This window comes from Chromobacterium sp. Ag138 (genome assembly GCF_055181315.1).
Genome location: NZ_JBUPWA010000001.1, coordinates 218,605 through 264,050, shown reverse-complemented (window position 1 = coordinate 264,050; position 45,446 = coordinate 218,605). Strand labels below are relative to the sequence as shown.

At 65.6% G+C, this 45,446-nt stretch carries 33 protein-coding genes (1 of these 33 running past the window's edge); 15 read left to right on the top strand and 18 right to left on the bottom strand.

Annotated features, from left to right (window positions below):
• The 3 genes from ACY3GB_RS01275 to ACY3GB_RS01265 all read left to right on the top strand — a co-directional run.
• Positions 1-1,441: DUF2345 domain-containing protein (locus ACY3GB_RS01275; protein WP_463087106.1), on the top strand; the 1,441-nt coding region annotated here is incomplete at its 5' end.
• Positions 1,441-3,009 (top strand): hypothetical protein, encoded by a 1,569-nt coding sequence (locus tag ACY3GB_RS01270; protein WP_463087105.1) that lies wholly within the window; start codon positions 1,441-1,443, stop codon positions 3,007-3,009. The genes ACY3GB_RS01275 and ACY3GB_RS01270, both read left to right, overlap by 1 nt.
• Positions 3,006-4,022 carry a hypothetical protein gene (locus tag ACY3GB_RS01265; protein ID WP_463087104.1) on the top strand — a complete coding sequence of 339 codons (1,017 nt, stop codon included), beginning with the start codon at positions 3,006-3,008 and terminating at the stop codon, positions 4,020-4,022. The genes ACY3GB_RS01270 and ACY3GB_RS01265 overlap by 4 nt, the downstream gene beginning before the upstream one ends.
• A 151-nt stretch (positions 4,023-4,173) precedes the next feature.
• Here ACY3GB_RS01265 and entS read toward each other — a convergent pair whose 3' ends face one another.
• The gene (gene entS / locus ACY3GB_RS01260) at positions 4,174-5,448 is read right to left on the bottom strand and encodes an enterobactin transporter EntS (protein ID WP_463087103.1); all 1,275 of its coding nucleotides are present in this window, start codon (positions 5,446-5,448) and stop codon (positions 4,174-4,176) included.
• Between the two features lie 178 nt (positions 5,449-5,626).
• Between entS and fepD the strand changes: the two genes are divergently transcribed.
• Genes fepD through ACY3GB_RS01245 form a run of 3 tightly spaced genes read left to right on the top strand, consistent with a single transcriptional unit; the run spans position 5,627 to position 8,483 of the window.
• Complete coding sequence (fepD, locus tag ACY3GB_RS01255; RefSeq protein WP_463087102.1) at positions 5,627-6,607, top strand: Fe(3+)-siderophore ABC transporter permease; 981 nt, start codon at positions 5,627-5,629, stop codon at positions 6,605-6,607.
• A complete protein-coding gene (gene fepG, locus ACY3GB_RS01250) occupies positions 6,604-7,647 on the top strand; it encodes an iron-enterobactin ABC transporter permease (protein WP_463087101.1) in 1,044 nt (347 codons plus the stop codon). The genes fepD and fepG overlap by 4 nt, the downstream gene beginning before the upstream one ends.
• Positions 7,644-8,483: an ABC transporter ATP-binding protein gene (locus tag ACY3GB_RS01245; protein WP_463087100.1), complete on the top strand. Its 840-nt coding sequence runs from the start codon at positions 7,644-7,646 to the stop codon at positions 8,481-8,483. The genes fepG and ACY3GB_RS01245 overlap by 4 nt, the downstream gene beginning before the upstream one ends.
• 66 nt (positions 8,484-8,549) lie before the next feature.
• On the opposite strand, the gene ACY3GB_RS01240 is transcribed toward ACY3GB_RS01245, so the two are convergent.
• The 3 genes from ACY3GB_RS01240 to fes form a co-directional block, all read right to left on the bottom strand.
• The gene (locus tag ACY3GB_RS01240; protein ID WP_463087099.1) at positions 8,550-17,036 is read right to left on the bottom strand and encodes an amino acid adenylation domain-containing protein; all 8,487 of its coding nucleotides are present in this window, start codon (positions 17,034-17,036) and stop codon (positions 8,550-8,552) included.
• Positions 17,037-17,139: 103 nt separating this feature from the next.
• Positions 17,140-17,352, bottom strand: coding sequence for an MbtH family protein (locus ACY3GB_RS01235; RefSeq protein ID WP_463087098.1), 213 nt, complete (start codon positions 17,350-17,352; stop codon positions 17,140-17,142).
• A gap of 71 nt (positions 17,353-17,423) precedes the next feature.
• A complete protein-coding gene (gene fes / locus ACY3GB_RS01230) occupies positions 17,424-18,743 on the bottom strand; it encodes an enterochelin esterase (protein WP_463087097.1) in 1,320 nt (439 codons plus the stop codon).
• Between the two features lie 250 nt (positions 18,744-18,993).
• Here fes and ACY3GB_RS01225 point away from each other — a divergent pair, with 250 nt between their 5' ends.
• A complete protein-coding gene (locus ACY3GB_RS01225; RefSeq protein ID WP_463087096.1) occupies positions 18,994-21,039 on the top strand; it encodes a TonB-dependent receptor in 2,046 nt (681 codons plus the stop codon).
• A gap of 81 nt (positions 21,040-21,120) precedes the next feature.
• On the opposite strand, the gene ACY3GB_RS01220 is transcribed toward ACY3GB_RS01225, so the two are convergent.
• Positions 21,121-22,731 carry an MAC/perforin domain-containing protein gene (locus tag ACY3GB_RS01220; protein ID WP_463087095.1) on the bottom strand — a complete coding sequence of 537 codons (1,611 nt, stop codon included), beginning with the start codon at positions 22,729-22,731 and terminating at the stop codon, positions 21,121-21,123.
• A 121-nt stretch (positions 22,732-22,852) separates the two neighbouring features.
• Between ACY3GB_RS01220 and ACY3GB_RS01215 the strand changes: the two genes are divergently transcribed.
• Positions 22,853-23,311, top strand: a complete 459-nt coding sequence (locus tag ACY3GB_RS01215) for a hypothetical protein (RefSeq protein WP_463087094.1) — start codon at positions 22,853-22,855, stop codon at positions 23,309-23,311.
• Positions 23,312-23,327: 16 nt separating this feature from the next.
• On the opposite strand, the gene ACY3GB_RS01210 is transcribed toward ACY3GB_RS01215, so the two are convergent.
• Positions 23,328-24,830: an alanine/glycine:cation symporter family protein gene (locus tag ACY3GB_RS01210; RefSeq protein ID WP_463087093.1), complete on the bottom strand. Its 1,503-nt coding sequence runs from the start codon at positions 24,828-24,830 to the stop codon at positions 23,328-23,330.
• 275 nt (positions 24,831-25,105) lie between these two features.
• On the opposite strand from ACY3GB_RS01210, the gene ACY3GB_RS01205 reads away from it, so the two are divergent.
• Both ACY3GB_RS01205 and ACY3GB_RS01200 read left to right on the top strand, forming a co-directional pair.
• Positions 25,106-25,435, top strand: coding sequence for a hypothetical protein (locus tag ACY3GB_RS01205; RefSeq protein WP_463087092.1), 330 nt, complete (start codon positions 25,106-25,108; stop codon positions 25,433-25,435).
• An 83-nt stretch (positions 25,436-25,518) separates the two neighbouring features.
• Entirely contained in the window at positions 25,519-25,788 is a 270-nt protein-coding gene (locus tag ACY3GB_RS01200; protein WP_048404812.1) for a hypothetical protein, read from the top strand.
• On the opposite strand, the gene ACY3GB_RS01195 is transcribed toward ACY3GB_RS01200, so the two are convergent.
• Positions 25,785-26,777, bottom strand: coding sequence for a hypothetical protein (locus ACY3GB_RS01195; RefSeq protein ID WP_463087091.1), 993 nt, complete (start codon positions 26,775-26,777; stop codon positions 25,785-25,787). The two genes, ACY3GB_RS01200 and ACY3GB_RS01195, sit on opposite strands and share 4 nt — an antisense overlap.
• Before the next feature lie 176 nt (positions 26,778-26,953).
• The gene (locus tag ACY3GB_RS01190) at positions 26,954-27,085 is read right to left on the bottom strand and encodes a hypothetical protein (RefSeq protein WP_463087090.1); all 132 of its coding nucleotides are present in this window, start codon (positions 27,083-27,085) and stop codon (positions 26,954-26,956) included.
• Between the two features lie 198 nt (positions 27,086-27,283).
• Here ACY3GB_RS01190 and ACY3GB_RS01185 point away from each other — a divergent pair, with 198 nt between their 5' ends.
• The gene (locus ACY3GB_RS01185) at positions 27,284-27,790 is read left to right on the top strand and encodes a GAF domain-containing protein (protein WP_463087089.1); all 507 of its coding nucleotides are present in this window, start codon (positions 27,284-27,286) and stop codon (positions 27,788-27,790) included.
• A gap of 13 nt (positions 27,791-27,803) precedes the next feature.
• Here ACY3GB_RS01185 and ACY3GB_RS01180 read toward each other — a convergent pair whose 3' ends face one another.
• From ACY3GB_RS01180 to ACY3GB_RS01160, 5 genes are all read right to left on the bottom strand, one after another.
• The gene (locus tag ACY3GB_RS01180) at positions 27,804-28,988 is read right to left on the bottom strand and encodes a metallophosphoesterase family protein (protein ID WP_463087088.1); all 1,185 of its coding nucleotides are present in this window, start codon (positions 28,986-28,988) and stop codon (positions 27,804-27,806) included.
• Positions 28,989-29,022: 34 nt separating this feature from the next.
• Positions 29,023-30,909, bottom strand: a complete 1,887-nt coding sequence (locus tag ACY3GB_RS01175) for a c-type cytochrome (RefSeq protein WP_463087087.1) — start codon at positions 30,907-30,909, stop codon at positions 29,023-29,025.
• 74 nt (positions 30,910-30,983) lie between these two features.
• The gene (locus ACY3GB_RS01170; protein ID WP_463087086.1) at positions 30,984-34,442 is read right to left on the bottom strand and encodes a GMC family oxidoreductase N-terminal domain-containing protein; all 3,459 of its coding nucleotides are present in this window, start codon (positions 34,440-34,442) and stop codon (positions 30,984-30,986) included.
• Between the two features lie 252 nt (positions 34,443-34,694).
• A complete protein-coding gene (locus ACY3GB_RS01165) occupies positions 34,695-36,260 on the bottom strand; it encodes an alkaline phosphatase D family protein (RefSeq protein ID WP_463087085.1) in 1,566 nt (521 codons plus the stop codon).
• Positions 36,261-36,398: 138 nt separating this feature from the next.
• On the bottom strand, positions 36,399-38,000 hold the full coding sequence (locus ACY3GB_RS01160) for an NAD(P)/FAD-dependent oxidoreductase (RefSeq protein WP_463087084.1): 1,602 nt from the start codon (positions 37,998-38,000) through the stop codon (positions 36,399-36,401).
• Between the two features lie 363 nt (positions 38,001-38,363).
• Between ACY3GB_RS01160 and ACY3GB_RS01155 the strand changes: the two genes are divergently transcribed.
• From ACY3GB_RS01155 to ACY3GB_RS01140, 4 genes are all read left to right on the top strand, one after another.
• Complete coding sequence (locus ACY3GB_RS01155; RefSeq protein WP_463087083.1) at positions 38,364-38,684, top strand: hypothetical protein; 321 nt, start codon at positions 38,364-38,366, stop codon at positions 38,682-38,684.
• A gap of 94 nt (positions 38,685-38,778) precedes the next feature.
• Positions 38,779-39,987 (top strand): EAL domain-containing response regulator, encoded by a 1,209-nt coding sequence (locus ACY3GB_RS01150; protein ID WP_463087082.1) that lies wholly within the window; start codon positions 38,779-38,781, stop codon positions 39,985-39,987.
• A gap of 26 nt (positions 39,988-40,013) precedes the next feature.
• On the top strand, positions 40,014-40,523 hold the full coding sequence (locus tag ACY3GB_RS01145; RefSeq protein WP_463087081.1) for a putative pterin-binding protein: 510 nt from the start codon (positions 40,014-40,016) through the stop codon (positions 40,521-40,523).
• A gap of 4 nt (positions 40,524-40,527) precedes the next feature.
• A complete protein-coding gene (locus tag ACY3GB_RS01140; RefSeq protein WP_463087080.1) occupies positions 40,528-42,732 on the top strand; it encodes an ATP-binding protein in 2,205 nt (734 codons plus the stop codon).
• A gap of 43 nt (positions 42,733-42,775) precedes the next feature.
• Here ACY3GB_RS01140 and ACY3GB_RS01135 read toward each other — a convergent pair whose 3' ends face one another.
• The 5 genes in view from ACY3GB_RS01135 to lpxA are tightly spaced (at most 26 nt apart) and all read right to left on the bottom strand, a layout consistent with a single transcriptional unit that may run on beyond the window.
• Positions 42,776-42,991 (bottom strand): hypothetical protein, encoded by a 216-nt coding sequence (locus ACY3GB_RS01135; protein WP_021477844.1) that lies wholly within the window; start codon positions 42,989-42,991, stop codon positions 42,776-42,778.
• A gap of 26 nt (positions 42,992-43,017) precedes the next feature.
• Positions 43,018-43,521 (bottom strand): DNA-deoxyinosine glycosylase, encoded by a 504-nt coding sequence (locus ACY3GB_RS01130; RefSeq protein WP_463087079.1) that lies wholly within the window; start codon positions 43,519-43,521, stop codon positions 43,018-43,020.
• A 1-nt stretch (position 43,522) separates the two neighbouring features.
• Positions 43,523-44,110, bottom strand: coding sequence for a ribonuclease HII (gene rnhB, locus ACY3GB_RS01125; RefSeq protein WP_463087078.1), 588 nt, complete (start codon positions 44,108-44,110; stop codon positions 43,523-43,525).
• Entirely contained in the window at positions 44,101-45,273 is a 1,173-nt protein-coding gene (gene lpxB / locus ACY3GB_RS01120; protein WP_463087077.1) for a lipid-A-disaccharide synthase, read from the bottom strand. The genes rnhB and lpxB overlap by 10 nt, the downstream gene beginning before the upstream one ends.
• Positions 45,274-45,277: 4 nt before the next feature.
• A protein-coding gene (gene lpxA / locus ACY3GB_RS01115; protein ID WP_463087076.1) for an acyl-ACP--UDP-N-acetylglucosamine O-acyltransferase crosses the window boundary here: on the bottom strand, positions 45,278-45,446 show its end. The gene runs 608 nt beyond the window's last position; 169 of the gene's 777 nt are visible here — the last part of the coding sequence; its start codon lies off the right edge, out of view; it ends in the stop codon at positions 45,278-45,280.

The window sequence follows — 45,446 nt, the reverse complement described above, 5'->3', positions numbered from 1 at the left end:
CCACCAGTTCATCCCGCGCCTCGGCCAGGAAGTGCTGGTCGACTTCATCGAAGGCGACATCGACCGGCCGGTGATCACCGGCGTGCTGTACAACGGCAGCCACCCGACGCCCGACTTCAGCGGCGCCGGTTCGCTCCCCGCCAACAAGACCCTGTCCGGCATCAAGAGCAAAGAACACCAGGGCGGCGGCTACAACGAGCTGCTGTTCGACGACACCCCCGGCGAAGTGCGCGCCAAGCTATCCAGCGAACCGGGCAAGACCCAGCTCAACCAGGGCTACCTCGCCCACCCGCGCAGCAACGGCAAGGCCCAGCCGCGCGGCGACGGCTTCGAACTGCGCACCGACCACCACGGCGCCATCCGCGCCGCCCACGGCCTGCTGCTCACCACCGAGGCGCAGAACGGCGCATCCGGCAAACAACTGACGCGCGAACACGCGCAGAGCCAGCTCGACTCGGCCCTCAGCCTCTCCCAAGCGCTGGCCGAAACCGCCAGCGGCCAGCTGGCCGACAGCATGGAAACCGGCCCCGACGAGATCGGCCCGGACAACGCCAAGGCTGGCAAGAAACCAGACGGCCACCTGCAGCACCACGTCGACGCGCTGAAAGCCTGGGAAGCCGGATCGAATACCGACAAGGACGGCAAAACCGCCAAGGACCAAGCCGGCCAGCAGCCGCTGCTGGTGCTGTCCGGCCCGGCCGGCATCGCCTCCCTGACCGAGCAAAGCCAAACCGTCACCGCCGGAACCAACCTGAACCTCATCGCCCAGCGCGACGCCAACCACGCGACAGGACGGCGCTGGCTGCACAACGTGGGCCAGCACATCAGCCTGTTCGTAACAGGAGTGAAGGACAAGGTGGCGCTGAAGCTGATCGCGGCGAAGGGGAAGGTGCAGGTGCAGGCGCAGAGCGACGCGATGGAGCTGACGGCGGATAAGGACGTTACGATCACCTCATGCAAAGATCGGATCATCGTTAACGCCAAGCAGGAAATTCTCATGACGGCCGGCGGGGCTTATATCCGCATTGCCGGCGGCAACATCGAAGTGCATTGCCCTGGCACAGTTAGTGTCAAAGGGGCCAGTCATGAGCTGAGTGGTCCCGCCAGCATGACTCCACCACTACCGAACCTGCCCCAGCAAGATTCGAAGAATTGGCTTGAGTTGGACCTGGATGGTTACAAAGGCAAGGCTATGGCCGGCGTGGCGTACACCCTGCATTTGCCGGATGGCACCCAGCGGCAAGGCAAATTGGATGGCGATGGCCATGCGCGCGAAGAGAAGATTCCATTAGGTAGTGGTCGGGTGGTTTATCACAACGACCCCGCTGCCAAAGATCCGCTGCATGAAAGCAGTTTGGACGCGCTGATGGCGAGTAGTCACGGCGAGATCGAGAAAGAAGCCGCCCAGTATGCGGTACAGAATAAGACGGGGATTGTTTGATGTCGGCTCAAGATGCGTGGAGCGTGGTCCGGGGGAGTCAGAAACCGGAAGACACCGGAATTGGTATGTGGATATGGGGAACGCTGAAAGGGGATTTCGAGGAGGATCGCAGTATTGGTCAAGTGGGAACCGACATGGTCATCTCGCTGATCCCGGGTGTGGGTGTAGCAACTACCCTGCGAGATCTAGTGGCCAACCTGATCAAGTTCTACAAGAATCCCAAAGACAAACTGATTCTGCTATTCATCGCGCTGGCGGTGGTTGGCCTGATTCCCGATGTGGGCACTGTGGCAAAGGGCTTGGTGCGTATCCTATTTGTCTATCTGCGCCGTTTCGTCAAGGATGCGGCAGATTTATCCAATGCCATGAAACTGGCTCAGGCGACTACGAAGGCTGTGGATGCCGCTTTGCCTAAAATCATCGAGTTTCTGCGGGACTCGCGACTGGTTCGCTGGGCTACTGATGGCAATGTGCCCAACCTGATACGTTTTGCCGGTACAGAGTTGGTCAAGCAAGCCGACAGAATCGATGCCACTAAGTTGAAAAAAGCCTTCGCAGAAGCCTCGGAACAGCTGCAAATCTTGCTGAAGCGTATCCACGGTATCGTTCCCGCCCGTGCTGCAGATCAGATTGATGAATTTCTGGTCATTTTGAATAAGGTTCGCAAGCCCGTGCTCGACGGCATGGAGTCTGCGTTGCAACCACTGAAAACCTTGTTGAAAACTGCCGGCAAGCGGCTAGAAGATCATGCGCTGATTGTCGACAGCCGCACCGTAAACCGTGGTTGGATTTCACCGATGTCTCAGAAGAGTTCAGTGATGCTGATTGAGAAGGATCCGCCAAAGTGGGTGAGGAGAACCAAGAATGGCGTACTTCCACACCCTGCCCCCGAAGAAGCTGTAGCACAAGCTAAGGCTATCGAATTGAAGGCTTTTACGGTTTCCGAGCGACAAAAGGGTCGTATTTTCCCGGAACTATCCGCAGGGCAAATTCAAACATTTGAAAAGGGCAAGATATCGCCAGCCACCATCAAGGGACCGGCAAAGCTATACCGCGTCGTTGACCCTACAAGTGCTGGAGGTGGTAGTTTTTGGGTCAGCGAAGAAACCTTCCATCAGCTCAAAACCCGAGCCGAGTGGCGTGAAAAGCTGGCAGTGTGGCCGCATTGGAACCAGAATGGCCAATACGTAATGTATGAGCTGAAACCTGGAGAAATGGTGCACGGTTGGAAGGGGCCTGCTGCATCACAGCAAATCGATGGTTGCCCGTACCACTTGCCCGGCGGAGGAGAACAAATCCTGTTCTACCCACAAGGCGATACCTTCAAGAAGACCTTGCCGAACATCGATCCGGCCACGGGCGAAGCGGTAAGCTCGGGGGGGCGCATCGATAGCCGCGTCAACTTCAAGGACGTGCTGGGTGAAGAGGTCAAGGTCGGGCTGCGCGACACGATCAACGATCCCCATATCAAGGGGCCGTACCCGACCAACTGGGGCTTCAGCGACTGGACCGCAAATGAAGCCGCGCGCATCATTATCGAGATTCCTAAGCATTTGGATAAGCCATGAGAGACATCAACCGTGAAGCGTGGTTTTTGAACTACGTTACTTCCATTCACTACTACGAAGCGTGCGCCCAGGCAACCGAGGACTTTGCCGATCTATTCAATCGCTTGCTGACCAAGCACGACGGCCATGGCATCGGCAATCTGGATGGCTGGGTATCGCGCTATCTGAACCATGCAGAGGAAATCCGCCGTCGCATCGAATTTGTGCGCTATGGCGACTACATGCCGATGTATGGCCAGTTGTCGGATACCAATCGCGACTTCAGGGGCTTGGCGGAACAGAACATTTATGGTTGGCGCACCCCGGACGAAGACCGGGCATGGAATATGGCGCTTGAGCACATGTCCCGCCTTTGCGGCGTGGGCGCGCAAGCGCTGGGCAACGTCTATTGGCGTGGCAAGTTGTGGGCGGATGACCAAACCAATTGCGTCGGCCGGAATGAAGGGTTTTCCAAAGGAGCTTCAGATGCGCTGGACTTCTGGCAGTCTCTCGGCTTGATTCCCTTTCCAGAGCAGTATCCCAAATATGAGGTTGATTACTCACTCAGTTGCAAAACAGGGGATGTCTGTCCCCGCAATGGCGTGTGGGTACCTCAGCAAGTGCTGAACGAAGGACTGGAGCATCTGCATATTGAGTTTGCCCAGCAAGGAAGATTAATGCCCCCCTTATTCCGCTTCCATTTAGAAAAACAAGTGGACGAGAACATCGTCAATTATCTTCGCGAGATGGGTGAGGAGCCTGACCTTGATGCTTATACCTCTGAAGAGGCTATCAGCGCCATGGAAGAGGCCATTTGGCACCCATTGGTATTAGTAAGTGATCCTATCAGCAAACCGATACAGCGTGGCCGCATAGAAGCCAAGCAGCCTTGCCCACGCACGGGCTACTGGTGGACCTTGGCCCGAGAGGATAGCCGCCAGCACTTCTCCCAAGGAGACACCATGCCCGACATTGCGGGCTCTCGTTACGGCGCAACGATCTGGTATTGGGATGAAAACCAGAAATCCGTTTGAATTACAATGCATCCAGGCTTGATCTAAACGATCCTATCATGCAGGGACAGTCCATCAGATAACCACTACACTGATCGCCAAAAGGCACGAGTGGCCTCAAAATGAAAAAGCGGACCGAAGTCCGCTTTTTTCATGCTTCGACGCACGAGGCTCAAGACCCCGCCGCCTGCTCCGCCGGCTCGCCTTCGGCCTGCTCCGGCTTGCCGCCGGAAAGGCGGCGCAAGGAACCAAAGCCCACGCACATCAGCAAACCCGCCGCCGCCGCGCCCGCGCCGAACCAGGCCACCGCCATCAGCGGCGCCAATGCCCGCGCCAGCGCGCCCAGACCCAGCGCGCCCAGGCTGTCGCCCACCACGTCCTGCGCGTTCCACAGGCTGTTGACGCGGCCCAGCAGATGGTCCGGCGTCTGGCCCTGCACCAGGGTGAACTGCAGCAGCGAGGCGATGGAGCCCAGATAGCCCAGCACCACCAGTGCCGCCAAGCCGTAAGCCAGGTGGGTGAAAGCGCCCAGGGAGGCGATGGCCAGCGACGAGGCCGTCACGCAGGCCAGCATCATCGCGCCGGGGCGGCTCAACCCGCCCACCCAGCCGCTGGTGAAAGCGCCCAGCATCGCGCCCAGCGGCACCGCCGAATACATCAGTCCCACTTCGAACGCGCCGCCGCCGTAGCCATCCTCGGCCAGCGACGGGTACAGCACCCGCACCGCGCTCAGCAGCGTCTGCAGCGTGCCCACCGCTACCACCGCGCCGACCACCTTGTTCTGCCACAGGAATTCAAAGCCTTCCATCAAGGACCGCAGCGGGTGCGAAGGCTCGGCGTTTTGCGGCTTCAGCGATGGCAGTCGGGTCAGCGGAATCAGCGTGGCCAAGGTGCCGATGCCGGCCAGCAGGTAGTTCCAGTTGACGCCGGCGGCGGTGATGATCAAGCCACCCAAGAGCGGCGACAGCACCGCGCCGAAGCGCACCGTCAACATGCTCAGCGCGCCGGCGGCGGGCAGATTCTCCCGGCCAACGATGACCGGAATCGACGCCATCAGCGAGGTGATGCCGATGCCGCTGAAGAAGCCGTCCCAGGTGGACACCACGTACAGAGCCGTCACCGACGGGTTGGTCATGAAGCCGTTCAAGGCCAGCGCCAGGAAGCCCAGGCCGCAAGAAGTCCGGCCCAGCAGGATCAGCCGGCGGCGGTCCATGCGGTCGGCCAGCACGCCGCCGCACATCAGGCCAGCGAACATGCCGATGCCGTCCAGCGCCATCGCCGCGCCCACCTGCAGCGTGGAGCCGGTGAGTTGATGGATCTGCACCGGCACCGCCACCATCAGGATGCCGAAAGCGAACACCGAGATCATCCGGGCGATGAAGATGGAGCGGAAATGCGGATTGAGCCTGAGCAGGCTGAAGTCGACGAAGATGGGCGATTGTTTCATGTTATCAACGCAGTGGTTCGAGAAGTGCGGCGCAGTGGCCGCGCGCGGAAAAAATTGACGGCGTCACGCCGCGGCGTGGTTTCTTCATGGAGTTTGCATGGTAACATTGCAGATTCGTATTAGGAATCATTTTCATTTAATCATGCCTACTCGCCCTCATGCGGCCACGCGCCGACGGATGACGCTCTTGCTCGCCTGCCTGACGCTGCTGGCCGTCGTATCCGTGCTGAGCCTGGCGCTGGGCGCCAAGCCGATTCCGCTCGCCACCGTCTGGGACAGCCTGCTGGGCCACGCCGCCGGGCCGGACAGCGTGGTCGTATTGCAAGGCCGGCTGCCGCGCACGCTGCTGGGCCTGCTGGCCGGCGCGGCGCTGGGCTTGTCCGGCGCGCTGATCCAGGCGCTGACCCGCAATCCGCTGGCCGATCCCGGCATACTCGGCGTCAACGCCGGCGCCAGCTTCGCGATGGTGCTGGGCGTCGCCTTCCTCGCCGTGGACAGCCAAGGCGGCTACATGGCCTGCGCGGCGGCAGGCGCGCTGTGCGCGACGCTGCTGGTCTACGCCGTGGGCGCGCGCGGCCGCCGCGCCGATCCGCTGCGCATCGTGCTGGCCGGCGTGGCGGTCGGCGCGGTGCTGATGGGTCTGTGCGCCGCCATTACCCTGCTCGATCCCATCGCCTTCAACCGGCTGCGCTACTGGAACGCCGGCACGCTGGACGTGCGCGACATGGCCGCCGTCGGCCTGGCCGCGCCCGTCATCCTGGCCGGCGGCCTGCTGGCGCTACTGCTGGCCCGCCCATTGAACGCGATGGGCCTGGGCAACGACCTGGCGCTCAGCCTGGGCGGCCGGCCGCTGCTGATCCAGGGCGGAACGGTGGCCGCCGTCACCCTGCTGGCCGGCGCCAGCACCGCCGTCGCCGGGCCGATAGGCTTCGTCGGCCTGATGATTCCCCACGTCGCGCGCCGGCTGGGCGGCGCCGACCTGCGTTGGAGCCTGCCGTTCACCGCGCTGCTGGCGCCGATACTGCTGCTGTCGTCCGACATCGCCGGCCGCTTGCTGACGCCGGGCGAGCTGCGGGTATCCATCGTCACCGCCTTCATCGGCGCGCCGGCGTTGATCTGGCTGGCGCGCAGCCACGGCGGCGCGGGAGGCAAGGCATGAAAACGGCGCATCTGCGGCTGGGCGATCCAGACGGCCGCTTCAATCTTCGCATCAAGCCGGGCCGGCTATGGCCGGCGCTGCTGCTGATGGCGGCCTCCGCCGCGCTGGCGCTGCTGAGCTTGCGCGCAGGCGCCCTGCATCTGAGCGTCGAGCAAGTGTGGGCGGCGTTGCAAGGCCAGGGTAGCCGGCTGAACGTGGCCGTGGTGCAGCAATGGCGGCTGCCGCGCGTGGCGATGGCGCTGATCATCGGCGCGGCGCTGGGCATGAGCGGCGCGATCTTCCAGTCACTGCTGCGCAATCCCTTGGGCAGCCCGGACGTGGTGGGTTTCAACACCGGCGCTTACACCGGCGCGCTGCTGGTGATCACCACCATAGGCGGCAGCCATTTCCAGATCGCCGGCGGGGCGCTGGCCGGCGGCCTCGCCTCCGCCGCGCTGGTTTACCTGCTGGCCTGGCGGAGCGGCGCGCACGGGCTCCGGCTGATCATCGTCGGCATCGCCGTCAGCGCCATGCTGAGCGCGCTCAACAACAGGCTGCTGATCAACGCCAGCCTGGAGTCGGCGATGAGCGCCGCGATCTGGGGCGCCGGCACGCTGAACGGCATCACCTGGAGCAAGGGCCTGCCGTCGGCGCTGTTCTGCCTGCTGGCGATGCTGGCGGCGCTGACGTTGAAGCCGCGGATGCGGCTCTTGGAAATGGGCGACGACAGCGCCAATGCGCTGGGCGTGCCGGCCGAGCGCACCCGGCTGACGCTGATGGGCCTGGGCGTGGCGCTGATCGCTTCCGCCACCGCGGCCGCCGGCCCCATCGCCTTCATCGCGCTGGCCGCGCCGCAGATCGCCCAGCGGCTGCAGCGCGCGCGCGCCACCAGCCCGCTCACCGCCGCCTGGACCGGCGCGCTGCTGCTGCTGGCGGCGGATTACGCCGCCCAGCACCTGTTCTACCCGCGCCAACTGCCGGTTGGCGTCGTCACCATCTGCATCGGCGGCCTTTACTTGCTGTGGCTGCTGCTGCGCCAAACCGGAGGCGCGAAATCGTGACCACCCTGTCCTTCAAGCTCAACCCCGCCGCGGCACTCGACGCCGCCCTGCCCGCGTCCGGCCTGCCGCGACTATCCGGCGACGGCCTGCGCCTGGGTTACCGCCAACGGACGATTTGCGAGCGGCTGAACCTGCGGATACCCGACGGCTCCTTCACCGTCGTCATCGGTCCCAACGGCTGCGGCAAATCGACATTGCTGCGCAGCCTCAGCCGCCTGCTGAAGCCGCTGGACGGCCAGGTGCGGCTGGACGGCCGCGACATCCACAGCCAGCCGGCCAAGGCGGTGGCGCGCCAATTGGGCCTGCTGCCGCAAAGCGCCGTCGCGCCGGACGGCATCACCGTCGCCGACTTGGTGGCGCGCGGCCGCTACCCGCACCAGGGCCTGCTGCGGCAATGGAGCCGCGACGACGAGAACGCGGTCAGCGAGGCGCTGAAAGCCACCGGCACCGCCGAGCTGGCCGACCGGCTGGTCGACGAGTTGTCCGGCGGCCAGCGCCAGCGCGCCTGGGTGGCGATGGCCCTGGCCCAGCAGACGCCGCTGCTGCTGCTGGACGAACCCACCACCTATCTGGACGTCGCCCACCAGATCGAGCTCTTGGAGCTGTTCCGCCGGCTGAACCGCGACGGCGGCCGCACGCTGGTGGCGGTGCTGCACGACATCAACCACGCCTGCCGCTACGCCACCCACTTGATCGCGATGAAGGACGGCTGCATCGTCGCCGAGGGCGCGCCGTCCCGCATCGTCAACGCCGAGCTGATCGAGCAGGTGTTCGGCCTGCCCTGCCTGATCATCGAAGACCCGGTCAGCCATACGCCGATGGTGATTCCGCGCTGAGTTTGCCTTGCCGTCCCGCCATGAAAAATGGCCCCTCGCAGGGCCATTTTCATTTGCCGGGATCGATTACCCCAGGCTGTTCACCTCCTTCAGGATGCCGTCCAGCAACGGGCCCAGCGCCTCCAGCGACTGCGGCGACACGATGTCCTCGTGCGCGCAATCGAGCTCGTGCACGGTCAGGCCGGCTAGGTGCGGCCGCCAGGTCTCGCGCACATCCATGCCTTCGGGCAGGGTGCGGCGGGCGACGAACAGCGTGGCCGCGCCGTCGTAGCGCGGCGTGCGCGCCTGCGACAGCAAACGCACCGCGTCCTGGTAGTTGGCGACGATGTGGCCGAACATCTCGGTCTTCTCGCGCAGCATGAAGGCGTCGGCGGCATCTTCCGTGGCGGACATGAACTGCTCCTGCTCGCGCGCCACTTCGGCCTTGGCCTCGTCCTCGGTCGGGCCGTTCCAGTCCTGGCCCTCCGGCGGATAGGTGTCGAGCAGGCCCAGGAAGGCCACCTCCTCGCCCTGCTGCCGCAGCCTGGCCGCCATGGCCTGCGCCACCGTGCCGCCCAGCGAATAACCGATCAAATGGTACGGCCCTTGCGGCTGGATTCGGCGCAGATTGGCCAGATGGCGTTCGCACACCTCGTCCATGTCGGCGCAGCCCGCGATGGCGCCGTCCGGACGCGGCGACTGCAGGCCCACCAGCGCGAGGCCGGGGCGCAGATGGCGCGACAGGCCGCTGTACTGCCAAGCGAAGCCGGAAGCCGGGTGGATGCAGAACAGCGGCCTCCCCTTGCCGGCGCGCAGCGGCAACACCTCGCCGAAGCCGGCCAATGCCCGGTCGGACGCCAGGCCGGCGTCGGACAGCACCGCCGCCAGCTTGGCCACCGTCGGCGAGCTCATGATCTGGCCGACCGACACCGGCAGCTTCAGTTCGCGGCGCAGCGCGGCCGCCAGCCGCATCGCCAGCAGCGAGTGGCCGCCCAGCGCGAAGAAGTCGTCGTCGGCGCGCACCGCGTCGCTCTCCAGCGTCTCGGCGAATAGCGCGGCGATGCGGCTTTCCAGGCCCGGCCGCGGCTCGCGGCCTTCTGTCGGCGCCGCAGCCGACGGCTCCGGCAGCGCCTTGCGGTCCAGCTTGCCGTTGGCGCTGAGCGGGAAGTCCGCCAGCCGCATCACCGCCACCGGCACCATGTGCGCCGGCAGCGCCTTGGCCAATGCCGCCCGCAGCGCGTCGGCCTCGGGCGGATGGTCCGGATCGGACGCGATCACATAGCCGACCAGCTGGCGGTTGTCGGCCCCGGCGGCGTGGGCCGCCTGGCCGCCCAGCGCGCGGGCGTGGACCACGGCGCGGGCCACGCCCGGCTGCGAGAGCAGCGCCGCCTCGATCTCGCCCAGCTCGACGCGCTGGCCGCGTATCTTCAGCTGGTCGTCGCTGCGGCCCAGGTACTCGACGGCGCCGTCCGGCAGCCAGCGCGCGATGTCGCCGGTGCGGTACATCCGCTCGCCATCGGCGTACGGGTCGGCGACGAAGCGGCCGGCGGTCAGGTCCGGCCGGCCCAGATAGCCGTGCGCCAACTGCGCGCCGCACAGATACAGCTCGCCCGGCGCGCCGACCGGCACCGGCCGCAGCGCGGCGTCCAGTATCCGCAGCGCGGTGTTCCACACCGGCAGGCCGATCGGCACGCTGGCCGCTTCCGGCGCCGGCTTGGCCGCCGGCTGGTAGCTGACGTCCACCGCCGCCTCGGTCGGGCCGTACAGATTGTGCAGCGGCGCGTCTATCAGGCCGGCGCAGCCGTCGGCCAGTTCGCGCGACAGCGCCTCCCCGCTGCAGAACACCCGGCGCAGGCCGGCCGCCTGGGCCGAGCGCGCCGCCGCGTCGCCCCGCATGTGCGCCAGCAGCGCCGCCAGCATGGACGGCACGAAGTGCAAGGTGGTGACGCCGCGCGCGGCGATCAACTCCAGCAGCGCCTCCGGGTCGCGGTGCGCGTCCGGCGGCGCCATGAACAGCCGCGCGCCGACGATCAGCGGCCAGAAGAATTCCCACACCGACACGTCGAAGCTGCAAGGCGTTTTCTGCAGCACCACGTCGTCCGCGCCCAGGCCGTACTCGTGCTGCATCCACAACAGGCGGTTGACGATGGCGCGGTGCGAAACCAGCACGCCCTTGGGCCGGCCGGTGGAGCCCGAGGTGTACAACAAATAGGCGGCGTGGTCCGGCGTCAGCGCCGGCGCGTCGAAGGCCTGCGGCTCGGCCGCCAACTCATCCTGCAGCAACAGCTCGCCCATCACAGCGAAGCGCGCGGCCAGCTCGGCGCAAGTGACGATCAGCGCCGGCTTGGCGTCGGCCACCATATAGGCCAGCCGCTCGTCCGGATAGCCGGTGTCCAGCGGCAGATAGGCAGCGCCGGCCTCCTGCGCCGCCATCAGCGCCAGGCTCAGGTGCGCCGAGCGCGGCAGCGCCACGGCGACGATATCGCCCGGTTTGACGCCGGCCTCCCCCAGCCGGCCGGCCAGATGCGCTACCTGGGCGCGGGTTTCGGCGTAGCCGAGCGCGTGCGTCTCATCCAGTAAGGCCGGCGCGTCCGGCGTCCTGGCGGCCTGGATAGCCAGCAGCGACGGCAGCGTGGTTTCAGGAATGACTGCGGCGGTGGCGTTGACCTGTTCGATCAGTTCGCGCTCGGCGCCGGTCAGCGGATTAAAGACCGACCACGGCAGCTCCGGTTGATAAGCCAGATGCTCGAGCAGCGACAACATGCGCTCGGCCAGTTGTCCCGGATCCTTGACCAGGTCGCGGTACTCGATCAGCAGGCGCAGCCGGTCGCCCGGCAACGCCAGCACCGTCAGCGGATAATGGGTATGGCCGCGGTTGCGCAGCCCGGCGATTCGCGCGCAATGGTAGTCGCGCGACTGCATGTCCTGATCCGGGTAGTTCTCCACCACCAGCAGCGTGTCGAACAGCGTGGCCGCGCCGGCCAGGCGCTGGATTTCGCCGAGGCCCAGCCCGTCGTGCTCCAGCAGACGGATCTGCCGCGCCTGCAAATCGGCAAGCTGTTCCCACAGCGGCGCGTCCGGCCGCAGAACCACCCGCACCGGAATGGTGTTGCTGAACAGGCCGATATGCTCGCCCACGCCGTCCACCGGGCTGAAGCGGCCCGACACCGGCGAGCCGAACACCACGTCGTTGCGGCCGGTCAGCACCGACAGCAACGCGCCCCACATGCCCTGCATCGCGGTGTTCAGGGTCAAGCCGCGTTCGCGGCAGCGCTCGGTCAGCGCGTCTTCCAGCGCTTGCGGCAGCACCAGCTCGAATTCCCGCACTTCCGGCGCGGCCGTCTGCTGGCCGAACAGCAGCGTTGGCTTGACGCCGTCCAGCGTCTGCAGCCACAGCTGCCGCGCCGGCGTCAGGTCGCGCGCGGCCAGCGCGCGGACCACGCTGGGGTAGTCGACGCGGATAGCCGGCAGCGTGTCCGGCCCGTCGCCGTAGGCGGCCAGCAGATCGCGCAGCAGGATGGGCGTGGACCAGCCATCGACAACCAAATGATGCGCGGTCAGGAACAGCGTGGACAGTTGGCCGTGGCGCGCCAGCGTGGCCTGCAGCAGCGGGCCGTCGCCGGGGCCGCCGACGGTAAAGTCGCGGTTCAGCTCCTCACGCTCCAGCGCCTGCAAGGCCTGCGCCTCGTCGGCCGCCGCGGCCAGCTCCAGCTCGCGCCACGGCCATTCCGGCAGAACCAGCGGCAGCAGTTGCAGCGGCTCGGCCTGGGCCTCGCTGTCGAAACCGGCGGCCAGCTGCGGATGGCGGCGCAATACCGCGGCCAGCGCCGCGCGCAGCCTGTCGCTGCCCAGCGGGCCTTCGAAAGTGACGCGGGTGATGGAGTTGTACTTGCCGGCCGCCTCGCCCAGCTGGGCGTGGAACAGCAGGCCCTGCTGCAACGGCAGCAGCGGCAGCGCGGCGGCCAGACTGCCGTGGCGGGCGCAGAGCGCCGCCAGCTCAGCGTCGGACAACGGCGCGCCGCCGGTACCCAGCGTCTCAGCGGCCACCAGCGTGTCGGCCGCGGCCAGCGGATCGCGTTCGGCGAGACGAACCAGCGCGGCGATGGCGCCGTCCATCCGCTGTCCCAGACGTTCGATGGCGTCGGCGCCGAACAGCGCGTCGGCCCAGGTCCAGTTGACCGCCACGCGCGGCGCGGCGCCGGACTCGTCGACGAAGACATTGGCCTCCAGCCCGTATTGCAGCGGCAAGGCCGGATCGATGTCGACGGCGAAGGCGTCGGCGAAGCGGCCGCCGGCGGCCAGCGGCGTCCATTCGCCATCCCCGGCCTGGAAGCGGCCCAGGTAGTTGAACAGCAGCGCCGGGCGGTTCTGCGCCTCCAGCGCGCCCAGCGCTGGGCCATGCTCATCGTCCAGATAACGCAGCACGCCGTAGCCCAGGCCGTGGTCAGGCAGCGCCCGCATCACGCGCTTGACCGCGCGCAGCGCCGCCAGGGCGGCCGCGTCGCCGGCCGCCCTGGCCGACAGGTCGAACAACGCCGGATATTCGGCGGTCAGCCAGCCTACTGTGCGGCCCAGATGTATGCCGTCGTCGCTGGCGTAGCGGCCATGCGACTCCAAACCCACGCGCAAGCGCGGCGCGTCGAATTCGCCGCGGCAAGCCAGCAGCAGCGCCGCCAGCAGGATTTCCTCCACCGTCGCGCGGCAGGCGTTCGGCAGCTTTTGCAGCAACGCCGCGCTGGCCGCCTCGCCGAGCAGCGCGCGGCGGCGGCGGGCCGTCTCGTGGCGGTCGCGGGCCGCGTCCAGCGCCTTGGCGCTCAGCGTGTCGGCTTTTCCGGCCAGCATGCCGCGCCACATCGCCAGCTCGCCGCGGCGCGCCGGAACCTGGGCCGCCAGCGTCTTCGCCCACTCGCGCAGGCCGAAGTCCTCGCGCGGCAGCTGGACGGCCTGGCCGGCCATCGCCGCCTCGCAGGCGGACTGCAGTTCGGGCAGCAGCGCGCGCCAAGACACGCCGTCGACCGCCAGGTGATGAACGGCCAGCAGCACATGCTTGCCGTCGGCCCCACTCCGCAGCGCCGCCTGCAACATCAAGCCGTTTTCCGGGTTCAGCCGCGCGCAGGCGGTTTCGAACAGGCTGTCCGGCGTCGCCTCCGGCGCGGCCTCGATCAGTACCCGCGCGTCCAATGCGGACGGCACGGCGTCCAGATACAGTTGGCCGTCGGCGGCGCGGCTGCGCAATGCCGGGTGGGCGCGCTGCAAGGCCAGCAGGCCGGCGGCCAGGTGTTCGGCGCCCAGCGCCGCCGGCGCCTTCAGCCACACGCCCTGGACGAAGCGGCTGGCCATGCCGTATTGCTCGGCGAACCAGCTGACGATGGGCAGCTTGCCCAGCGGGCCAGCCTTGTCGTCGACCACCGGATTGGCGGCGCTCAGGTGCTGCAGCGCCGCCGCCATGCCGGCCGGCGTGCGTTTGGCGAACACGTCGCGCGGGCGCAGCAGGAAGCCGGCGCGGCGCAGCTCGGTGCCCAGGCTCATCGCCGAGATGCTGTCGCCGCCCAACAGGAAGAAGTCGTCGTCGGGGCCGGCCTGCCCCAGGTTCAGCACCCGCGCCACCGCCGCGCACAGCAGGCGCTCGGCCTCGCTGGCCGGCTCGCGTCCTGCAGCGGCGCTCTGCGGCCGGATCGCCGGCAGCGCCTTGCGCTCTATCTTGCCGTTGATGTTGACCGGCCACTCCGGCAGCACCGCCAGCGCCGACGGCACCATGTAGTCGGGCAGCGTCTCGGCCACTTTCGCCAGCAGGGCGGCGGACAGGCCGGCCTCTTCGTGGCGGCCGGCGTCGGCCATCGTGCAATAGGCGATAAGCCGATGGCTGCCGCCCACCGTCTCGGCCAGCACCACCGCGGCGTTCACGCCTGGCAGGCTGGCCAGCGCGTGCTCGACCTCGCCCATCTCGATGCGGAAGCCGCGCACCTTGACCTGGTGGTCGACGCGGCCGATGAAGTCCAGCTGGCCGTGGGCGTTCCAGCGCGCCAGGTCGCCGGTGCGGTACATCAGTTCGCCGTCGCCGAAGGGGCTGGCGACGAAGCGTGCCGCGGTCAAGGACGGGCGGTTCAGATAGCCGAGGCCTAGGCCGGCGCCGGCCAAGTAGAGCTCGCCGGCCACGCCTATGGCCACCGGGCGCAGCGCGGCGTCCAACACCAGCGCGCGGGTATTGGCCACCGGCCGGCCCACCACCGGCTCTTCGGCGATGCTGCCCGGCGCGCCCAGCGCCGAAATGGTGTATTCGGTCGGGCCATAGAAATTATGGAAGTGCAGCTGCTTGTAGCCGCGCATCGCCTTCCACAGCGCCGGCGGCACCGCTTCGCCGCCCACCATCACCATGCCAGGCTGCCAGTGACCGTCGTCCATCAGGCCGCAGTCCAGCATCTGCCGCAGCAGCGACGGCGGCACGTCCATCTCGTCGATGCGCTCGCGGCGCGCTAGTTCGACCAGTTGCTGCGCGTCGCGGCGCAGCTCCTCGTCGCACAGATGCACTTCCTGGCCCATGAACAGCCAGAACAGCTGCTCCAGCGCGCCGTCGAAGGACAGCGAGGCGGTCTGCATCGTGCGCACGCGGCGGCCGCGGTCGCGGACGAAGTCGCCGAACAAGCCGCTCTGCTGGCTCAGCAGCAGGTTGAGGAAGCTGGCATGGGCGATCATCACGCCCTTTGGCTTTCCGGTGGAGCCGGAGGTGTAGATCATGTAGGCCAGCCGGCCGCCATCCAGCGGACGCAGCCGTTCCGCGTCGTCCAACGGCCGCGCGTCGCGGGCGGCCAAGCGCGCGCGGACCTCGCCTTCGTCCAGGCACAGCGCCGGCAAAGCCGGCAGCCGGCCGCGGACGTCGGAGCGGGTCAGAAGCAAGGCCGGCGCGGCGTCCTCGCACATCAGCGCCAACCGCTCGGGCGGGTAATCGAGGTCCAGCGGCAGGAAGGCGGCGCCGGCCGCCAGCGTGCCCAGTATCGCCACCACGGTATCGGCGCTGCGCGGCACGGCAACGCCGACCACGCTACCGTCGCCTATGCCGCGCGCGAGCAGCTCGCGCCCCAGCTGCGCCACGCGCGCCGACAGCTCGCCGTAGCTCAGCCTCTCCTCGCCGCAGACCAGCGCGGTTTCGTTTGCGTATTGCGCGGCGCTGGCCAGGAACACATCCAGCGCGGTGCGCACGCCGGCCGGCGCGTTGACGCGCGGCCCCCGCGACCACTCGTCCAACGCGGCCTTCTCCGCGGCGCTATGCAAGGGCGCGTCGCCGACGGCAGCGCCGGCGGCCAGCACGGCGATGAAGCCGCGCAGCCGCCACGCATGCCATTCCAGCTCCGCCGCGTCATAGCGCGCCGGATTGGCGCTCAGCTCCACCACCAAGCTCTCGCCCTGTTGCCAGAGGCCGAATTCGATGTCGTCGATCGGCCCCACCGCCAGCGGCAGCGTGACCCCCGCCACCTCGCCCAGCCGCAGCGACTGGTCGTAGATCTTCAGGTTCAGCGTCGCGCCGTACAAGGCGCGGTTGGAGCCGACCATGCCGCTGTCGCGCTGGATCTGCTCGGCGTCGTAGCGCTCGTGGCGGCGCACCTGTTTCAATTCGTCGGCCAAGCGCCGCGCGAGCGCAGCCAGATCGTCGCCATCGTCGATATCCAGCGCCACCGGCAGCACGTTGACCACCGGGCCCACGGCCCGCAGCGCCGCCGACCCCATGCGCCGCATGAAAGGCATGCCCATCGCCACCCGGCTCTTGCCGCTCATCCTGGCCAGGTAGGCGAAAACGGCCGCCATGGCCTGCGGCGCCGCCGCTCCTCCGGCGATTTCAAAACGCCGGCGCAGCACGTCGACATTGGCCGCGCCGTCTCCGGCCAGCGCATCGCGCGCCGACAAGGTGGACGGCGACGGCAACGCGGCGGCGTAGTCGCGCCAGAAGGCGCGGTCTTCCTCGCAGCGGGGGCTGGCCAGGTAGGCGTCGCGCTCGGCCGCGACATCGGCAAAAGAGATGAACGGCGACGGCGACGGCGCTTCGCCGCGGCCCAGCGCCTGGTAGAGGTCGGCGATGCGGCGGGTCAGCGCGGCGAAGCTGTAGCCATCGACGCAGACATGGTGGTAGCGCTGATACCAGAACCAGCGCTCGCCCGCGCCGCCAGCCAGCTTGAACAGGCGGTGCAGATACAGCGGACGCTCGCCGTCGGCCGGCTGAGCGGCGGCCAGGTCGTCGCCCATCCATTGGCGCGCCCTCTCCTCCGGATCGGCTTCGGCACTCAGGTCATGAATGTCGGGCAGAGGCAGATCCTCGGCGCGCAGTCCGTGCCGCAGCCGCTGCTCCGGGCCGTCCGGCGTTTCCAGGTACTGGGCGACGACAGTGTCGGCCTCCGCGAGGCCCAAACGGATGGACTGGCGCAGCCGCTCGGCGTCTATCGCGCCGTCCAGTGCTACGCAGTGGGCGACGGCGTAGGTGTTCTTTTGTTCGGCGATCTGGTCCGCTAGCCAGATGCCCAGCTGCGAGCCGAACAGCGGCAGCTCGCGCTCGACGGCGGAGGGTTTGGTTTCAATGGTCAACACGATGCTTCCCCGGATGCGGGTAATCGGAACGGCCGGCGCACAGCCGGCCGCGCCCAGGCCTGCGGCATGGGCGGGACGATGCGAAGATGAGGAAACGGCGGCCTCAGCCGCTGCGCAGCGCGCGCGGCCGGATATCGGTCCAGTTGGCGTCGAGATAGGAAACGCACGCGGCGCGGCCGGCCGGGCCGAATACGGCGCGCCAGCCCGCCGGCGTCGGCAGCGGCGACGGCCACAGGCTGTGCTGGTCCTGATGGTTTACCAGGACGAAAAAGGAAAGGCTTTCATCATCGAAAGGGTTGGTTTGCTCCATGCTCATGGCGAACACTCCAGCAAGGCGAGCCGGCCTGCAGGCGGGCCTGGCCCGCCTTCGGTCGATTCTGGTTTGTTTTAGGGAGCGGCCCAGGGCCGCCACAGACAGCCCAACCCTTGCAACAAACCGCCGCGCCAGCACAGCCAGTCGTGCCCGCCTTCGAACACCTGATAATGCACGTCGTGCCCGGCGCGCTCCAGCGCCGCGCGGTGGCTGTCGTTGACGTCCACCATCACCTCCTCGCGGCTGCCCACCTCTAGGAACACGCGCAGCCGTCCGGACGGCATCTCGCCGGCCTCCAGCCGCTCGGTCAGCCGGCCCTTGCTACCCGGCAGGCGGCGGGCGCTCGCCGCGCGCACCTTTTCATGCAATTCCACATGCGGCCACCAGAACGAGCCGGACTGGCTGAGCACGCAGCCGAAACGGTCCGGCCAGTTGAGGCCGGCGAACATCGCCCCCAGGCCGCCATAGCTCTGCCCGGCCACCACGGTGCGGTCTCCCCGGTGGCGGAACGGCGCGATCAGCGCCGCCTGCGGCAGCAGCTCCTTTTGCAGCGCCAGCCAGAATTCGGCGTTGCACGGCAGGTCTTCCTCGCGGTTACGGCCGTCGATGCTGTCGATCAGCACATACACCGCGGGCGGCAAACGGCCGCGGCGGGTGTCCTCGTCCAAAGCGGCGAACACCGGCAGGCGCTGCGCCCAATGCTGCCCGTCCAGCAGGATGGCCAGCGGCCGCTCAGCCCATTGTCCGACAGGAACCGCGCCGGTGTGGTAGATCCAGATCCGGCGCGCCTTGCCCAGCATGGCGCTGTCCCAGCGGATCTCCGCCAGGCGACGCGGGTCCGCTCCCTGCCCGGTTTTGTCCCAGGCGGTCCAAGCGGACTGGTCCGGAGCGTCGGGCAGATGCAGCGGCGACAAGCTGGCGCCCCAGCTGCTGTGGTAGCCGGCGGCGGGGTTGAGCGGATCGGCGATGGCCTGGTCCATGATGCTCAGCCACCATTCGCGATGGCGCAGCCGGTTCTGGCGGATATCGTCGCCGGGCACGGGAGGCGTCTGCCCGGCCGCTACCGGGATATAGGCATAGCTGCCGCGCCAGTCAGCCGGCAACACGGCCTGCCACCACCAGACGTCGGTATCGCCCAGGCGGGACAGCGATTGCGGCTGCGGGCTGTGGTGGTCGGTGACGGAGTTGACGTCGGCGTATACGCGGACGGTGGACGAGGTGGCAGGACCGCCTGCCGGGTCGCGCCACAGGAAAGTCACGCATACGCGCCCGTCCGGCAGCCTCTCGCGCAGCGGCGCACCCGTGGCGGCCAGCCGGTCCCACCATTGCGGCTCGCCCGCTTCCGGGTGCCGCAGCCAAGCCGCGCTTTCCACAGCCACTTGATTCCATTCCACAATGCTCTCCACCAATCCAGGCCGCGCAACGAATAGGCCGCACCGGCCAATTCATTTCGCGTTGAGTTATTGCATATTGTTAATGATAAATATTATCATTCGTATCTACTGATCGCAACGATCTCAACGGGTCAGCACCGGCCCCACAGTTCCGTCCGCCGCATTAGCCAACGATTCCTCGCCAGCCAGACGACGCCGCAGAACCGCCACCGGTCAATCTGACAATAACCACAATGAGGAATCTGGAACGATGGAAAAACTCCCGCACCGCAAGCGCGACGCCCTGGCCCACGCCACCCTGCTGGCCCTGGCCTGCCTGGGAGGCATGGCGCTGCCCCACTCCGCGCTGGCGGCACCGGCCGACCAACAAGACGCCGCCCTGCCTACCGTGACCGTCACCGGCGAGAAGATCAACCGCTCGCTGAAAGACACCACCACCGCAGTATCGGTGCTGCGCGACGCGGGCGCCGGCGAGATCAAATCGGTCTATGACGCGGCAGCCTCCACCCCCAACGCCACGGCCAACGGCGCCGGCATCATCAATATCCGCGGCGTGGAAGGCACCGGCCCCGGCACCGGCTACAACACGCTGGTCTCCGGCTCCCGCCCGCGCGTCAGCACCACCGTGGACGGCCTGTCGGAAAGCTGGAACGGCCAGCGCTACGTCGACGCCAGCCCATGGGACGTGGAACAGATAGAAGTGCTGCGCGGCCCGCAGTCCACCACCCAGGGCCGCAATACCATGGCCGGCGCCATCGTGGTCAACACCAAGGACCCGACTTTCGACTGGGAAGGCGCGCTGCGCGCCGGCTATGAAGACAAAGACGGCAAAGTGACGCTGGCCGGCATGATCTCCGGTCCGATCACCGACGAGCTGGCCTTCCGCGTCGCCGCCGAAGGCCTGAACGGCCACAGCTACATCGATTACCCGGGCGCCATGCCTTGGGACGCGTCCGAAGTGAAAAACAGCAGCTTCCGCGGCAAGCTGCTGTGGAAGCCCAGCGCGCTGCCGGGCTTCACCGCCAAGCTGACGGTGTCGCACCGCAAGAACAAGGGCGAATACCTGAACTATGTCGACGGCAACTACTTCGACTACCAGTATCACCGCCTGTCGACCGAAGCGCGCTATCAGGACTCGTTCAACAACACCGTCAGCGCCGATCTGCGATACCAGATCAATGACGCCTGGAGCGCCAGCCTGCTGCTCGGCCACGCCGACAACATCAGCGCGTTCAAAGATTCCGACACGCCCGCGTTCAGCATGAGGCTGGACGAGAAGGGCAACACCGCCGAGGCCCGCCTGGCCTACGCGCCGCGGGATGGCTGGCTGAGCGGCTTGGTCGGCGTCTATTACTACGACCGCGACCAGGACATGAACGCCTCTCCGCGCGTAGCGGCCAAGGATCGCCTCAAGACCGAGGCGTTTTACGGCGAAGCCACGCTGGCGCTAGACGACAAATGGAGCCTCAACCTGGGCGGCCGCGCGGAACGCGAGATGCAACGGCGCAACACCACGCTGGGTCCCGGACAGAGCTACGAAGCTCAAGCCAGCTATGACCTCGGCGAAACCTTGTTCCTGCCCAAGGCCGGCCTGAGCTACAAATACAGCCCATCCACCACCCTGGGCCTGTCCGCGCGCAAAGGCTACAACGCCGGCGGGTCCGGCCTGGACAACGACAACAAGTACTACACCTTCAACAAGGAGCAGGTCACAACCTACGAGCTGAGCAGCCGCTCCACCTTTCTGGAGGAGCGCGTCAGCCTCAACGCCAACGCCTTCTTCAACCAATACACCGGCTACCAGGCCATTCTGGGGTCGCGCTTCACCAATATCCCGGAAGGGCAAAGCTACGGTCTGGAACTGGAAAGCAAAGCGCGGGTCACTCCGAGGCTGACCCTCAGCGCCGGCATCGGCCTGTTGAACACCAAGGTGACCGGCACCGACATCGCCAATCCCGGCATCCAGGGCAATCAGTTCAACTACGCGCCGCACCTGACCGTCAACTTGGGCTTCAAGCAGCGCCTGCCGCGAAACTTCTATATTGGCGGCAGCCTGAACCGTGTCGGATCCTACTATTCGGACATCACCAATGATCCGACCCGCACCGCCGGCGACTACATGGTGGCCAACCTGAACGCCGGTTACGAGGATGCCCGCTGGGGAGTGCGCGCCTACGTCAACAACCTGACCAACCAAGGCGTGCTTTACGCCCAGATTCCGGCCCGGGGCAACAATCTGGGGGTGATCGGCGCGCCGCGCACGGTAGGCGTGACGGTGGACTACCGCTTCAACTGATCCGGTCCTGGCTGACGCAGACGATGGAACAAAACAAGGCTGCCATTCGGCAGCCTTGTTTTTTGCCCGGTCAGACCCGGATCACAGCTTGGCCATCATCGCTTCCATGCCCTGGTGCTGACTGAGCATGGACTTCATTTCCTGCGTGGACGCGATCGCGCTCGTCTTCACGCATGCGATGCTGCCGCGCAGGCGGGCGATGTCGGACGAAGTCGGCGGATCGTTGTAGTTGGGCACGCCGACGAAGCAAGACGAGCCCACGGTATTCGCCGCGCCGGTCTGCCACAGTGCGACATCCTTGCGGGCATTGCTGCCCTTGTCTTTCCAGATCCGGCCCTGCAGCGTCTGCACATCGGCGCACAGGCTTTCATGCACGCAGACATAGTCGGGCAGGTTGGGCGGCGTGTAGCCGCTGGTGGCCAGCATCATCACGTCGCCCAGCGCGCGGTAGCCTTGCGGCGGAATGGCGCGCCAGCACGCGTAATCCTTGGCCTTGCTGGAGCCGGCGTCATCCCACACCCGCTGCCAGCCCACCGGCGCCTTCAGCACGCCCAGGTCGAACAGATCCTTGAAGATGGGCGTATTGCCGTCGGCCACGCTGGAGTGGTTGCGCTGGCCGAACTGCCCCACCATTTTGTAGCCGTTGGAGGCGCTGGGGTTGAACACCGCCAGATCCTCCGACGCCCCGGAGCCGCTGTCGTCCCCGGCCTTCACCATCGGCGGCCTGGTATCCATCAGCAGCACCTTGTCTACCTTGGCGATCGGCTCCTGCGACTTCTTCATGAATTCAGGGAAGCCGTCTTCCAGTTCGGCCCTTCGCTCGGCCGAATCCGCCAATTCCCAGATCGGACGCAGGCTTTCGCTGGCGAAGTCCATCAGCGTCGCATAGTCGAGCAGCGATTCCGCCCACTGCGAGAACGCCTGCTGAGAGTCCGGGCCATGCAGAATGCGGTCGGTCAGTCCCGGCTTGCCGCCGGTGGCGGTCAGCCGGATGGTAGAGCTGCTGCGGAAGCGGTTGATCTGCTTTTCCATCTCCGAGCCGTGCTCGACCTTGATCTCGCCCACCAGCGCCTTGTACGACAGCTCGGCGGACGTGGACAAGGATTGGCTGCTATCCAGCTTCAGCGTCTTGGTCGCCGCGCTGTAGTCCAGGCGGCCGCCCACCGCGGCCTCGGACACGTAATAAGCGCCGTAGCGGCGGAACAGCTCCATCGCCGGCATCTTCGGATTGTTCAGATCTTCGCGGAAGTCTCGGCGCAGCATGGCGCGCAGCATGGCGGCGCCCGGCAGGTTGATGTACCACAATACGTGGGCTTCCCGCGTCGAGCTGTAGGATATCTCGGTCAATTTCTGGTCAGTAGTGGAGAAATCCACATTGAGCGAGGCGCTGAACAGCTTGTAGCGGCCGGACACGCCCACATGCTGGCTCATCTTTTCCCGATACTCTTCGATTTCCTTGCTGACATCCTGTTTGAAGTCGGAATGGAAATAGGTGTGTACATGCATGATGCGGGGAAAGGTGTAGCTGCGGCCCTCGATTTCGATGCTGTCCAGCTCGCCGCCGAAATCGAACAGGGGTTGGCCGAGCAGGCTTTCCGGGCTGGCGTACAAACCATTCACGTCATAGCCCATGCCCATGGAGGTAACGCCGGGGAGGTTGCCAAGCTGACCTGCATTTGCTGCGGATGCCATGGAATTCCTTTCTTAACGCTATAATCGAATGGCATTTTCACAACGCCGCTAGATATATAGCGCGCATCCCCAGGCACTGCCTCTGGACCTCCGGTCAGTAAAAATACGGAACTCATTTGCGTTGGAACAAGACCCCGCAGCCGCCTTCCTGCCGCGCATCCTCCCGTTAAGCGTTTCGCGCAAGCCCGGCCGCCATCCGCGCCAAGGCCGCCGCGCCGGTTCCGCAAACAGTTCCGCAGCCCAACTCGGCTTTCAACTCCGCCAAGTCCTGCCCCTGCCGCAGCCTGTCCAAAATGGCGGCCTCGCCTACCTGCTTGCATTGACACACGATGCGGTCCCGCTTGGCGGCGCGCTTCCCGCCGGGGGAAAACGCGGCAAGCCGCGGCCCCTGCCACAACTCGCCATCCAACAGCCGCTGCAGCAAGCGACCGCCAGCGGCAGGAAGCCGACGCGAACCGTTGACCAGCAACAGCCTCAAGGGGGCGGACGGGTCCATGGTCTCATTCGCGGAGTGGATCTGCGGGAAATAAAAGCAAACCCCATGCCCGAATGCCATGACGACGCAAAAACGCCCGCGTGAGCGGGCGTCGCGTGAATCAACCGGCTTTGGCCGGTTCCGGCTTGCCTCCGGGCGGCGGGCCGCTCGACTCCTCGTCCAGATTGCTCTCGGCGCGGCGGCCTGCCCAATAGGCGGCGTTGGCGATGCCCAGCTTTTCCGGGTGGAACACCGGATCCACGCCTTGCGCCTTCTGCGCCTCGTAATCGCGCAGGCAGGCCAGCGCCGGCTTCTGCATCAGGATGATGGCGATGATGTTCAGCCAGGCCATCAGACCGACGCCGATGTCGCCCAGGCCCCAGGCCAGATCGGCGGTTTTCACCGTGCCGTAGACGGTGGCCGCCATCAGGCCCACCTTCAGCGCGAACACCAGCCACGGCCGCCGCGCCTTGCGGTTGATGAAGGCGACGTTGGTCTCGGCGATGTAGTAGTAGGCGATGATGGTGGTGAAGGCGAAGAAGAACAGCGCCAGCGCGACGAACACCGAGCCGAAGCCCGGCATGATGCTTTCCATCGCGGTCTGCACATAGCCCGGCCCCGCCGCCACGCCGGCGATGCCGGTGTACAGCGCCGCGCCGTCCGGCCCCTGGACATTGTACTGGCCGGTGATCAGCAGCATGAAGGCGGTGGCGGAACAGACGAACAGGGTGTCGATGTACACCGAGAACGCCTGCACCAAGCCCTGCTTGGCCGGATGGCTGACCACCGCGGCGCTGGACGCGTGCGGACCGGTGCCCTGGCCGGCCTCGTTGGAATAGATGCCGCGCTTCACGCCCCACTGGATGGCGAAGCCCAGCACCGCGCCCATTCCCGCCTCAAAACCGAAGGCGCTCTTGAAGATCAGCGCCACCACGCCCGGCAATTGCTCGATGTTGAGGGCGATCAACACGCAGGCGACGATGATGTAGCCCAGCGCCATGAAGGGCACCACCGCGCCGGCGAACACCGCGATGCGCTTGACGCCGCCGAAGATGATGAAGCCCAGCATGATGGCCAGCACGGCTGCCGTCACCGTGGGCGCGATGCCGAATGCCGACTGCATCGAATTGGCGATGGAATTGGCCTGGATGCCGGGCAACATCACACCGGTGGCCACCACCGTGGTGATGGCGAACAGCCAGGCATACCACTTCATGCCCAGGCCCTTCTCGATGTAGAAGGCCGGACCACCGCGGTACTGGCCGTCTATTTTTTCCTTGTACACCTGGCCCAGCGTCGATTCGACAAAAGCGGAGCTGGCGCCCAGAAAGGCCACCAGCCACATCCAGAACATCGCGCCCGGCCCGCCGAAGGTGATGGCGGTGGCCACCCCGGCGATATTGCCGGTGCCCACCCTCCCCGCCAGCGTCATCGCCAGCGCCTGGAACGACGACACCCCTGCGCTGCTGCTCTGGCGGTTGAACATCAGGCGCAGCATTTCCTTGAAATGCCTCAGTTGCAGAAAACGGGTGCGCAGCGAGAAATACAGGCCCACGCCCAGACACAGGTAAATCAGTGCCGGACTCCAGACCACGCCGTTGATGGCGTTGACCAACTCCTCCATGGGTTCTCCTTTGTAAGCGAAGGTATGCAATCGGCGTGTTTTTATATTCCTGCTGCCGATTGTCCGACTGGAACCCGCAAGATAATGGTCAAAGCCTGAATGTTTCCAGATGGTTTACTGTAAAAATAAAGTAAATACCCTAAATAAATATCGCCGCCCTGGTGCCGGACAATCCGCCGGATGGATCGGCGACCCCGCGCCAGGCCCAAGCCGGAACCGCACGCCCGCGCATGGTATAGTGTGCCTCCGGTTCTCCCAGTAGAAAGCTTCAAGCCATGTCCATCCCCTTCCGTCTGTCCGCCGCCTGCCTGCTGCTGGCCGCGCTCGGCGGCTGCCAGCCGCCGCAACGCATCCAGGCCAGCTACCACTGCGACGATCAGATTCGGTTCAGCTTCGACCGCCGCAGCCAGACGGTGGAGGTATTCCGCGGCGGCGAGACCTTCAAGGGATATATGGACGAGAAAGGCCTGCTGACCTGGCCCAAGCCGCTGGCCGGCAAATCGCTGCCGGACAGCTTCTACATTTCACGCAAGACGCCGGACCAGATGAAGCTGTACGGCGGTTTCGCCGGCACCGGCAAGACGTGCCGGCTGGACCCGGGCTGAGCGAACGGCCTCACGTCCGGCCTCCGCCAGCGTCCATGGAGCGAGCCGACGCATTTCGCGCCGGCCCCGCCCTGGAGACCGCCATGTCGCTCGCGCTGAACAACTGCCCACTTACCAACAACACCGCCGTCACCATCCGCGTCGTGCCCGACGCGCCCGGAAACGCTTTCGATGTGCCGGCGGGCCAGACCGTCAATTCCGGCGTGATCGTCTTCGACACCATACAAGTCCCCGGCGACGTGCTGGACACCGACGCGGACCAGGCCGCGAACCAGCTGAATTGTTATTTCGTGCTAGTGGGTGGGGAATATCGCTTGAACATCCCCGACGACTTCACCGCGGTGTTCAGTTAGATCAAGAAGCCGCCGTCGAAGAAGACCTTGTCGCCGAAACTCAGCCGGCCGCCGGAAAAGATCAGGTCCAGATGATGGCTGCCCAGCTCGCCGCCGCCCAGGCCCAGATGCAGTCCTGGGTGGCGCTCCTCGAAGCCGGCGTTGAGTCCGTACAGCCCCTTCACGCCGCAATTGGTGCCGATGCCGAACTCCGCCACCGCGGCGTTGCCGGCGTTGGCGCTCAGATACTTGTCGAAATCCGCCGAGAAGCGCGAGTCGCCGCAGCTGAAGTCCGCCACCCGGCCATCGCGGATGCGCAGCGTCGCGAAATCGCGGACCACGCCGTATTTGACGGCGAACGGTATCGTGCTGAGAAAGGCGCCGCTGAAGCGCACCTCGCCCTGCAGATCGGCGATGGAAGTGGCGATCTCTCCTGGAACTAGATCGACATTGCCGTCGCCGTCTATCGAGGTCCAGGATTGATCGGGCCGGATCGAGCCGCGGAGCCATCCCCCCTCCTCCTGCTCGAACGCCACGTATCCGGCTTGCTCCGCCAGCGCGATCAGGCTGCGGTTGCGCTCAGCCATCCGCGCCCGCGGCTCGGAGAACGCTTCGTAGAAGAAGGTTCCGTAGTCCTTGAACAGAATGGATTTCTTCCAGTTGGACTGCATCGCCTGCTTGATCGGCAACAGGAAGACAGGACCGCGCGGATCGACAGACGGCAACGTCGACGAGCGGTACAGGAAAATGAAGACATCGCACTGTTCGATGGCGGCGGTCAGCGCGTCCGCGCTCTCGCGCTCCAGCTCCGCCAGACGGATGTCCGCAGCCATGATCTCCCCGGCGCCCTCGGCGATGTGCGCGGCGACCTCGCCGTGGAACGCGTCGAACCCCAGCAACAGGCGGATGGGCTCTCCCGAGGCCGCCTTGTCCCTGGCCGCCGGATGCAGGGCCAGGCAGGCGTACATATTGCGGACGCTTCGCGCCTGCTCTTCGGTGGTGATGCGCATTCAGCTTTCTCCCAAGGTCCGCTGACTAAACTTTGCGGAGTCTCTGGACCAAGCGCCGCGGGCCGTGCCAATCGTTCGACGCAGGGAGGCGCGATCCAGGATCTGTTTTTGTCGGCGGCGCTAAAAAACGGGGCCGCCAGGACCCCGTCGTCAGACACGGATTCGGCTGATGCCTATCAGACCGGCCACAACGCGGTGCCGAACGGCACGACGGCTTTGTCTTGCATCATCTCCACCGCTTCGGCGAAGGTTTCCTCCTGGAACCAGGCATCCAGTTCGATATCCGCGCTTTGGATTTGATCGTTCATCTGCATCTCCTTTGTCGTTGGAAAATTCGAAATGCTAGAGCAACTGCCCTAACAAAATTACAGACGCATGAAATGCCGGCAAGTTCTAATCTCTCTTAGTATTATTTATGCTATTAACATTGCAATGGCATCGCGCAATGGCATTACTGCCCGCATCGCCGCCTATACTCACATCACTACTCATACCGCGAGGCCATCATGCAATCCCCCGGCATTCCCACCAACGAGGCAGAACGCGTCCGGGTGCTGCAAGAGTTGCTGATCCTGGATACCGATCCGGAAGAGCGCTACGACGCGATCACCGCTTACTGTCGCTCCCGCTTCGCAGTCAAGATCGCGCTGATCACCCTGGTGGACAGCAATCGCCAGTGGTTCAAGTCGCACTGCGGGCTGGACGCGAGCGAAACGCCGCGCGACATCAGCTTCTGCGCACACGCCATCCTCGGCGACGACATCTTGGAAATCCCGGACGCCAGCAACGACAACCGCTTCAGTGACAATCCGATGGTGCTTGGCGATCCCAATATTCGTTTCTACGCCGGCGCGCCGTTGAAGCTGTCGTCCGGCCACACCATCGGCACGCTGTGCCTGATCGATTCCAAGCCCAAGCGCCTGGCCGGAGAGGAGAAAAGGCATCTGAAAACGCTGGCCCATACCGTGGTGCTGGAAATAGAAGGCAGCCGCGCCGTCAGCGAACCCGGCTGACCTGCTTCGCCGGCTAGCGCTCGGGCCATCTCTGGTAGCCGTTCTCGTCGTAAAAGGTTTCCGTCAGCGCGTCGCCGTTCAGCTCCAGCTTCACGAAGCCGTTCAACACCCGCTCCGGGTATTTGCTGTCGTCGGCTGAACGCGTCTCCGCCCACGCCACCTGCGGCTTCCCGTCCAGCGCCTTGGCCGGCCCGTACGGAATCGCGCCGTGGCCGACGCAGCGGGCCAGCAGCTTGCCCTGCGGCTGGTAACAGATGACGTTGTGCAGGTGCCCCCAGTACCAGTAATCCGGATCGCGGCCCAGCGCAGCCGCCACCTCTTGGTACAGCGGCGTCTTGGTCGAGCCGTCCATGGCATAACCCTGATGGTGGGACAGCAGCATGATCTTCTTGTCCCAGCCGGCGGCAAGCTGCTTCAGCCACGCCGCCTGCTGGTCTCCCAGCGCGCCGTCCATGTACAGATTCATCTTGTCCGAGTGGTAGGCGCTGTCCAGGCCGACAATCAACCAGTTCTGGTTGTGCAGGCTGAAATAACTGGTGCCCTGCTGCATGGGGAATTTATTCGACAGCTCGCCGAAGTAACCAAGCGCGCCGTTGTACATTTCATGATTGGAATTGAGAGTGAACTGCCCCTTCGCGCCCGCCGGCCAGTCTTTCAGATCATTGCTCTCATCCGAGCTGATGCCCGCATAGTAGACATCGCCCAGATGGATGGTGTAGTCAGCGCCCTGCTTGCTCATCGCGGCAGCCACCTTGGCCGCGATGTAATCGCCGGTGCCCCAGTCGCCGGCGATGGCGAAACTGACCTGGTCCGCTATCTCGACTCGGCCCGGCTGCCCGCCCCACGGCGCAAAGTCCCACAGGTGGCCGATCCACTGCACCAGCGCCTCGCCCCACAAGGGGTCCAGCAGCTCCCACTTGCGGCAGCCCAGCAGGGTGCCGTCGTCCATCACCCGGGTGGGCAGCTCGTCCTCGGTGGTCGGCAATGGCTTGCCGTCCAGCACGTCGTCCAGGATGGACAAGCCTCGCGCCAGCTCCCACGGGATGCCGTCGGCGGAGGTGCTGCCGGAGTCGATCACGTCCCGCACCTGCTGGTGCACCTGCTGCAGCCGGTCCATGATCTGCTTCTTCTGCTCAAGCGTCTGCCTGGCATCCGCCAGATCGTTTTCGATCCGGCTTTTCCAATCGCTGAAATCCATCTCGCACCTCCGCTCTGCGGACGGTTGCCGCCGCCTACAGGTTTTTCATGTACTCGATCAGGTCCCACTTTTCGCTGTCGGACAGATTGGTTCCATACTCGTGGCCGGTGTTGTGATTGCCCGGCAGGCGGGTGTCGAACTTGAAGTAGCCGCCGCCCTTGACCTCCGGCCCGGCGGCGATGAAGCCGACGTTGCGGGTGTCGAACACGCTGGAGCCGCGATAGAACACTTTGGGACGCTTGTCGGGCTTCTGCAGCAGGTCCCACAGCGTCGGCACCGAGCCATTGTGCAGATACGGCGCGCGCAGCCAGATGCCGTCGGTCGGCGTGTTGCTGTAGCTCTGCGTCTTGCGGTAGGCGCCGAAGTCGAACGGCGGCTTCTTGAATTCGTGGAACTTGTCCACCAGCCCGACGGTGAAGGAGTTGACGCGATAGGGGTCGGTGCCCAGCTCATCCAGCCCCACGGTCACCTGGCCGGTATCGGCCTTGCCGAAGTCGTGGCAGCTGGCGCAATTCTTCTCCCACAGCGCCTGGCCGCGATGCGCGCGCACCTGGTCCAGACCGCCGAACGGCCACTTGGGCGGCTGATGCGTCAGCAGCCAGTCGGTCACGCGCTTGAACTCGGCCGGCAGCACCGACTGCGGCGTGGCGCCCACCGCCATCGCCGCGGCGTAGTTGCGCTCCTTGATGTCGTTGTTGTTGCCGTCCCAGTGCAGGTACAGCGACTCGCGCGGCTTCTGGTTCCAGATCTGCGGCAGGTCCACCGTGCCGATGGTGGAGTCGTCCGGGAAACCGAACACCACCATCTTGGTGGGGTTGAAGGTGTCGGTGCGCCCCGGCCCCTGCTGCGGCCGCAGCTTCTGCCACGCGTACTGCTGCTTCTGCTTCAGGAAGGCCTGGCGCGTGGCCGGCACGATCAAGAAACGGTAGAACAGCTTTTCTATCGGCCCCAGCTCGTAATGCTGCTCGATGGCGTCGATCACCTTGGCGTTGAAGTCCGGATCGCCGGCGCAGTCGTACAGGAACCACTGGAACGACTCCAGATCCAGCAGCGCCGCGGGCGCGGTGGGCACCGGCACCGGCACGTCGTCGGCGCTCTTGCGGTACATGCCGGTATGGCACAGCGCGCAATTGGGCTCCACCGACGGATAGCCGATCTGGCGCTTGGCCAGCCCGATCGGCAGGTCATGCCCGCCCTCGTAGATGAAGCCGAACGCCTGCCAGCCGCTGCCCAGCTTGGGCATGCGCTGCGCGCACACCTGCGGCAGCACCGAGAACACGTACAAGGGAATGCGCGCGTCCGGCCCCAGCCCTATCGCCGCGTATTTGAAGTGGTCCACATCGGACGCCAGCGGCGGCTGCGGCACTTCGCGCAGCAGATTGGCCCAGGCTTCGTAGCCGATGAAGGCCAACACCAGCACGACAACGATGGCGATCTTGCGGCGGACGCCGGAAAAGCACTGGGCCAGGCAACGCCACAAGCCGCGCAGGCCGGCCAGGAGCAATGGCCAGGGCCGCTGCTCCGCCGGCAGGCCGATGTACAGCAAGACGCCCAGGATCAAAAACATCGCAGCGTCGGAGTACAGCAAGGGCTTGAACGCGTCCGGATAGCCGGAGGTCTGGATCAGATAGATCCAGAACACCACCGCGATCAACCGGGACAGCACGCACAGCCAGGAATACACCGGGTAGCGCGCGGCATTGACACCGGCCGGCGCGTAAAACAGGCTGACGCCCACCAGCAGCATGCCGGCGTTCTGCAGCCACGGGTACACCGCCTGACTGGGCAGGCCGAAGCTGCTGTTCAGGAAGTCCGGCCAGAACAGCGCCGGGATGGCGAACACCATATTGATGGCGATGCCGATCCAGATGAAACGCTGGAACCAGCGCACGCCGCATTCCGCGCAACGAGTCTTGTCCATGGGGAGGTCCTTGTGAAGACGGCGTCGAATGGCCCACGCGCGGCCGGGACCGGACAGCGGCCCCGGCGCCCGCCTCAGCCGCCTGCGGTCTTGTCCAGATGGGCGACGATGGCCGGGTAGACGTCCGCCGCCGCGTTCTTGCCGAACATGCAGTCGATGTGGCCGTAGCCCAGCACCACCAGCCGGCTGTAACGCTCCGGTCCGAAACGCTGAACCAGCTTGTCGTACGTGCGCTCGGTGCTCTCCGGCAGATAGCACTCGTTCTGCTCGCCGCTGATGAACAGGATGGGCATTTGCAGCCGCTCGAAGTGCGGCATGTAGATGTCCGCGCCGTCGAACGCCACCAGCCGCCCCTCGCGGCACATCCGCGCCAGATGCTCCATAGTGCGCATGTTCGCCACCCCGAACAGCTCGTGCAGATTGTCGTGCAGGGTCTCGTTCAGGGTTTCGTGACGGTACAGCGGCGCGTACATGAAGGTGATGCGGTGGCAGACCGGGTTGTTGCAATAGCCTTGCGCCTCCGCCAGCGCATAGCCCTTCAGCGCGGTGTCGTACAGTTTCTCGAACCAGTTGGAGTCGGACGAGGTATAGGCGGTCAGCGATTGCACGCCCAGCTTGTCCAGCACCGTCGGCAGATGCAGGCCGGTCTTCACCTGAGTAGCGGCCGGCACCACGATGTCGGCGGCGATCTGCGAGCACACCACCGACCTCACTCCTTCCAGCCCGGCCAGCATGGACATGAAGAAGGTGGTGGCGCCGTAGCAGTGCACCACGCACTGCACGTCGGCCGCATCGGTGGCTGCCCGTATCGTCCGGATCGCCGCCGGGTAGTCGTAGCGCGCCACCTGGTCGCCGTCCCACTGCTGCTGGCTGGCTTCCAGCAGGATGCTGACGCGGAAGTCCAGCAGCCACACGTCGTAGCCATGCTGGTACAAGTACTCCAGCAGATTGGTGGAGATGGTGTCGGTGGAGAAGATGTTCGACCCCACGCCCAGGCCGTGCACCAGCATCACCGGCCCCTTGCCGCCGCCGTTGTGGCGCGTGAGCCGCAGATTGACGCCGTCGTCGGTCGGGAAGAACACCACCTCGGGCGCGCCGGCGTTGAGCGGGCGCTTCTTGCGCGGCGGCGCGTCCGGGTTGAAGTAGACATTGGACGCCAGCACGCCGCCGTAGCTCTCCCACAGCACGCCGGCGAAATACTCGCCGAAGCGCGCCAGCTGTTTCAGCCGCTCCGCCTCGCTGGAGACGTTGAGCACCTTCATCGTGGTCATCTGCCGCGCGAAGTCGGCCGGCTCGATGTGCAGCACCCCGCTGCCGACCACCTCGCCGCCATCGTTCACGCCCTGATACACCGTCACGTACAAGGTGCTGGTATCGGCCCAGATCTTGAGCGGGCCGTGATCGCTGGGCACCGATTTGAACGCGCTGAAGAAGTACTCGGACCCATCCTCGGCGCTCAAGCGCATCTTGTAATTCATGTGCCGCTCGCCCACCTGCTGCGGATATTCCTCGAACAGGTTGAACACGCCATGGCTGACCGTCAGCGGCAGCGGCGACAGCGCCGGCGCGTTCAGCGTGCCGACGATGGTGGCCGGATGGCTGGGGTCGGAAATCAGCCGATCCAGATCGTCGGACGCCACCGTGACGGTGAAGCCCATGGTCGAAGCGGCATCCCGGCCGGCCTGGGCCGCCGCCTCGTACACGGCCAGATCGGTTCCAGCCGGCTGGCGGTGGGCGGTGGAGAAGAAGCCCTTCATGGTCTCGGTGAATTCGATGCCGGGCTTGTCCGACTGCGGCTGCGGCGCGCGGCGCGGCGCCGACGGCAGCGTGTAGTCGATCTTCCAGCCGCGGTCCGCCGCCAGCAGCGCCATCGCCCGCTCGCTGACCGCCGAGATGGTGAACAGCGGGTTCACCGCCAGCGAGGTGGGAATCACCGAGCCGTCGGTCACATACAAGCCGGGATAGACATCGCGCCCGCTCGTTCCGCTGAACGCCTGGCCCTTGTGGTTGACCACGCCCTGGCCGGCGTCCTCGCCCATCACGCAGCCGCCCAGCGGATGCACGGTGATTAGGCTGTGCTTGAACAGATCGGTCCAGATCGGATTACGCACATAGATGCCGCCCAGCGCCCGGGTGGCCTCCTGCAACCTGTCGTTGCCGATCTTGAAGTTGGGCTGCTCGCCCACGCCAGGCCAATCCAGCCGCAGCTGATCGTGGTCGTCCAGCACCATCCGGCCGGCGCCGTCGTCGTGGCTCATGATCAAATAGGTCTGCAAGCGGTTCATCGCGCCGTGGTAAGGCCCGCGCAGCGCGCTTTCCACCTCCCGCGCAGCGTACTTGATCTTGGCCAGCGCGCCGGTTTCCGAAGGCTGGCCCAGCTCGGCCGACGCCGCGGCCATTGCCGGCACCATCATCCCGCCGATGGCGCCGGGAATGGAACCCTCCTCGATCACCATGCGCCGGCGCCAGGCGCTCTCGTCGCGCATGTCGATGATGGAGGTGATACAGGGTCCGACCGGGCCGACTTCCTTGGCAGAGTGCGTGCCGAAACCGATGCCGTTGATCTTGTCGCCGTTGTTGTAGCCGAAGCCGAGGATGTCGCCGTTGCCGCTCATGTGCATGCCCAGTTGGTCGGACAGCGGCAGGCCCTCGGCGCGGGAGCGCAGCAGGATCTCGGTGGAGCCCAGCGTGCCGGCGGACAGGATGACGATGTCGGCCTTGACGAACAGCGTCGGCGCGTCGAATTTCTCGCGCCCGGTGCCCACGTACTGGAAATGAACGATCCAGCCGTCGCCCTCCCGCTCCAGATAGCGCACCGAGGCCTGGCAGAAAATCTCCGCGCCGTGGTTGCAGGCGTCCGGCAGATAGTTCATCAGCGTGGTGTTCTTGGCGTGGTTGTTGCAGCCGGACACGCAGTCGCCGCAGTAGTTGCAGGGTTTCTGCTCGACGCCGACGTGGTTCAGATCGTTCGGCAGCTTTTCGAAATTCACGTTGATCGGCGGCCGGTAGAACGTGTGCTTGGCCTGGATGCGTTCGCCGGACTTCTGGTTGGCCTGCAGCTTGGGCAGCGCGGGCGCGGCTTCCGGGTAGGGCGTGGGCTTCAGCATCTGCTGCGCCCGCGCGTAGCCCTCCTTCAGCAGCGTATCGACATGGTCGCGCACGCCCTCCGGCCAGCGCGGATCCTCGAACACTTGCGGCTCCGGCTGCAGCGAGACATTGGCGTTGATCAGCGAGGTGCCGCCCAGGCCGCAGCCGACGATCACGTTCTGCTGCGCGTTGACGTGCAGATCGTACAAGCCGGTGCGCGAACCCAGATGGCCGTCCGGATGGTGGACCTGGAATTCTTCTGTCGCCTCCGCCAGCGTGTCGGGGTACTCGCCGGGAATGATCTCCCGGCCCCGCTCCAGCAGACAGACGGAACGGCCGGCCCGCGCCATCCGCGACGCGGCGATGCCGCCGCCGTAGCCGGAGCCGATCACCACAACCTCGTAACGTTCCTTGATTTCACTGATGGGGGACGCGATTCGCACCATTGACTTTCTCCCGGACAGGATCGAGCAGTCAGGCCACGAATACCATTGCAGAAGGCGCGGCGCAGGCATCGCTGCGGACGCGGATGCCGGTCATCGATGAAAGTGAAACCGGCGGTATTGTCATTGTGACAGCATGATTTTATCTAGATCAGAACAATGCTCCTGTCAATGCCGCTGTTAAGCTTGTGTTGCCGCAGCATATCGCCAAGGAATAGCCGCCGACGCAAAGACGATCGGCGGCTGCGGCACGGGTCAGGCCGGCGGCAATTCCTGGGTGAACAGGGTCTGCCCCGCCACATCCTTCAGCCTTACCGTCATCGCCCGGCTGCGGGCATCGATGTCCACCTGGCCGAAGAACTGCAGCCCCGCCAGCGGCGAGGCGTTCTGTGCGGGCGGGGCTTTCTGGTATACGACCTTGGGGCCGAAAGTCATGTCCAGCGCGTTCGGCCCGAAGGTGCCGGCGTTGAGCGGGCCGGACACAAACTCCCAGAACGGATTGAAATCAGCGAACGCAGCACGCTCCGGATGATAGTGATGGGCGGCGGTGTAATGGACATCGGCGGTGAACCAGACCACGTTGCGGATGTCCTGGCGCTTGATCTCCCGCAACAGCCAGGCCAGCTCCCGTTCGCGCCCGCGCGGCTGTCCGTGGTCGCCGTTGGCCATCGCTTCCCAGCGCGGGCTGCCGTCGGCGTTCTTGCCATCGCCCACTTGCAGCGCCAGCGGCATGTCCGCCATCACCGCCTTCCAGACCGCGCGCGACGACTTCAGCCCCTCCAGCAGCCATTGCAGCTGCTCCCGCCCCATGAAGCTGCCGCCCGGCTCGCCCTCGGCCTGCAGATTAGCGCTGTTGGCGTCGCGGTAGCTGCGCATGTCCACCACGAACACGTCCAGCAGCGGCCCTTGGGGCAGGCGGCGGTACACCCGCTCGCTTTCGCGATCGCCGTAATGGCGCAGCGGCGCGTACTCCATGAAGGCGCGCGTCGCGCGGGCCTGCAGCACCCCGATGTTCTTTTCGCGATAGCGGGCGTCGTCGGCGAGATTCTTGCTGTCCGACCAGTTGTTGACCACCTCGTGGTCGTCCCACTGCCAAATCTGCGGCACTTCGGCGGCGAAGCGGCGCACATTGTCGTCCAACAGGTTATAGCGATAGCGGCCGCGGTATTCGTCCAGCGTCTCCGCCACCTTGCTCACCTCGGACGTCACCAGGTTGCGCCATATCCGCCCTTCTTCCACCGTCATTTCGGCGGCCATCGGACCATCGGCGTAAATGGTGTCGCCGCAGTGGACGAAAAAATCTGGCCGCTGCCGGCGCATGGTTTCATAGATGCGCATGCCGCCCCAGTCCGGATTGATGCCGAAGCCCTGGCCGGCGGTATCGCCGGACCAGACGAAGCGCAAGTCGCGCGGCTGCCGCGCTGCCGTGCGGAAACAGCCCAGCAGCGGCTCGGACAGCGCGCGCGGCGAAGCGGCGTCTTCGTAGCGCACGCGGACGAACAGCTGCTCGCCGGCCGACAGGCCGCTCAGGTCGACGCGGGTGGTGAAATCGGTGGCCTCAGTGGCCCACGGCCCGCGCAGCTTGCGGGCATCGGCGAAGCGCTCGCTGACATCCCACTCCACCAGCATGCGCGCCGCGCGATCGGCGCGCGCCCAGACAATCGCCCGGTCCGCGCCCGCATCGCCTATCTGGATGCCGGATGTCGCCTGCGGGCGCAGCCGATCGGGCACGATCAGCGCCGGCGCGGCTTGCGCGGCGGCGCCCAGCAGCCAGCCGCCGCTGCCGGCCAGCGTGGTCTTGAGGAAATTCCGTCTATCCATCTTGTTCTCCCGAGCGAAACCGGCATCCTGCCAAGGCCGGATGCCAGGCGTTTGACGCCTGGATGAACATTGCGTGGATGGACAAATGAAAACCGCCGCGGCTGACGAGCCGCGGCGGCCGATGCGAAGACCAATGCCTTACTGGCCCAGCATGGCCTTGGCCACCGCCTCCGCCACCTTGATGCCGTCCACGCCCGCCGACAGAATGCCGCCGGCGTAGCCCGCGCCCTCGCCGGCGGGGAACAGGCCCTTGATGTTCAGACTCTGGCCATCGTCGCCGCGGGTGATGCGCAACGGCGAGCTGGTGCGGGTTTCCAGACCGGTCAACACCGCGTCGTAGAGGTCGTAGCCGCGTATCTGGCGGGCAAAGTGCGGAATCGCTTCGCGCATCGCCTCCACGCAGAAGTCGGGCAGGATTCGGGACAGATCGGTCATGGTCACGCCCGGCTTGTACGACGGCTCGACGCTGCCCAGCTTGGTGGACGCCTTGCCGGCCATGAAGTCGCCCAGCAGCTGCGCCGGCGCGAAGTAGTCGCCGCCGCCCAACTCATACGCCTTGCTTTCCAGCTCGCGCTGGAAGTCCAGCCCGGCCAACGGGCCGCCCGGATAGTCCACTTCCGGCGAAATGCTGACCACGAAGCCGGAGTTGGCGTTGCGCTCGTTGCGCGAATACTGGCTCATGCCGTTGGTGACCACCCGCTTCTCTTCCGAAGTGGCGGCCACCACGGTGCCGCCCGGGCACATGCAGAAGCTGTACACCGCGCGGCCGTTGCCGGCGTGGTGCACCAGCTTGTAATCCGCCGCGCCCAGCAAGGGATGGCCGGCGTACTTGCCCCAGCGCGCCGCGTCGATCAGCGATTGCGGATGTTCGATGCGGACGCCTACCGAGAACGGCTTGGCTTCCATGTACACCCCACGCTTCTCCAGCATCTGGAAGGTGTCGCGCGCGCTGTGTCCCAGCGCCAGCACCACGTGGTCGCTCAGCACTTCGCTGCCATCCGCCAGCTTCACGCCGCGCACGCGGTCGCCGTCCAGAATCAGGTCGTCCACGCGCTGTTCGAAGCGGATCTCGCCGCCCAGCTCGATGATTTCGGCGCGCATGTTCTCCACCATGGAAACCAGACGGAAAGTGCCGATGTGGGGGCGGGCCAGGTAGAGGATTTCCTCCGGCGCGCCGGCCTTGACGAACTCCGTCAGCACTTTGCGGCCCAGATGGCGCGGGTCCTTGATCTGGCTGTACAGCTTGCCGTCCGAGAAGGTGCCGGCGCCGCCCTCGCCATACTGCACATTGGACTCGGTATTGAGCTCGCTCTTGCGCCACAGGCCCCAGGTGTCCTTGGTGCGCTGGCGCACTTCCTTGCCGCGCTCCAGCACGATGGGCTTGAAGCCCATCTGAGCCAGGATCAGCGCGGCGAAAATGCCGCAAGGGCCGAAGCCTACCACCACCGGGCGCCGCTTCAGCTCCGCCGGCGCCTGGGCGACATAGTAATAATTGGTGTCCGGGGTGGGCATCACCCGGCGGTCGCCCTTGAAGCGGGCGAACAGCTTGTCCTCATTGGCCACATCGACATCGACGATGTAGACCAGGCTCATCACGCCCTTGCGGGCGTCGTAGCTGCGTTTGAACACGGTAAAGCCGCGAACGTCCTCCGCCGGTACTTTCAAAAAGCCGGCGACGGCGTCGGCCAGCTCCTCAGGCGTATGGTCCAGCGGCAGCTTGAGTTCGGAAATGCGCAACATAAAAATCCAGTAACAGGTTGGTGTCTATTCAACGAGGCGCCATTGTAGCGGCAAACCGCGCATCCAGGCATGACAATGGTCAAGCCGCCGATTGCAATCCCCTCGCGCGTTGGCTATAGCATACTGTGGCTTGCGCCACCGGCTTGGCCTTTCCCGCCACGCCCGCCGTCCTCCGCCATCAGGCAGACGGAACCCTCTGCCGCGCCGCTCCAGATAGCGCGAGCAGGGCAAAGTTGCAAGTTATCGGGACCGCTCCTGTTTCGACACTTCCGCCGCGACGACAACAAGGCATGATCGCCATGCGCGCGGCCTTTGCCAGGAAGATCGAAACGAGCGGAATGCGTTGCATCAAGGAGAATCCTCATGAATCTGGACATACTCACCCAGCCGGCGGTGCGGCTGGCGATAGAGGCATTGCAGCACGGCGATCACGCCAACTGGATGGCGCAGTTCAATACCGACGCGACACTGACCGATGATGGACTGCCCGCCAATTTCCACAAATTCAGCGAACACGCGATGGGGCACGAGCGCTTCACCAGCATAGACCGGGTGGAAAACCAGGGGCTGGACGTGTACGGCGGCTTTCACAGCGACCGTTGGGGCAATTTCAACACCTACTTCAAGTTCCATCTGGGCGCAAACGGCAAGATCAGCCAGCTGGACATCGGCCAGGATAGTTGACTCCCCCGCCGGGCGGTCCCTTACCCGCCCGGAAACCCATCACTATAATTGCAGCATCCACACCATATGGCGCTCTGGCGCCATGGGAGAGGCGATGCACCGGATACTGGTCATAGACGACGATGCCGTATCGCAGCAATTTCTCGTGATGGTGTTGAAACGCCTCGGCTACGAAAGCGTGGTGGTGGCCAGCGACGGCCTCGACGCTCTGATCCAGCTGGACGCCGGGGATCGACGCTTCGACGTGATCTTCTGCGACCTCGACATGCCGCGCATGGACGGCATCGAGTTCGTCCGCCATCTGGGCGAGCGAGGCTTTCAAGGCATGCTGCTGATTTCCAGCGGCTTCGACGAGAGAGTGATCGAGTCGGTGGCGGAGTTGGCCCGCATGTACGATCTATGGCTGGCGGGCGTGCTGCCCAAGCCCATCAACCACCAGACGCTGCAGCGCCTGATCAACCAGCCTCCTCCCGCCAGCCGCCACACAGCGGGCGTCGTGTCCCCGCCCACGGAAGACGAACTGCGCGCCGCCATCTCCAAGGGCGAGCTCCGCCCTTTCCTGCAGCCCCAGGTTTCGATGGATGACGGACGGATACGCTCGGCGGAAGTCCTGGCGAGGTGGCAGCATCCCCGGCTCGGACTGATAGGTCCGCAGCAATTCATCCAGCTGGCGGAAAACTCCAGCCTGATCACCGAGCTGACCCTGCAGATGCTGCGGCAGGCGGCTGCCATCATGGACAGGCTGCCCAGCGAGACGCCGCTGGCGATGTCGCTCAACCTGTCGGTGGAATCGCTGAACGAGATCGCGCTGGTCTCCCGCTTCGAACGCATACTCGTCGATTGCGGCTTCCCCTTCAGCCGCCTGATCGTGGAGGTGACGGAAACCGGCCTGATGGCCAACCCGACGCGCGCGCTGGAATTGCTCACCCGCCTGCGGCTGAAAGGCGCGCGGCTGGCGATAGACGATTTCGGCACCGGCTTCGCCAGCATGGACCGCCTCTCGCGCATTCCCTTCACCGAGCTGAAGATAGACAAGGGTTTCGTCATCGACGCCGCGCGCAATCCGACCAATTTCTCCATCGTCCGCGCCAGCGCCGAACTCGGGCGTCAACTGGGGCTGGACGTGGTGGCGGAAGGCGTGGCGACGGAGTCTGAATGGCAGCTTTGCCGGCAGCTGGGCGTAGAGATCGCCCAAGGGTCCTTCATCTCGCCGCCGGTGGATGCGGAAAGCTTTCGCGGCTGGCTGCTGAAACACCGCGGCGTTTTTCTTCATGCCGCGCCCAACCTTTCCGATGCCGTTTGAAGCCGGAATATATTAGGAGCCTAGCCATGCATGCCCTCGGCCGAACCGTTCTGATCCTGCTGTTCCTGGCCATCCCGCCGTGCCAGGCCGAAAGCCCCCCGTTGCCCAGCCCCGCCGGCAAGGTGGTGTTGACCATCAGCGGCCAAATCAGCAACAAGAATCACGACAACGACGCGGTGTTCGACATGAACATGCTCGCCGCGCTGCCGCAGCATACCATCGTCACCCGCACGCCATGGCTGCCTGGCGTCAGCCGCTTCACCGGGCCTTATCTGCAGGACGTGCTCAATCTGGTCGGCGCGAAAGGCCGCATGCTGAAAGCCATCGCGTTGAATGACTACAAGACCGACATCCCGTTTGACGACGCCGCGCGCTACCAGGTGGTGCTTGCCCGCCTGCTCAACGACAAGCCGATGCCGGTGCGTGACAAGGGGCCGCTGTTCATCGTCTACCCCTACGACAGCCAGCCCGCGCTGCGCTCGGAAATCTATTACAACCGTTCCGCCTGGCAATTGAAGTCGTTGCAGGTGGAGTGAGGCCATGACCAAGGGCAAAGAGCACTCCACTTCCTGGCGGATGCTGGCCGCGATCGGCGCCGCCCTGCTATGCGTATTCGCCGGGGCCGCCTATGTCCAGCACCGGCAATCGCAGATTCTCACCAACGCCGTGCTCTACCAGGACGACAACATCAGCTGGGCCTACTTTCAGCTGGAGGCGGAAAACTTCCGTCTCCAAGCCGCGCTGCATGAAGCGCAACACGGCCAGATCGCGTCGGACCAGCTGCAACAGCGCTACGACATCTTCGTCAGCCGCATCGCCATCATACGCGGCGGCCAATACCGCCAGCTGCTGCAGGATCAGCCGCAATACCTGCTGATTCAAAGCCGGCTGGACGCCTTCGTCCGCCAGGGCGACGCCTACTTCAGCGCCGCGCCCGCGGCGAATGACCCTGTCAGCCTGGCGCGGCTGGAACAGCAGTCGGCCTCGCTGTCCGACGGGCTGCACGATTTGTCGCTGCAGGCCAACCAGGTTGTCGCGCAACAGGTGGACAATCGAAACCGCACCATGCAGCAGTACATCGCGGTCAGCAATTGGCTGATGGGTTTCGAATGGGTGCTGATCTTCGGCTTCGGCTTCACGGTGATCCGGCAACTGCGGCAGCTGGAAAAGCGCCGCCGCACGCTGGAAACGCTGACCGGCAGCCTGGAGGAGGCCCGCAGCCAGGCCGAGGCGGGCAGCCTGTCCAAAAGCGCCTTTCTCGCCAATATGAGCCACGAAATACGCACGCCGCTCAACGGCGTGCTGGGCATGCTGGCGCTGCTGGCCGACACCCACCCCAGCTCCAGCCAGGCCGGCTACATCCGCATGGCCGAGGAATCGGCGCGCCACCTGCTGCTGCTGCTGAACGATGTGCTGGACGCCAGCAAGCTGGAGTCGGGCAAGCTTGAGCTGGCGCCGGTCACCTGCAACCTCGCTCACCTGCTGCGCCAGGTGGCGAATCTGATGAACGCCCAGGCGCAGGCCAAGGGCCTGATGCTGAATCTGGACTTGGCGTCGGAAATTCCGGAATGGGTGGAACTAGACCCGACCCGCCTGCGGCAAATACTGCTCAATCTGCTGAGCAACGCCATCAAGTTCACCGAACGCGGCGGCGTCACCGTTCACGCTTCGGCGCCGCAGGGAGAACAGCCGGGCACGGCCCAGCTGCTGCTGGTGGTGACCGACACCGGCGTAGGCATGGATCAAGCCACTCAGGCGAAATTGTTCAAGCGCTTCTCCCAGGGCGACGGCTCCACAGCCCGCCAGTACGGCGGAAGCGGCCTGGGCCTGGAGATCTCGCAAAACCTGGCCCGGCTGATGGGCGGCGAAATCTCGGTCAGCAGCGTTCCCGCCCAGGGCAGCTGCTTTCAACTGACGCTGCCGCTGAGAGTGATCGCCGCGCCGGACATACCGCCTGAAGCCATCGAGTCCCTATCCAGCCACGACACGCTGAGCCGGCCGCTGAGAATCCTGGTGGTGGACGACAACGAGGTGAACCGCAAGTATCTGCAAGCGCTGCTGGAAAGGCTGAACCAGCAGCCGACGCTGGCTTCTGACGGCCCCGAGGCGCTGCGGCTGGCCGCCGCCCAGCCCTTCGACCTGGTGCTGATGGACCTTCACATGCCCGGCATGGATGGCGTGAAAACCGCGCGCGGACTGCGCGAGCAAGCGCTGACCCCCAAGATGCCGATCATCGCGCTGACCGCGGACGCCTTCCCGGAAACCCGCCAGCAAATGCTGGAACAGGGATTGGACGATTTCCTGACCAAGCCGCTGAGCCGCGACCAGTTGCTGGCGGTCCTGCAAAAACAGTTTCCGCCGGCGCCCAGCGCCGCGCCGCAGGCGAGGGAAGAACCCGTCCTCGACGCGCGCACCATCACGGATTTCGTCGAACTGCTGTCCGATGAGCAATACCGGCAGCTGGTGGAGCAATATTTCGCCAGCCATCAGGAATCAGTTCGGCAATTGCGGATCAATCAGCGGCAACCGGATCGGGAAAACCTGTTTCACCTGGCCCATGGCATGAAAGGAGGCGCGGTGACGCTGGGCTTCGCCAGCCTGGCCCGGCGCTGCCAGGAGCTGGAAAACCAGTCGCTGCAATCCAATTGCGCGCCGGCGCCGCAGATCGCGCAGGTGATCGCCCAGTTCCAGGCCACCCGGCAAGCGTGCGTCGAGCAAGGCCACCTGGCCAGCCCTGCGGATTAGCGCCGCCGCCGCGGCCCGCGCGGCATGGCGGCGATAAGCAGGGCTAGGCCACCCGCACCAATCGCCCCCCGTCCTGCTCCGGCGTTTCGAAGCGCTTCCAGTCCACGATCATCACCTGGCTGAGACCGCACTCCCCCGCCAGCTGCCCCTCGATTTCCTCCAGCACCTGATGGCTGTGGATCACGCCATTGATGGCGACTTCCGCGCGACGCATCACGCTGTCGTCCGTGGTGACAAACCAGATGCAATAACGGTTCATCGGCAACCCTCCGACTGGGTGCGAAATTACGCTGACAAGTCTAAATATCGTTCCAACTGCCGCCAGACCGCAAGTTTTGCCTCGTAGGCCAGCGTATGCGCCGGGCTGGACGAAGGCAAACGCGCAACGGCGAGGCCGAGGCCGGCCAGCTGCGCTTCCGCCTTGGCGGCGGTCGCGCCGTTGAAGGCCACCGCGCGCAAAGCGGGCAGGCTGGCGGCGAAATCGCTCAAATCGTTATGCTGGATTTCCCTCAGGTCGGCGTCCAGGCTGCCCTTGCGGCTGGCTTGGGCCACCACGTCCCACAGACCCACGCCGGACTCGCGCAAGGCGGTGAGGCGTTCTTCGTAAGGCAGAGAAACCAGATTCCGTCCCAGCACTTCGCCCAGCAAGCGCCAAAACTGGTTGCGAGGGTGGGCGTAGTATTCGCCGGCGGCAAGCGAGGCGTCGCCGGGCAACGATCCCAGGATCAATAACCGGGTTCCGGCGTCCGCCACCGGCGGAAAGCAGCGCTTGCCGCCCTGCTCCGCCATGTTAGAACAACATCCCTTGATGGCTGGCCAGCCAGGCCCTGACCGGACCGAAGGTTTTGCGATGCGCCGGCAACACGCCGTGGGCTTCGATGGCGGCCAGATGCTCGGCGGTGGGATAGCCCTTGTGGCGGGCGAAACCGTATTGCGGATGCAAAGCGTCCAGCGCCACCAGCTCGGCGTCGCGCGCCGTCTTGGCCAGGATGGACGCGGCGGAAATGGCCGCCACCTTGGCGTCGCCCTTGACGATGGCCTCGCCCGGCACCGGCAGATGCTTGGGCACGCGGTTGCCGTCGATCTGCGCCAGGTCCGGGCGCACCGGCAGCCCCTCCACCGCGCGCGTCATGGCCAGCATGGTGGCGTGCAGGATGTTCAGCTTGTCGATCTCTTCGACGCTGGCGCTGGCGATGCACCAAGCCAGCGCGTCGCGCTTGATCCAGGCCGCCAGCTCGTCGCGCTTCGCTTCGCTCAACACCTTGGAGTCGGCCAGTCCGGAAATCGGCTTTGCCGGGTCAAGAATGACCGCGGCGGTGAACACCGCGCCGGCCAGCGGCCCGCGGCCGGCTTCGTCGACGCCGCAGATCAGTGGCATCGCGCCACCTCCAGCACCGCGCGCGCGGCGCGGGTGGCGGTATCCTGCTTCAACGCCAGATGCAGCTCGGTGAACGCCTTTTCCATTTCAATTCGGGCCGCAGAATCGGTGTATAGCCGCTGCATCTCTTCAGCCAGCTTTTGCGGCGTGGCTTGCTTCTGCAACAGCTCCGGCACCACGAATCGGCCGCACAGGATATTGGGCAAGCCGACGTACGGCAGCCTGATCTTGCGCTTGACCAGCCGGTAGGTGAAGGCGGACAGCTTGTAGCTGATCACCATCGGCCGCTTGGTCAGCGCCACCTCCAGCGTCGCCGTGCCGCTGGTGACCAGCACCACGTCGCTGGCGATGGTCGCCATCTGCGCATGGCCGAACAGCCTGCGGATGGGCAGGTCGCGCGCCTTGAAGCGGTACAGCATCTGCTCGAACTGGTCCATGGTGGCGCGGGTGGCCAGCGGCACCAGGAACTGGGCGTCCGGATACTGGCGCAGCAACAGGCGCGCGGTGTCCAGATAGATGGGCGCCATGTACTCCAGCTCGCTCCGGCGGCTGCCCGGCATCAGCGTGAACACCGGCACGCCCTGCGGCAGGCCAAGTTGGTCGCGCATCGCCTCCTTGTCCGGCTCCAGCGGGATCTCGCTGGCCAGCGGATGGCCGACATAAGTGACCGGCACGCCGGCCTGGCGGTACAGCGGCGGCTCCATCGGAAACAGGCACAGCACGTGGTTGACCGCGCGGCCGATCTTCTGGATGCGCTCCGGCCGCCACGCCCACACCGACGGGCTGACGTAATGCACAGTGGGAATGCCCGCCTTCTTCAATCCGGCTTCCAGCCCCAGATTGAAGTCCGGCGCGTCCACGCCGATGAACACGTCCGGCTTCTCCGCCAGCAGCCGCTCGCGCAGGCGGCGGCGAATCTTCAGCAGCTCGGGCAGGCTCTTCAGCACTTCGGAATAGCCGCGCACCGCCAGCTTTTCCTGCGGCACCATGCTGTGAAAGCCGCGGGCCTCCATGCGCGGGCCGCCGATGCCGGCGAATTCGATATCGCTGCGGTGCGCGCGCAGCGCATCCATCAGGTGGGCGGCCAGCAGGTCGCCGGAAGCCTCCCCGGCCACCATGGCAACCTTCAAGGCCCCCTTGCGCTTGAAAAGTTGATCGCTCATAAGCTCAGCGGATGATGCCTCGCGCCGATTGTTCAAAGAAACGCACGAACGGCGCCAGCTCGGCGTGCCCCTCGCCAGCTTCGGCCAGAATGGCGGCCTTGGCCTCCTCGTAGCTCAAACCCTGGCGATACAGCGTCTTGTAGGCGTTGCGGACGCGGCGGATCTGCTCCGGC

Coding starts and splice junctions, on each gene's coding strand:
- ACY3GB_RS01270 (WP_463087105.1), top strand. CDS start 1,441: ATGTCGGCTCAAGATGCGTGGAGCGTGGTCCGGGGGAGTCAGAAACCG.
- ACY3GB_RS01265 (WP_463087104.1), top strand. CDS start 3,006: ATGAGAGACATCAACCGTGAAGCGTGGTTTTTGAACTACGTTACTTCC.
- entS (WP_463087103.1), bottom strand. CDS start 5,448: ATGAAACAATCGCCCATCTTCGTCGACTTCAGCCTGCTCAGGCTCAAT.
- fepD (WP_463087102.1), top strand. CDS start 5,627: ATGACGCTCTTGCTCGCCTGCCTGACGCTGCTGGCCGTCGTATCCGTG.
- fepG (WP_463087101.1), top strand. CDS start 6,604: ATGAAAACGGCGCATCTGCGGCTGGGCGATCCAGACGGCCGCTTCAAT.
- ACY3GB_RS01235 (WP_463087098.1), bottom strand. CDS start 17,352: ATGAGCATGGAGCAAACCAACCCTTTCGATGATGAAAGCCTTTCCTTT.
- ACY3GB_RS01225 (WP_463087096.1), top strand. CDS start 18,994: ATGGAAAAACTCCCGCACCGCAAGCGCGACGCCCTGGCCCACGCCACC.
- ACY3GB_RS01220 (WP_463087095.1), bottom strand. CDS start 22,731: ATGGCATCCGCAGCAAATGCAGGTCAGCTTGGCAACCTCCCCGGCGTT.
- ACY3GB_RS01210 (WP_463087093.1), bottom strand. CDS start 24,830: ATGGAGGAGTTGGTCAACGCCATCAACGGCGTGGTCTGGAGTCCGGCA.
- ACY3GB_RS01205 (WP_463087092.1), top strand. CDS start 25,106: ATGTCCATCCCCTTCCGTCTGTCCGCCGCCTGCCTGCTGCTGGCCGCG.
- ACY3GB_RS01200 (WP_048404812.1), top strand. CDS start 25,519: ATGTCGCTCGCGCTGAACAACTGCCCACTTACCAACAACACCGCCGTC.
- ACY3GB_RS01195 (WP_463087091.1), bottom strand. CDS start 26,777: ATGCGCATCACCACCGAAGAGCAGGCGCGAAGCGTCCGCAATATGTAC.
- ACY3GB_RS01190 (WP_463087090.1), bottom strand. CDS start 27,085: ATGAACGATCAAATCCAAAGCGCGGATATCGAACTGGATGCCTGGTTC.
- ACY3GB_RS01185 (WP_463087089.1), top strand. CDS start 27,284: ATGCAATCCCCCGGCATTCCCACCAACGAGGCAGAACGCGTCCGGGTG.
- ACY3GB_RS01180 (WP_463087088.1), bottom strand. CDS start 28,988: ATGGATTTCAGCGATTGGAAAAGCCGGATCGAAAACGATCTGGCGGAT.
- ACY3GB_RS01175 (WP_463087087.1), bottom strand. CDS start 30,909: ATGGACAAGACTCGTTGCGCGGAATGCGGCGTGCGCTGGTTCCAGCGT.
- ACY3GB_RS01170 (WP_463087086.1), bottom strand. CDS start 34,442: ATGGTGCGAATCGCGTCCCCCATCAGTGAAATCAAGGAACGTTACGAG.
- ACY3GB_RS01165 (WP_463087085.1), bottom strand. CDS start 36,260: ATGGATAGACGGAATTTCCTCAAGACCACGCTGGCCGGCAGCGGCGGC.
- ACY3GB_RS01160 (WP_463087084.1), bottom strand. CDS start 38,000: ATGTTGCGCATTTCCGAACTCAAGCTGCCGCTGGACCATACGCCTGAG.
- ACY3GB_RS01155 (WP_463087083.1), top strand. CDS start 38,364: ATGAATCTGGACATACTCACCCAGCCGGCGGTGCGGCTGGCGATAGAG.
- ACY3GB_RS01150 (WP_463087082.1), top strand. CDS start 38,779: ATGCACCGGATACTGGTCATAGACGACGATGCCGTATCGCAGCAATTT.
- ACY3GB_RS01145 (WP_463087081.1), top strand. CDS start 40,014: ATGCATGCCCTCGGCCGAACCGTTCTGATCCTGCTGTTCCTGGCCATC.
- ACY3GB_RS01140 (WP_463087080.1), top strand. CDS start 40,528: ATGACCAAGGGCAAAGAGCACTCCACTTCCTGGCGGATGCTGGCCGCG.
- ACY3GB_RS01135 (WP_021477844.1), bottom strand. CDS start 42,991: ATGAACCGTTATTGCATCTGGTTTGTCACCACGGACGACAGCGTGATG.
- ACY3GB_RS01130 (WP_463087079.1), bottom strand. CDS start 43,521: ATGGCGGAGCAGGGCGGCAAGCGCTGCTTTCCGCCGGTGGCGGACGCC.
- rnhB (WP_463087078.1), bottom strand. CDS start 44,110: ATGCCACTGATCTGCGGCGTCGACGAAGCCGGCCGCGGGCCGCTGGCC.
- lpxB (WP_463087077.1), bottom strand. CDS start 45,273: ATGAGCGATCAACTTTTCAAGCGCAAGGGGGCCTTGAAGGTTGCCATG.